Origin of the sequence: Streptomyces sp. NPDC012935, assembly GCF_042900345.1 — a bacterium.
GTDB lineage: Bacteria > Actinomycetota > Actinomycetes > Streptomycetales > Streptomycetaceae > Streptomyces.
In genome coordinates this window covers 1-57,671 of record NZ_JBIBBC010000016.1, presented here as the reverse complement: position 1 = coordinate 57,671, position 57,671 = coordinate 1, and the positions used below count along the sequence as shown (strand labels likewise).

At 69.9% G+C, this 57,671-nt stretch carries 46 protein-coding genes, 1 tRNA gene and 1 rRNA gene (1 of these 48 running past the window's edge); 18 read left to right on the top strand and 30 right to left on the bottom strand.

The annotated features are described in order from the left end of the window. Window positions 1–509, top strand: the 3' end of a protein-coding gene (locus ACFY5C_RS31285) for a trypsin-like serine peptidase (RefSeq protein WP_389450398.1). It extends 712 nt beyond the left edge of the window; 509 of the gene's 1,221 nt are visible here — the last part of the coding sequence; its start codon lies off the left edge, out of view; the stop codon is at window positions 507–509. 233 nt (window positions 510–742) lie between these two features. Next, window positions 743–1,951: a trypsin-like serine peptidase gene (locus tag ACFY5C_RS31280; RefSeq protein WP_389450395.1), complete on the top strand. Its 1,209-nt coding sequence runs from the start codon at window positions 743–745 to the stop codon at window positions 1,949–1,951. Window positions 1,952–2,076: 125 nt separating this feature from the next. Here ACFY5C_RS31280 and hflX read toward each other — a convergent pair whose 3' ends face one another. The 6 genes from hflX to miaA form a co-directional block, all read right to left on the bottom strand. Further along, on the bottom strand, window positions 2,077–3,570 hold the full coding sequence (hflX, locus tag ACFY5C_RS31275; protein WP_389450392.1) for a GTPase HflX: 1,494 nt from the start codon (window positions 3,568–3,570) through the stop codon (window positions 2,077–2,079). Between the two features lie 196 nt (window positions 3,571–3,766). Next, complete coding sequence (locus tag ACFY5C_RS31270) at window positions 3,767–5,437, bottom strand: M1 family metallopeptidase (RefSeq protein ID WP_389450389.1); 1,671 nt, start codon at window positions 5,435–5,437, stop codon at window positions 3,767–3,769. Window positions 5,438–5,634: 197 nt separating this feature from the next. Continuing rightward, complete coding sequence (locus tag ACFY5C_RS31265) at window positions 5,635–7,818, bottom strand: RelA/SpoT family protein (protein WP_389450386.1); 2,184 nt, start codon at window positions 7,816–7,818, stop codon at window positions 5,635–5,637. A 300-nt stretch (window positions 7,819–8,118) separates the two neighbouring features. Continuing rightward, the gene (dapF, locus tag ACFY5C_RS31260; protein ID WP_389450383.1) at window positions 8,119–8,988 is read right to left on the bottom strand and encodes a diaminopimelate epimerase; all 870 of its coding nucleotides are present in this window, start codon (window positions 8,986–8,988) and stop codon (window positions 8,119–8,121) included. Between the two features lie 63 nt (window positions 8,989–9,051). Next, window positions 9,052–9,555, bottom strand: a complete 504-nt coding sequence (locus tag ACFY5C_RS31255) for a hypothetical protein (RefSeq protein WP_389450725.1) — start codon at window positions 9,553–9,555, stop codon at window positions 9,052–9,054. Window positions 9,556–9,663: 108 nt separating this feature from the next. Further along, window positions 9,664–10,602 carry a tRNA (adenosine(37)-N6)-dimethylallyltransferase MiaA gene (miaA, locus tag ACFY5C_RS31250; RefSeq protein ID WP_389450380.1) on the bottom strand — a complete coding sequence of 313 codons (939 nt, stop codon included), beginning with the start codon at window positions 10,600–10,602 and terminating at the stop codon, window positions 9,664–9,666. Between the two features lie 182 nt (window positions 10,603–10,784). Between miaA and ACFY5C_RS31245 the strand changes: the two genes are divergently transcribed. Then, entirely contained in the window at window positions 10,785–11,060 is a 276-nt protein-coding gene (locus tag ACFY5C_RS31245) for a hypothetical protein (RefSeq protein ID WP_389450377.1), read from the top strand. A gap of 24 nt (window positions 11,061–11,084) precedes the next feature. Beyond that, window positions 11,085–11,354, top strand: a complete 270-nt coding sequence (locus ACFY5C_RS31240; RefSeq protein ID WP_389450374.1) for an antitoxin — start codon at window positions 11,085–11,087, stop codon at window positions 11,352–11,354. Window positions 11,355–11,469: 115 nt separating this feature from the next. Here ACFY5C_RS31240 and ACFY5C_RS31235 read toward each other — a convergent pair whose 3' ends face one another. The 3 genes from ACFY5C_RS31235 to ACFY5C_RS31225 all read right to left on the bottom strand — a co-directional run bounded on the left by ACFY5C_RS31235 (window position 11,470) and on the right by ACFY5C_RS31225 (window position 14,308). Then, window positions 11,470–12,183, bottom strand: a complete 714-nt coding sequence (locus tag ACFY5C_RS31235; RefSeq protein WP_389450371.1) for a class III extradiol dioxygenase subunit B-like domain-containing protein — start codon at window positions 12,181–12,183, stop codon at window positions 11,470–11,472. Window positions 12,184–12,292: 109 nt separating this feature from the next. Next, the gene (gene miaB / locus ACFY5C_RS31230; protein WP_389450368.1) at window positions 12,293–13,810 is read right to left on the bottom strand and encodes a tRNA (N6-isopentenyl adenosine(37)-C2)-methylthiotransferase MiaB; all 1,518 of its coding nucleotides are present in this window, start codon (window positions 13,808–13,810) and stop codon (window positions 12,293–12,295) included. 87 nt (window positions 13,811–13,897) lie between these two features. After that, complete coding sequence (locus ACFY5C_RS31225; RefSeq protein WP_389450365.1) at window positions 13,898–14,308, bottom strand: MazG nucleotide pyrophosphohydrolase domain-containing protein; 411 nt, start codon at window positions 14,306–14,308, stop codon at window positions 13,898–13,900. A gap of 282 nt (window positions 14,309–14,590) precedes the next feature. Between ACFY5C_RS31225 and ACFY5C_RS31220 the strand changes: the two genes are divergently transcribed. Continuing rightward, a complete protein-coding gene (locus tag ACFY5C_RS31220) occupies window positions 14,591–15,586 on the top strand; it encodes a TAXI family TRAP transporter solute-binding subunit (protein WP_389450362.1) in 996 nt (331 codons plus the stop codon). A gap of 125 nt (window positions 15,587–15,711) precedes the next feature. Here ACFY5C_RS31220 and ACFY5C_RS31215 read toward each other — a convergent pair whose 3' ends face one another. Then, window positions 15,712–17,106, bottom strand: coding sequence for an ATP-binding protein (locus ACFY5C_RS31215; RefSeq protein ID WP_389450359.1), 1,395 nt, complete (start codon window positions 17,104–17,106; stop codon window positions 15,712–15,714). A 9-nt stretch (window positions 17,107–17,115) separates the two neighbouring features. Next, complete coding sequence (locus ACFY5C_RS31210; protein ID WP_389450356.1) at window positions 17,116–17,802, bottom strand: response regulator transcription factor; 687 nt, start codon at window positions 17,800–17,802, stop codon at window positions 17,116–17,118. Window positions 17,803–18,088: 286 nt separating this feature from the next. Between ACFY5C_RS31210 and ACFY5C_RS31205 the strand changes: the two genes are divergently transcribed. From ACFY5C_RS31205 to ACFY5C_RS31170, 8 genes are all read left to right on the top strand, one after another. Next, on the top strand, window positions 18,089–18,865 hold the full coding sequence (locus ACFY5C_RS31205; protein WP_389450353.1) for an amino acid ABC transporter ATP-binding protein: 777 nt from the start codon (window positions 18,089–18,091) through the stop codon (window positions 18,863–18,865). A 119-nt stretch (window positions 18,866–18,984) separates the two neighbouring features. Beyond that, on the top strand, window positions 18,985–19,827 hold the full coding sequence (locus tag ACFY5C_RS31200; RefSeq protein ID WP_389450350.1) for a glutamate ABC transporter substrate-binding protein: 843 nt from the start codon (window positions 18,985–18,987) through the stop codon (window positions 19,825–19,827). 96 nt (window positions 19,828–19,923) lie between these two features. Then, window positions 19,924–20,598: an amino acid ABC transporter permease gene (locus ACFY5C_RS31195; protein WP_389450347.1), complete on the top strand. Its 675-nt coding sequence runs from the start codon at window positions 19,924–19,926 to the stop codon at window positions 20,596–20,598. Next, window positions 20,595–21,527 (top strand): amino acid ABC transporter permease, encoded by a 933-nt coding sequence (locus ACFY5C_RS31190; protein ID WP_389450344.1) that lies wholly within the window; start codon window positions 20,595–20,597, stop codon window positions 21,525–21,527. Before ACFY5C_RS31195 ends, ACFY5C_RS31190 begins: the two co-directional genes overlap by 4 nt. 177 nt (window positions 21,528–21,704) lie before the next feature. Further along, a complete protein-coding gene (locus ACFY5C_RS31185) occupies window positions 21,705–23,372 on the top strand; it encodes an FAD-dependent monooxygenase (protein WP_389450341.1) in 1,668 nt (555 codons plus the stop codon). A gap of 43 nt (window positions 23,373–23,415) precedes the next feature. Next, entirely contained in the window at window positions 23,416–23,622 is a 207-nt protein-coding gene (locus tag ACFY5C_RS31180; RefSeq protein WP_389450338.1) for a putative leader peptide, read from the top strand. A 91-nt stretch (window positions 23,623–23,713) separates the two neighbouring features. After that, on the top strand, window positions 23,714–24,286 hold the full coding sequence (locus tag ACFY5C_RS31175) for a cysteine dioxygenase (protein WP_389450336.1): 573 nt from the start codon (window positions 23,714–23,716) through the stop codon (window positions 24,284–24,286). 131 nt (window positions 24,287–24,417) lie between these two features. Continuing rightward, a complete protein-coding gene (locus ACFY5C_RS31170) occupies window positions 24,418–24,852 on the top strand; it encodes a rhodanese-like domain-containing protein (RefSeq protein WP_389450333.1) in 435 nt (144 codons plus the stop codon). Window positions 24,853–24,961: 109 nt separating this feature from the next. On the opposite strand, the gene recX is transcribed toward ACFY5C_RS31170, so the two are convergent. From recX to ACFY5C_RS31150, 4 genes are all read right to left on the bottom strand, one after another. Continuing rightward, complete coding sequence (recX, locus tag ACFY5C_RS31165; RefSeq protein WP_389450330.1) at window positions 24,962–25,912, bottom strand: recombination regulator RecX; 951 nt, start codon at window positions 25,910–25,912, stop codon at window positions 24,962–24,964. Between the two features lie 8 nt (window positions 25,913–25,920). Beyond that, window positions 25,921–27,048 (bottom strand): recombinase RecA, encoded by a 1,128-nt coding sequence (gene recA / locus ACFY5C_RS31160; RefSeq protein ID WP_389450327.1) that lies wholly within the window; start codon window positions 27,046–27,048, stop codon window positions 25,921–25,923. 342 nt (window positions 27,049–27,390) lie between these two features. Further along, the gene (locus ACFY5C_RS31155) at window positions 27,391–28,668 is read right to left on the bottom strand and encodes an AI-2E family transporter (protein ID WP_389450324.1); all 1,278 of its coding nucleotides are present in this window, start codon (window positions 28,666–28,668) and stop codon (window positions 27,391–27,393) included. A gap of 60 nt (window positions 28,669–28,728) precedes the next feature. Beyond that, entirely contained in the window at window positions 28,729–28,923 is a 195-nt protein-coding gene (locus ACFY5C_RS31150; RefSeq protein ID WP_389450321.1) for a DUF3046 domain-containing protein, read from the bottom strand. 80 nt (window positions 28,924–29,003) lie between these two features. On the opposite strand from ACFY5C_RS31150, the gene ACFY5C_RS31145 reads away from it, so the two are divergent. Beyond that, a complete protein-coding gene (locus tag ACFY5C_RS31145; RefSeq protein ID WP_389450318.1) occupies window positions 29,004–29,948 on the top strand; it encodes a hypothetical protein in 945 nt (314 codons plus the stop codon). Window positions 29,949–29,954: 6 nt separating this feature from the next. On the opposite strand, the gene ACFY5C_RS31140 is transcribed toward ACFY5C_RS31145, so the two are convergent. Genes ACFY5C_RS31140 through ACFY5C_RS31130 form a run of 3 tightly spaced genes read right to left on the bottom strand, consistent with a single transcriptional unit; the run spans window position 29,955 to window position 31,852 of the window. Beyond that, window positions 29,955–30,263, bottom strand: a complete 309-nt coding sequence (locus ACFY5C_RS31140) for an AzlD domain-containing protein (RefSeq protein WP_389450315.1) — start codon at window positions 30,261–30,263, stop codon at window positions 29,955–29,957. Then, on the bottom strand, window positions 30,260–30,991 hold the full coding sequence (locus ACFY5C_RS31135; protein WP_389450312.1) for an AzlC family ABC transporter permease: 732 nt from the start codon (window positions 30,989–30,991) through the stop codon (window positions 30,260–30,262). Before ACFY5C_RS31135 ends, ACFY5C_RS31140 begins: the two co-directional genes overlap by 4 nt. 9 nt (window positions 30,992–31,000) lie before the next feature. After that, window positions 31,001–31,852, bottom strand: coding sequence for an AraC family transcriptional regulator (locus tag ACFY5C_RS31130; RefSeq protein ID WP_389450309.1), 852 nt, complete (start codon window positions 31,850–31,852; stop codon window positions 31,001–31,003). Between the two features lie 349 nt (window positions 31,853–32,201). On the opposite strand from ACFY5C_RS31130, the gene ACFY5C_RS31125 reads away from it, so the two are divergent. The 3 genes from ACFY5C_RS31125 to ACFY5C_RS31115 all read left to right on the top strand — a co-directional run bounded on the left by ACFY5C_RS31125 (window position 32,202) and on the right by ACFY5C_RS31115 (window position 39,107). Next, on the top strand, window positions 32,202–37,193 hold the full coding sequence (locus ACFY5C_RS31125) for an ATP-dependent helicase (RefSeq protein WP_389450306.1): 4,992 nt from the start codon (window positions 32,202–32,204) through the stop codon (window positions 37,191–37,193). Window positions 37,194–37,416: 223 nt separating this feature from the next. Next, window positions 37,417–38,310: an Fpg/Nei family DNA glycosylase gene (locus ACFY5C_RS31120; RefSeq protein ID WP_389450303.1), complete on the top strand. Its 894-nt coding sequence runs from the start codon at window positions 37,417–37,419 to the stop codon at window positions 38,308–38,310. A 32-nt stretch (window positions 38,311–38,342) separates the two neighbouring features. Beyond that, on the top strand, window positions 38,343–39,107 hold the full coding sequence (locus tag ACFY5C_RS31115; RefSeq protein ID WP_389450300.1) for an SDR family NAD(P)-dependent oxidoreductase: 765 nt from the start codon (window positions 38,343–38,345) through the stop codon (window positions 39,105–39,107). On the opposite strand, the gene ACFY5C_RS31110 is transcribed toward ACFY5C_RS31115, so the two are convergent. The 9 genes from ACFY5C_RS31110 to ACFY5C_RS31070 form a co-directional block, all read right to left on the bottom strand. Further along, window positions 39,058–39,333, bottom strand: coding sequence for a hypothetical protein (locus tag ACFY5C_RS31110; protein WP_389450297.1), 276 nt, complete (start codon window positions 39,331–39,333; stop codon window positions 39,058–39,060). The two genes, ACFY5C_RS31115 and ACFY5C_RS31110, sit on opposite strands and share 50 nt — an antisense overlap. Before the next feature lie 318 nt (window positions 39,334–39,651). Continuing rightward, window positions 39,652–40,032: a helix-turn-helix domain-containing protein gene (locus ACFY5C_RS31105; protein ID WP_389450294.1), complete on the bottom strand. Its 381-nt coding sequence runs from the start codon at window positions 40,030–40,032 to the stop codon at window positions 39,652–39,654. A 109-nt stretch (window positions 40,033–40,141) separates the two neighbouring features. Beyond that, on the bottom strand, window positions 40,142–40,687 hold the full coding sequence (locus ACFY5C_RS31100) for a CinA family protein (protein WP_389450291.1): 546 nt from the start codon (window positions 40,685–40,687) through the stop codon (window positions 40,142–40,144). Next, window positions 40,684–41,481, bottom strand: coding sequence for a CDP-diacylglycerol--glycerol-3-phosphate 3-phosphatidyltransferase (pgsA, locus tag ACFY5C_RS31095; RefSeq protein WP_389450288.1), 798 nt, complete (start codon window positions 41,479–41,481; stop codon window positions 40,684–40,686). Before pgsA ends, ACFY5C_RS31100 begins: the two co-directional genes overlap by 4 nt. Continuing rightward, a complete protein-coding gene (gene rimO / locus ACFY5C_RS31090; RefSeq protein ID WP_389450286.1) occupies window positions 41,478–42,956 on the bottom strand; it encodes a 30S ribosomal protein S12 methylthiotransferase RimO in 1,479 nt (492 codons plus the stop codon). The genes pgsA and rimO overlap by 4 nt, the downstream gene beginning before the upstream one ends. Window positions 42,957–43,050: 94 nt before the next feature. Next, a complete protein-coding gene (locus ACFY5C_RS31085; RefSeq protein ID WP_389450284.1) occupies window positions 43,051–43,881 on the bottom strand; it encodes a helix-turn-helix domain-containing protein in 831 nt (276 codons plus the stop codon). A gap of 279 nt (window positions 43,882–44,160) precedes the next feature. Next, a complete protein-coding gene (locus tag ACFY5C_RS31080; protein ID WP_389450282.1) occupies window positions 44,161–46,899 on the bottom strand; it encodes a DNA translocase FtsK in 2,739 nt (912 codons plus the stop codon). Window positions 46,900–47,059: 160 nt separating this feature from the next. Beyond that, the gene (locus ACFY5C_RS31075) at window positions 47,060–47,740 is read right to left on the bottom strand and encodes a response regulator (protein WP_328422666.1); all 681 of its coding nucleotides are present in this window, start codon (window positions 47,738–47,740) and stop codon (window positions 47,060–47,062) included. A 244-nt stretch (window positions 47,741–47,984) separates the two neighbouring features. Then, on the bottom strand, window positions 47,985–53,459 hold the full coding sequence (locus ACFY5C_RS31070) for a HAMP domain-containing protein (protein ID WP_389450279.1): 5,475 nt from the start codon (window positions 53,457–53,459) through the stop codon (window positions 47,985–47,987). 378 nt (window positions 53,460–53,837) lie between these two features. Here ACFY5C_RS31070 and ACFY5C_RS31065 point away from each other — a divergent pair, with 378 nt between their 5' ends. Continuing rightward, on the top strand, window positions 53,838–56,588 hold the full coding sequence (locus tag ACFY5C_RS31065) for a SpoIIE family protein phosphatase (protein ID WP_389450276.1): 2,751 nt from the start codon (window positions 53,838–53,840) through the stop codon (window positions 56,586–56,588). Between the two features lie 66 nt (window positions 56,589–56,654). Here the strand turns inward: ACFY5C_RS31065 and ACFY5C_RS31060 are convergent. From ACFY5C_RS31060 to rrf, 3 genes are all read right to left on the bottom strand, one after another. Next, window positions 56,655–56,730, bottom strand: a tRNA-Thr gene (locus ACFY5C_RS31060). A 77-nt stretch (window positions 56,731–56,807) separates the two neighbouring features. Beyond that, window positions 56,808–57,470, bottom strand: a complete 663-nt coding sequence (locus ACFY5C_RS31055; RefSeq protein WP_389450722.1) for a DegT/DnrJ/EryC1/StrS family aminotransferase — start codon at window positions 57,468–57,470, stop codon at window positions 56,808–56,810. Between the two features lie 114 nt (window positions 57,471–57,584). After that, a 5S ribosomal RNA gene (rrf, locus tag ACFY5C_RS31050) occupies window positions 57,585–57,671 on the bottom strand; the annotation flags it as partial.

Below are 57,671 nucleotides of genomic sequence, written 5' to 3'. Positions count from 1 at the left end.
TCGGCGTCTGGTGGGCCGACTGGGCACAGACCTCCGACCAGTGGATCGCGCAGGGCGGTGCGACGGGCGGGGACGGCGCCTCGTACGACTTCGCAGTGCTGCATGTGAAGCCGGAGGAGGGCAGCAACGGCAAGTCCCTGGAGGAGACAGTCGGTTCGGCCCTCCCTGTGGACTTCAACGCTCCGGCCGTCCCCGAGGTGGACAGCATCAAGGCGATCGGCTATCCGGCCGCCGCGCCGTTCGACGGCGAGAAGCTGTACCAGTGCCAGGACAAGCCGGGCCGGCTGTCGCTCAACGCGTCGGACCCGACGATGTACCGCATCGGCTGCACCATGACGGGCGGTTCGTCCGGAGGCGGCTGGGTCGCGACTGGCTCGGACGGCAAGCCTGCGCTCGTGTCCAACACCTCCATCGGCCCGGTGGATTCGGGCTGGCTGGCGGGTCCCCGGCTGGGCAAGGAGGCCGAGGGCATCTTCGACAGGATGAGCGACAAGTTCACCGGTCAGTGATGTCGGCCAGAGGGCGGGCAGTGACGGCACCGTAGGCACCGACGGCCGTGGGGCGGCGTAGGTGGGGCGCTGGGAAGAAACCTTCACTGCCTCACCGCCGTTCGCCCTCAACTCCACGGGCATAGTGGGGTGTCGCGTCCGAGGGTCCGCACGACAGCGTGCGCCGACCATCGTGACCCGCACCTGACATCAGGCACTACGGCACAGCACGTTCCAACGGGGGTTACCGCACCATGCGTTCCACACATACGTCCGCGGCTCCACGCGGAGGACGGCGATCCGTCCTCGCCGCCACCGGCCTCGTGGCCGTCCTGGCGCTCACCGCGACCGCCTGTGACGGCTCGGCGGAGGGCGCGGCGAGCGATCAGGCCGACGCTGCCGCGTCCCAGGCCGCCGGCCTCGGTGACAGCAAGATCCAGATCCCGGCCGACCTCGCGGACAAGCTCGAGAAGCACGGCATCGATGTCGACAAGTGGACCAGCGGCGGCTGGAAGGACTGGGACAAGGACAAGTGGCTCAGCGAGGCCAAGGACTTCGTCAACCCGGTGATCGAGGGCCTCTGGAAGCCTGAGCGGATGCAGTCCGCGAAGGAGGCCAACAAGACGATCACCACGCAGGACGCGTCGTCCGACCAGGGCGTGAGCGACCCGGAGCCGGCGCCCGTCCAGGCCACGGCCGAGAAGACGCCGTACCACGACAACGCGGCCCCCGTCGGCAAGGTCTTCTTCGACTCCCCCGACGGCCCGGCCGTGTGCTCCGGCACGGTCGTCAAGGACGTCAACCACCCCGGCAAATCCAACCTGGTCTGGACGGCCGGTCACTGTGTGCACGCCGGTGGCAACGGCGGCTGGTACCGGAACATCGTCTTCGTCCCGTCCTACAACGACCTCGGCAAGTCCGAGGCGCAGCTCGGCAACGCCACGTCTGCGGAGGTCGCCCCGTACGGCAACTGGTGGGCCGACTGGGTCTCGACCTCCAACGAGTGGATCCAGGGCGGCTCGGAGACGGGCGGTGCGGGCGCCGCGTACGACTACTCCGTACTGCATGTGAAGCCGGAGCAGGGCTCCAAGTCGCTCGAGGAGACGGTCGGCGCCGCACTCGACGTGGACTTCTCGGCCCCGGCGGCGACCGAGGCCGGCACGATGGGCGCCTGGGGCTACCCGGCGGCGCCTCCGTACAACGGTCTGCAGATGTTCAAGTGCCTCGACCAGCCCGGCCGGTTCTCGCTCAGTGCGGCCCTGCCGACGATGTACCGCATCGGCTGCACCATGACCGGCGGTTCGTCGGGCGGCGGCTGGTTCCGCGTCGTGGACGGCGAGACCAAGCTGGTGTCGAACACCTCGATCGGCCCTGAGGACAACACCTGGCTCGCGGGCCCTCAGCTGGGCGCCGGCGCCGAGTCGGTGTACCAGCACATGAGCAGGACGTACGGCGGTCGGTGACGCGCAGGGTCGGACACGTACTGAAGGCCCGCTCCCCTGCAACAGGGGGCGGGCCTTCGGCGTTGTTACGTCAACCAGAGCCAGCCGACTCTCGACTGCGGCTCCGGTGGTCGGCTTACGACGGCTCAGGCGGTCGGCGCCGGAACGTACGGCGCGAGATCCGCCGCCAGCTCCTCGTGCACCCGCGCCTTGAGCAGCGTGCCCTCCGGGGTGTGCTCCTCGGAGATCACCTCGCCCTCGGTGTGAGCGCGGGCGACCAGCTTGCCGTGCGTGTACGGCACGAGCGCCTCGATCTCGACGGACGGACGGGGCAGCTCGTTGTCGATCAGTGCCAGCAGCTCGTCGATGCCCTTGCCCGTGCGGGCCGAGACCGCGATCGAACGCGTCTCGATCCGCAGCAGCCGCTGCAGTGTCAGCGGGTCGGCCGCGTCCGCCTTGTTGATCACGACGATCTCCGGTACCTCGGTGGCGCCGACGTCCCTGATCACCTCGCGCACGGCGGCCAGCTGCTCCTCCGGGTTCGGGTGCGAACCGTCCACCACGTGCAGGATCAGGTCGGAATCGCCGACCTCTTCCATCGTGGAGCGGAACGCCTCGACCAGGTGATGCGGCAGGTGTCGTACGAAGCCGACGGTGTCGGCCAGCGTGTAGAGCCGGCCGCCCGGGGTCTCGGCCCGGCGCACGGTCGGGTCGAGAGTCGCGAACAGGGCGTTCTCCACCAGCACGCCCGCGCCCGTGAGGCGGTTGAGCAGCGAGGACTTGCCCGCGTTGGTGTAGCCCGCGATGGCGACCGACGGCACCTTGTTGCGCCGGCGTACCTGGCGCTGGATCTCGCGGCCGGTCTTCATCTCCGCGATCTCCCGGCGCATCTTCGCCATCTTCTCGCGGATCCGTCGCCGGTCCGTTTCGATCTTGGTCTCACCGGGACCACGGGTGGCGAGCCCGCCGCCCTTGCCGCCGCCCATCTGCCGGGACAGCGACTGACCCCAGCCGCGCAGCCTCGGCAGCATGTACTGCATCTGCGCGAGCGCGACCTGCGCCTTACCCTCTCGGGACTTGGCGTGCTGGGCGAAGATGTCGAGGATCAGGGCCGTACGGTCGATGACCTTGACCTTGACGACGTCTTCGAGGTGGATGAGCTGGCCGGGGCTGAGCTCACCATCGCAGATGACGGTGTCGGCGCCGGTTTCCAGCACGATGTCCCGCAGCTCCTCGGCCTTGCCGGAGCCGATGTAGGTGGCCGCGTCGGGCTTGTCGCGGCGCTGGATCACGCCGTCGAGCACCAGCGCACCCGCGGTCTCCGCCAGGGCCGCGAGTTCCGCGAGGGAGTTGTCCGCGTCCTGAACGGTCCCCGAGGTCCAGACACCCACGAGCACGACCCGCTCCAGGCGGAGCTGGCGGTACTCGACCTCGGTGACGTCCTCGAGCTCGGTGGAGAGGCCTGCCACGCGGCGCAGAGCCGCGCGGTCGGAGCGGTCGAACTGGTCGCCGTCCCGCTCTCCGTCGATCTCGTGGCTCCAGGCGACGTCCTCTTCCATCAGGGCATCGGCCCGAAGACCTTCGGGATAAGTGTGCGCGGAGCGCTGCGTGTCCTGGGAAGGGGAAGAAGAGGAGGTCATTGGGTCCTTACGTCGATGGGAATCCGCTTTGCGGCGACGGTGGCAGTGACACTGGCTTCCCGGACCGAGTCCGTGACGCCCGAAAACTGTCCGTCACTGCTCACAACGCACGAGCACCTCGGGAGATTCCCGCGTGCCGTGCCGTACCGTGCCGACCGGAAAATGGTCGCACGGCACGGCACGTCTCGTCACCGCCTTATTTATCGGCTGCCTTCTTGGGACCGGCCTTCCCGGCTGCCTTCCCGGCCGCCTTCCCGGCGCCCGATTTCTTGGCCACCTTCCCAGAGGCCACCTTCTTGGCCACCTTCCCAGAGGCCGCCTTCTTGGCCGTGTTCCCGGAAGCCGCCTTCTTCGCCGCCTTCTCAGGGTCCGCTGACTTCCATTCCGGCTGCCCGGGCATCGGCGGGGTCTTCTTGCCGTACAGCCAGGCCTGCATGAAGCCGTCGAGCTGGCGTCCGGAGATGTCCTCCGCGAGCGCGACGAAGTCCGCGGTCGTGGCGGAACGGTCCTGGTGGCGCTTCACCCAGGCGCGCTCCAGGCGCTCGAAGGCCGGGGCGCCGATCTCCTGGCGGAGGGCGTACAGGACGAGGGCCGCGCCGTCATAGACGTTCGGCCGGAAGATGCCGTTCTTCTTGCCGGCTGCTGCCGCCTTGGGGGCCGCGGGCGGTCCGCCGGCCGTACGCCAGCGGTCGGAGGCCGCGTACGCGGCCTTCATCCGTGCCTCCATCGGCCTGCCGGCCTTCTCCGCCGCGTAGAGGGCCTCGTACCAGGTGGCGTGCCCTTCGCTGAGCCACAGGTCGGACCAGGTGCGCGGGCTGACGCTGTCGCCGAACCACTGGTGCGCCAGCTCGTGCACCATGATCGACTCGATGTACCACTTCGGGTACGCGGCCTCGGTGAAGAGGTCCCTCTCGAAGAGGGAGAGCGTCTGGGTCTCGAGTTCGAAGCCGGTCGCGGCGTCCGCCATGAGCAGGCCATACGTCTCGAGGGGGTACCGCCCGATCTTGCTCTCCATCCAGGAGATCTGGCCGGGGGTCTTCTTCAGCCACGGTTCGAGCTGCTTACGGTCCTTGGTGGGCACGACGTCCCGTAGGGGCAGCCCGTGCGGGCCGGTGCGGCGCACCACCGTGGAACGGCCGATCGACACCTGAGCGAGCTCGGTGGCCATGGGGTGCCGGGTGCGGTACGTCCAGGTCGTCGCGTCGGCGGCACGGTCCACGTCGGTCGGCAGGCCGTTGGCGACGGCGGTGTAGCCCTTCGGCGCGGTGACGCGGATGGTGAACATGGCCTTGTCGGACGGGTGGTCGTTGCACGGGAACACGACGTGGGCGGCGTCGGCCTGATTGGCCATCGCGAGGCCGTCCGAGGTCCGCACCCACCCGCCGTCCCGGCCCTTTGCGTACACGGGATCGCTGGTGTGCCGCACGGTGATCTGCGTCCAGCTGCCGTCGGACAGCGGCTCCTCGGGGGTGACGACGAGATCCTCACCGGCGCTGCGGAACGTCGCCGGCTCTCCGTCGACCTCGACGGACTCGACCTTTCCGTGGGCGAAGTCCAGGTTGACGCGGTCCAGGTCCTGGGTCGTCCACGCGTCGATCGTGGTGACGGCCTGGAGGGGCTTGTCGTTGGAGCCGGAGTAGCGGAAGGACAGGTCGTACGACGCCACGTCGTAGCCGGGGTTGCCCAGGTTCGGGAAGAGGCGGTCGCCGATTCCCAGGGGTGTGGCGGGGGCGCTGGCGGCGAGGAGGCCGAAGGAGGCGGTTGCGGCGAACAGGGCGAGCGCCTTGCGTCGCCTCGGGGATCCGGGACTGGTGCGAGGAGCCCCGGGGACTGGTCGCTGAGCCTCGGTGCGGGGGGTGAGCAGCATGCACCACGGCTATCAGCGCGCGCGTGCGCGGCGTTGACGCCGCGCGACCGGCCCACTCGAACGGGTATGTCAAGTGGGTGCAAGCCTTTGGGGAATTGCCACGGGATCTGCCGGTGAACGGCTGCCCCACGGGCGTTCCGGCGTGATGGCCGGCATCGACCGGCCCCTGGCGCACCCCCGCGCGCGCCTCAGGCCCCTCACGCCCCCTGCGTCTGCGTCTGCGCCCTCGTCACGTCGTACACGCCCCCCACGTTCCGCATCGCCCGCATGAGCCCCGGCAGCAGCGCCGCGTCCGGCAGTTGGACCGTGTACGTGTGGCGTACACGCTGCTGGGTCGGCGGTTCGACCGTCGCCGAGACGATCTCCGCACCCTCCAGGGCCATCGCTTCGGTGAGGTCTGCCAGGAGGTGGGGGCGAACGAACGATTCGGCGACCAGGGTGACCCGGCACTCGGTGGTGTCGCCCCAGCGCACGTCGACCTCCGCGCGTCCGGCGCCCTTCATACGCGCCACCGCGGCGCACTCGACGCGATGAACCGTCACCACTCCCCCGCGCACGGAGAACCCCGTGACCTCGTCGGGCGGTACGGGCGTGCAGCAACCGGCGAGGCGTACCGTCGCGCCGGGCCGGTCGACGAGGACGCTGGCGGCGGGTCGTCCGAGTGGCCCCTCGGCGGCCAGGCGTACGGCCGGACCGTCCGCGTCGGCGGACGGGCTCCCCGATCCCTCGACCGAGGACCGGAACTGCGTCACAGACTCCTCGGCGGTGTCGCCCTGCTGGGGATGGGTGGCGAGCCAACGCTGGATGGCGATCCGCGCGGCGGGCGTGTGGGCGTGCTCCAGCCACTCCCTGGAGGGCTCCGAAGCCGGATCCTGGCCCATGAGGAGCTGGACTGTGTCGCCGTCCCGCAGCACCGTGCTGAGGGTCGCCAGGCGGCCGTTGACGCGGGCGCCGATGCACGCGTGCGCGTCCTCGCCGTACTGCGCGTAGGCGGCGTCCACACAGGTGGCGCCCTCGGGCAGGCCGAGGGTGCCGCCGTCGGGCCGGAAGACGGTGATCTCACGGTCCTGGGCGAGGTCCTCACGCAGCGTGGACCAGAAGGTGTCCGGGTCGGGGGCGGCCTCCTGCCAGTCGAGAAGGCGGGACAGCCAGCCGGGCCGTGTGGGGTCGGCGCGCTCGCCGTCACTCGACGCGGCGTGCTCCTCCGAAGGATGAGCGTAGGGATTGCCGAGCGCCACGACACCGGCCTCGGCGACCTTGTGCATCTGGTGGGTCCGGATGAGGACTTCGGCGACCTGGCCGTCCGCGCGGGCGACGGCCGTGTGCAGCGACTGGTACAGGTTGAACTTGGGTACGGCGATGAAGTCCTTGAACTCCGAGACGACCGGCGTCATACAGGTGTGCAGTTCACCCAGGACGCCGTAACAGTCCGCGTCCTCGTTCACCAGGACCAGCAGCCGCCCGAAGTCGGAGCCGCGCAGCCGGCCCCGCTTGCGGGACACCCGGTGCACGGAGACGAAGTGCCGGGGCCGGATCAGGACTTCGGCCTGGATGCCGGCTTCGCGCAGGACCTTGCGCATCTCGTCGGCCATCTCCGCGAGCGGATCGTCGGCGCGCGCGACGTTGCCGACGATCAACTCCCTTGTGTGCTCGTACTCCTCGGGGTGCAGGATCGCGAAGACGAGGTCTTCCAGTTCCGTCTTGAGCGCCTGGACTCCCAGCCGCTCGGCAAGAGGGATGAGGACGTCGCGGGTCACCTTCGCGATGCGGGCCTGTTTCTCGGGGCGCATCACGCCGAGGGTGCGCATGTTGTGCAGCCGGTCGGCGAGTTTGATCGACATCACGCGGACGTCGTTGCCGGTCGCGACGAGCATCTTGCGGAAGGTCTCGGGCTCGGCGGCGGCGCCGTAGTCGACCTTCTCCAGCTTGGTCACGCCGTCGACGAGGAAGCGGACCTCCGCACCGAACTGCTCGCCCACCTGATCGAGCGTCACGTCGGTGTCCTCGACCGTGTCGTGAAGCAGAGACGCCGTCAAGGTCGTCGTCTCGGCGCCGAGTTCGGCGAGGATCAGGGTCACCGCGAGCGGGTGTGTGATGTACGGCTCGCCGCTCTTGCGCATCTGGCCGCGGTGCGAGGACTCCGCCAGCACATAGGCGCGGCGCAGGGGTTCGATGTCGGCGTCGGGGTGGTGGGCCCGGTGGGCGTCCACGACATGGCCGATCGCGTCGGGCAGCCGGCCGCGCGAGGCGGGGCCGAGCAGGGCTGCCCGGCCGAGGCGGCGCAGGTCGATGCGTGCGCGGGCCTTCCTGCGAGGCACCGCAGGCGTCACGGGGCCTGCTACCGGGCCTGGCGTCGCGGGATTCGTGGCCTCCGCACTCATGGGCACCTCCGGCTGCGTGGACCGGCGAACGGGGTGCCCCATGGCGGACACGGCTCAGGGGACGACGACATCTCCCCCGTCCGGGCCGGTGCTTGATGCTACCGAGCCCATCACGTGCGACTGACCGCCTCTCGCCGAGCGTGAAACGGATCACCCATTCGAGCGAGGGTTGATGGGTTTACGTTTTTGCGCCATACGGCCAGCCGCCGTTCGCGATCTCGAACGTACCCACGGTCCCCGCGCCCTTGATCCCGGGTCACCGCCCGCCGGCGCGGCCCTGATGCCCAGTCAGGGCAGTGCTCAACGAGCGAACGTTTCCAGCCACTCCGCGTCGATCTCACCTGTGGCCACGATCACCGCGGGGCCGGTCATCTCGATCTCGCCATCGGGCCGCTCGGTGATCACCAGGGTGCCACCGGGCACATCGACGGTGTACGTCACCGGGGCCCCGGTGACCGCGGGGTCGGCCCCGTCCCGCCGCGCGGCGGCCACGGCGACGGCACACGCGCCCGTACCGCACGACCGGGTCTCGCCGGCACCGCGCTCGTGCACGCGCAGCGCGACGTGCCGGGGCGCCCGGTCGACGACGAACTCGACGTTGACACCGTCCGGGTAGGCCGAGGCCGGGCTGAACGGCGGCGGGGAGAACAGGTCACCGGCGTGCGCGAGGTCGTCCACGAAGGCGACCGCGTGCGGGTTGCCCATGTTCACGTTCCGCGCGGGCCAGCTGCGCTCACCGACGCTGACCGTGACGTCTCCTTCGGGGAGCAGCGCCTTGCCCATGCCGACCGTCACGTCACCGTCCTTGGCGATGTGGACGGACTTCACACCTCCGCGGGTGGCGACCGCGAGGTCCCCCTCGCTGACGTGTCCGGCGCGCTGGAGGTAGCGCGCGAAGACCCGCACGCCGTTGCCGCACATCTCCGCGATCGAGCCGTCGCCGTTGCGGTAGTCCATGAACCACTCGGCCTCGGCCGCCATGTCCTTGGCCTCGGGGTGCGCGGCGGACCGCACGACGTGCAGCAGTCCGTCACCGCCGATGCCCGCGCGGCGGTCGCACAGGGCGGCGACGGCGCTCGGAGGCAGGTCGACGGCGTTCTCGGGGTCCGGGACGATCACGAAGTCGTTCTCGGTGCCGTGACCCTTGAGGAAGGCGATCCGCGTGCTCATTCCTCGATCGTACGGTGCCGCTACGACAGAGCCGAAAGAGGAGCCTGGTCAGCCTCTGCGCCCTCAGCGCAGGCGAGCCACGCGCCACACGGCCAGAACGACGATCGCGGCGACGACCAGGGCATAGGCGATCACGACCCGCCAGTCCGGTCGGCGCCCGGAGCCCCGCTGCGGCAGCCCGGGCCAGGTGTAGCCGACCCGGCGGGCGGCCATCATGCCCCAGCCGGCCGCGCAGGAGCAGATCAGGAGCCCCAGCATGGCGATCACGGCCCCGCTGTCGCCGAAGTCGAAGGCCAACGGGAACGCGAACATCAGGGAGCCGACCGCGGCCAGGGACACGATGGGCGCGAGCTGCCAGATACGCAGTCGGCGCTGCGGGCGCAGCTCGACCTCGACCTCCGGGCCGCCGGCGTACATCTCCTCGGGCTCGGGGCCGTCGTCGGTGACGCCGCCCTCGGTCTCGTCGTCCAGGTCCGGGCTCAGACGGTCGCCGTCCCGCTCCGGTTCGTCCCGGTCGGCGGTGACGTTCTCAGTGCCTTGTGCGGTGTCGCGAGGGCCGGCCTCCATCGCCACGCGCCCTCCCAACTCGGACTCCACTTGGTCGATCGAAGCTCGATGATGGCACGGCGCCGGAGGCCGGGATGACGGCCGGAGCGTCCCGATGCAATCACGTGATCAGGCTGTAACCGGTCGTTCGACCAACGCCAGTGCGAGATGCGGAAGTTCTGTGAGATCTGCCGCAGCCCCACTGAGCCAGTGCACCCGCGGGTCGCGCCTGAACCATGAATCCTGACGGCGCGCGAAGCGCTTGGTGGCACGCACGGTCTCGTTCCGTGCCTCTTCCAGCGTGCACTCCCCGGCGAGCGCCGCGAGGACCTGCTGGTAGCCGAGCGCGCGCGAGGCCGTACGCCCCTCGCGCAACCCCTGCGCCTCCAGCTCGCGGACTTCGGCCACGAGCCCGGCCTCCCACATCCGGTCGACGCGGCGCGCGATGCGCTCGTCCAGCTCGGGTCGGGCCACGTCGACGCCGATCTGGACCGTGTCGTAGATCGAGTCATGGCCGGGGAGGTTGGCCGTGAAGGGCTGGCCGGTGATCTCGATCACCTCGAGAGCCCGGACGATACGGCGGCCGTTGCTGGGCAGGATCGCCTGCGCGGCCTCGGGGTCGGCGGCGGCGAGGCGGGCGTGCAGCGCGCCGGATCCGCGCAGCGCGAGCTCCTCCTCGAGCCGGGCCCTGACCTCGGGGTCGGTGCCGGGGAACTCCAGGTTGTCGACGGCGCCACGGACGTACAGCCCAGAGCCGCCGACCAGGATCGGCCAGCGGCCCTCGGCGAGCAGAGCGTCGATCCGCTCCCGCGCGAGCCGCTGGTACTCGGCGACGGATGCCGTGACAGTGACGTCCCAGATGTCCAGGAGGTGGTGCGGCACCCCCGCGCGCTCCTCGGGCGTCAGTTTGGCGGTGCCGATGTCCATCCCTCGGTAGAGCTGCATGGAGTCGGCGTTGACGACCTCGCCCCCGAGCTGCTGGGCGAGAAAGACGCCCAGATCGGACTTTCCGGCCGCGGTGGGGCCGACTACGGCGATGACACGGGGGGCGGGGGGTGCACTGCTCACCGCCCCAGTCTCGCAAACCTCACGGGCTGGCCTCTAACGAGTTACGTGACGGCACACGCGCGGGGTCGTTTCCTGTTGCGAGGTTTTCGCCGCCGGTTTCGCGGAGGCGGCGACCCGGGGGCGCAAACGGACGCACCGGACGACGCGGGATTTCGGCCGCATGAGTAACGTATGGAGTGGATATGGGCGTTTTCGCACGACTTTTCCGGAGGTCGAAGGCCACGGAAGAGGCGTCAACCGCCGAGGCACAGGCCGGCACACCAACGGCCGAGCCGGTGGCGGAAGAAGCGGCAGAGGCGAAGGGGCCGGTCGAAACCAAGGCCGAAGACGCGGCTGAGCCGACGGCGGCGGAGGCCGTCGAGGCCGGAACCGATGCCGATGACGGCGTCGAGATCCCGAAGCAGCAGTCCGCAGACGAGGCGGCCGACAGTGAGGCCGGCGAGGGCGCCCGCACGTAACTGCCCCGCGCGGGAAGGTGAAGCATGGGTCTGATGCACAATTTGAAAGCCAAACTCGCCCCGGCCAAGGACAAGGTCTCCGACTTCGCGCAGCGGCACGAGGAGCAGGTCCATCACGGCCTCGACAAGGCCGCGAGGGCCGTCGACCAGCGGACCAAGGGCAAGTACAGCGACAAGATCCACACCGGCACGGGCAAGGCCAAGGGCGCCATGGGCCGACTCGCGCACAAGGACGACGATACGGCGACCGGCAGCAGCACACCTCCGCCGGACGCACCCCCGCCGACGACCTGAACGGCACATCGCCGGACGGCCGCGGAGCTGACCGCTCCCGGCCGTCCGCCGTTTCCGGACGGCATCGGCATGCCCCGGCGAGCGGCGCCGATGTGCGCGGCCAGGCCGACGGGGGCTACGACCAGGTCGCGATCAGGTACCCCACGCCGTACGGCGCGTCCTCGTACAGCAAGGCGCCCGCAAGGCCCGCTTCCTCGGCAGCGCCCGCGAGGACCTGCCAGGAGGCTCGGCCGGAGGCCTTCAGCTCGCGTGCGAGTTCGGTGTCCAGTTCCTTGAGGGCGGCCACGTCCGCTTTGCCCAGGGCACGCGCGACGGACGCGTCGAAGGGTGCCGCCCGCTCGTCGAGGTAGCCGGGAGCCTTGAGCGTGCGGCAGGCACTGGCGTCGCCCATCACCAGCAGCGCCACCCGGTCGGCTCGGGCGGCGACGTCCCTTCCGATTTCAATACACCGCTCGGCCCCGAGAGGTTCCCCCACACCGAGTCCCTCGATCGGGGCGTCCGACCACGCGGTCCGCTCCAGCAGCCACGCCGCGACGGCGAGCGAAGCCGGCAGCGCACGCTGCGGCTCCGGCGCGTCGTGCGCCCCCAGTCGTACGTCGACGTCCACGCCGAAGCCCCGGAACGAACCCGGCGTACCTTCCGGGTACGTCGCGGTTCCGCTCTCCTCGGCGGGGCCGACGACCACGAGAAGGTCGGGACGGGCGGCTGCGAGGACACCGAGCGCGTCCGTGCACGCCGCCCGCGCGGCGTCCAGCTCGGGTGCGGCGCCCGCGGCGACCTGCGGGACGATGAGAGGCGGGCAGGGGCAGACTGCGGCAGCGACAAGCATGATCGGCAGGGTAACCCCGCGGGTCCGCCGGGTGTCACTCCTCGATGAGCACGCCGGTCAGCGGCCATGGCGGTCGACGCCACCGCGGCGGTCGAAAACCGTGAGCACCTCAGTCGCAGCCGCAGCCGCTCCCCGTCGCCACCGGCAGCGGAGCCGGGACGCCGATCTTCGGGAGACCGAGCATCACACCCGCGGGCTTGGCGGCCTCGGCGGCGTTGCGCTTCTCCCAGGCGTCACCCGCGCGCGTGCGGCGGACGTCCAGCACAGGGCCCTCGGCGAGGAGGTGGTGCGGGGCCGCGTACGTGATCTCGACGGTCACCACGTCGCCGGGGCGGACCTCCTGCTCCGGCTTGGTGAAGTGAACCAGGCGGTTGTCGGGGGCACGCCCGGACAGGCGGTGGGTGGCGCCGTCCTTGCGGCCCTCACCCTCGGCGACCATCAGCTCGAACGTGCGGCCGACCTGCTTCTTGTTCTCCTCCCAGGAGATCTCCTCCTGGAGGGCCACGAGACGCTCGTAGCGCGCCTGGACGACCGCCTTGGGGATCTGGTTCTCCATGGTGGCCGCGGGGGTGCCGGGGCGCTTGGAGTACTGGAAGGTGAACGCCTGCGCGAAGCGGGCCTCGCGGACCACGTGCAGCGTCTGCTCGAAGTCCTCCTCGGTCTCGCCGGGGAAGCCCACGATGATGTCGGTCGTGATCGCGGCGTGCGGGATGGCGGCGCGGACCTTCTCGATGATCCCCAGGTAGCGCTCCTGACGGTAGGAGCGGCGCATCGCCTTCAGGACCGTGTCCGAGCCGGACTGGAGCGGCATGTGCAGCTGCGGCATCACGTTCGGCGTCTCGGCCATGGCGGCGATGACGTCGTCGGTGAAGTCGCGCGGGTGCGGGGACGTGAAGCGGACGCGCTCCAGGCCGTCGATGTTCCCGCAGGCCCGCAGCAGCTTGCTGAACGCCTCACGGTCGCCGATGTCGGAGCCGTACGCGTTGACGTTCTGGCCGAGCAGCGTGATCTCGCTGACGCCCTCGGCGACCAGGGCTTCTACCTCGGCGAGGATGTCGCCGGGACGGCGGTCCTTCTCCTTGCCGCGCAGGGCCGGGACGATGCAGAAGGTGCAGGTGTTGTTGCAGCCGACGGAGATCGACACCCAGGCCGCGTAGGCGCTCTCGCGCCGGGTCGGCAGCGTCGACGGGAACGCCTCCAGCGACTCGGCGATCTCTACCTGCGCCTCCTCCTGCACGCGCGCGCGTTCCAGCAGGACGGGCAGCTTGCCGATGTTGTGCGTGCCGAAAACGACGTCCACCCACGGCGCCCGCTTCACGATGGTGTCGCGGTCCTTCTGAGCGAGGCACCCGCCGACCGCGATCTGCATGCCGGGCCGCTGGGTCTTCTTCGGCGCGAGGCGGCCGAGGTTGCCGTACAGCTTGTTGTCGGCGTTCTCACGGACCGCGCAGGTGTTGAAGACGACGACGTCCGCGTCGCCGTCCGAGCCCTCGGGCGCGCGTACGTAACCGGCGTCTTCGAGCAGCCCGGACAATCGCTCGGAATCGTGGACGTTCATCTGGCACCCGTAAGTGCGCACCTCGTATGTCTTGACGCCCACTGCCAGGCTCCGGTCGCTGCTGCTCATGGGACAAGGGTATGCGGTCGTGAAAGCCCGTTGCCCCGGCCCGAGACGGTTACGCCGTCAGCGCCCGGCCGTCCGTCGCCGGGCCGGTCAGGCCCCGTCGCCGTCGCCGCCCCACCCCTGGCGGCGCAGCACGCTCGACACGTCCGGTACCTCGTAGTACTCGCCCTTGAGGACCTTGCCGTCGGCCCGGCGGGCGACCCGGCCGTCGGGCCCCAGCTTGGTCATATTGGAACGGTGGATCTCGGCGAGGACGGCGTCGAGGTCGATGCCGTGGACCAGGGCCGTGCCGTACGCGACGTAGACCACGTCGGCCAGCTCGTGCGCGAGCTTGTCCAGCGGGCCGGTGACGGAGACCTCGGCGACCTCCGCGGCCTCCTCGGCGAGCAGTTCCCCGCGGTGGGAGGCGAGTTCCGCGGAGACCTCGGTCGGTGTACTGCGGGCGTCGAGACCGAAGGCGAGGTGGAATTCACGGACCAGGTCGGCGGGAGAGGAGCTCATGCGGCGACTTTATCGGCGGGGTCTGACAGTCAGGTCCCTACAGCCGGGGCCGCATCCGGGCCGGACCGTCCACGCCGCGGATGCGACCGCCCCCGACGGTGTCGACGCGGGCCGGAGGTAGAGGCCCCGGCTCCCCTGCCGCGGCCGCCCGCTGCGGGCCGCCTGCCCCTCCCTGCCGCGGCCGCCCGCTGCGGGCCGCCTGCCCTCCCTGCCCCCTCCGCGCCGTCCGGCTGTGACCCCTGCCCTGGTCAGCACCGCGTTCCGGCTGGCAGGATCGCGGACATGTCCAAGGCACTCACCCGCATCAGCAGGCGCCGGGCCCTGCAGGGCACGGCCGCCGGGCTCGTGACCCTCGGGTTGCTGCTGTGGTGGCTGCTGCCCCTCGGTGAGGAGACGCCGAGCGGGACGATCACGTTCAGTACGGGCACGCGCGCGGGGGTCTACCAGGAGTACGGCGAGCTTCTGCGCGAGGAGCTCGCCAAGGACATGCCGCAGCTGAAGGTGCGGCTGCTGACCAGCGCCGGGTCGCAGGAGAACGTCGAGCGGGTGGCGACCGGCAAGGCCGACTTCACGATCGCCGCCGCCGACGCGGTGGACACCTACCGGATCGACGGCAAGCCCGTCATGGACCGGCTGCGCGGCGTCGCCCGCCTGTACGACGACTACGTCCAGCTCGTAGTTCCGCCGGACTCGGACATCCGCTCGGTCGCCGACCTCAAGGGCAAGCGGGTGGCCATAGGACTGCCGAACTCGGGCGTGCGGCTGATCGCCACGCGGGTGCTGGAGGCCGCCGGCATCGACCCGGAGAAGGACATCACGCCCAGGTCGGACGGCATCGACACCGGGCCCAAGCGGCTGGGGCACGAGCTCGACGCGTTCTTCTGGTCGGGCGGGGTGCCCACGGGCGGGCTGGAGCAGATCGCCGAGACCTCCGCGTTCCGGTTCGTGCCAATCGACTCCGGCCTCGTGGCCAAGGTGCACGCCCAGGGCGACGCGGCCCACTTCTACCGGGCGACCAACATGCCGGAGTCGGCCTATCCGACCATCCAGAACGGCGACACGGTGCCCACGATCGCCGTTTCCAACCTGTTGATCACCCGCAAGGACATGGACCCCCGGCTCACCGAATGGCTGACCCGGACGGTGATCAAGAGTCGCGACGGCATCGGCGCCCACGTCCACTCCGCGCAACTCGTCGACCTGCGCACAGCGATCTACACCAACCCTCTGACCCTGCACGCCGGGGCTCGCAGTTACTACCGCTCGGTGAAGCCGTAGGGCTCCGCCTTTCGGGCGGCACCCCCTCAGGTCCCTGCACGACCACGGGAATCGGTCGCACTGCGGTACCCCTCCCGAGTCCCGAGTAGCAGGGAGCGTCCGAACGCCCGGCTCTGCCGGCCCAGCTAAGGCGTCGGCCCCGACCTGGGCACGGCCACCGTCACCCGCAACCCGTGCGGCTCATGACGGCCGTACGAGATCGAGCCCCCGCCCGCCGCGAGCAGCGCCTGCGAGATCGACAGGCCCAGGCCCGAGCCCTTGATGTTCTGGTGCCGTCCGCTGCGCCAGAAGCGGTCGCCGATGCGGGCGAGTTCCTCGTCGGTGAGGCCGGGGCCGTTGTCGGTCACCTCGATCGTCGAGGTACTGCCGTTGGACGTGACGGTCACCTCGACGCGCTCGTCCCTGGGCGTGAACTTGACCGCGTTGTCGATCACCGCGTCCAGCGCGCTGGACAGCGCCACCGGGTCGGCCCAGGCGGTGGTGGGCGGGCAGGTCCCCACCAGCCGGACGCCCTTTGCCTCGGCGGTCGGCGCCCAGGCCGCGACGCGCTCGGCGGTCAGCGCGCCGACGTCGGTCAGCCGGAGGTCGGCGGCGGTGTGCTCGGCCAGGGCCAGGTCGAGCAGGTCGTCCAGGACCTGCGCCAGGCGCTTGCCCTCGGCCTGCACCGAAGCGATCTCCTCATTGCCCTCCGGTAGCTCGAAAGCGAGCAGTTCGATGCGCAGCAGCAGCGCCGCGAGCGGGTTGCGCAGCTGGTGCGAGGCATCGGCGACGAAGGCGCGCTGCTGCTCCAGCACGTCCTCGACGTTGTCCGCCATCTCGTTGAACGACCGGGCCAGCCGGCGAAGTTCCGGCGGACCGCTGGCGACCGCGACCCGGGACTTCAGGCGGCCGCTCGCGATTTCGTGCGTGGTCACGTCCAGCACGCGCACCGGCCTGAGCACCCATCCGGTCAGCCTGAGGGCGGCCCCGACGGCCACCAGCATCGCGGCAGTCAGGCCCGCGCCGATGATCAGCCAGCCGTGCAGGATCCGCGAACGCATCTGTCCGGTGGGCGAGTCGGTGACCACGACCGCGACGACATCACCGTCCCGGATGACGGGCGAGGCGATCACGAGCCGGTTGCGCTGCCAGGGCCACACCTGCTTGGGGTCGTGACTGCGCCGGCTCAGCAGCGACTCCTCGAAGGCGTCGCGCTCCTCGCCGGTCTCGGGCAGGAACCACGTGGTCGGCCCGTTGGCCAGCGGCGTGTCGTTGGGCAGGAAGACGCCGGCGCGAATGCCGTAGACCTCGTAGTAGCTCTCGAGTTCCCGGCTGAGGATGCGCAGCTCGTCGCGGGATCCGGAGGTGGCGGTATCGGCGGCGGGCCGTGCGATGGCCGCGAAGTACGCGGTGTCGTCAATGCGATCGACGACCAGCTTCTGCTGCTGGGCCGCGGCCAGACTGACGGCGAGCGGTACGCCGAGGGCTAGCAGGACGGCCGCCATCAGGACGATCAGCAGCGGGAGAAGACGAGTGCGCACCCTTGCCCGCTACGAGACCGGGGCGACGAGTCGGTAGCCGACGCCGCGTACGGTCTCGATCAGCGCCGGCATGCGCAGCTTTGCGCGCAGGGACGCCACATGCACCTCAAGAGTGCGCCCGGTCCCCTCCCAGCTCGTGCGCCACACCTCGCTGATGATCTGCTCCCGCCGGAAGACCACGCCGGGGCGCTGGGCGAGGAGGGCGAGAAGATCGAACTCCTTGCGGGTCAGTTGGATTACCGAACCGTCGACGCTCACCTGGCGGGTGTGCAGTTCGATGTGTACGGCTCCCAGGCGCAGCACGCCGTCGCTGCCCGTCCCAGTGTCCTCCTGAACGGTGCGCCGGCTGACGGCGTGGATCCTGGCGAGCAGCTCTCCGGTGTCGTACGGCTTCACCACATAGTCGTCGGCACCGAGGTTGAGCCCATGAATACGCGAACGGACGTCCGAGCGGGCGGTGACCATGATCACCGGGGTGCTGGTGCGTTTGCGGATCTTGCCGCAGACCTCGTATCCGTCCTGGTCGGGCAGGCCGAGGTCGAGGAGGACGACGCCGAAGCCGTTGCCCTCGGGGACGAGCGCCTGGAGGGCCTCCTCGCCGCTGCGCGCGTGAGTGACGTCGAAACCGTGACGTGCCAGGACCGCGGACAGCGCGGCGGCGACGTGGTTGTCGTCCTCGACGAGGAGCAGTCTCATCCCGGCCTCCTTCGGTTCATCGGACGTACGATTCGGACAGGTACACAGTGCGTGCACGCGCGCGTGCACCAAGGAAGTCACGCTGATGGACGAGGACGCCGTCAAGTGGGTTCCGGTTGCTCGCGGCTTCCGTTATCCAGCCGGTACGCACCCAGGTCGCAAGTGCTACGACATGTGTCCGATTGCTATCGGATCGTGATGCTCAGATTCCCCTCAGAACTAATGACGCAGGTCGGATACGGTTACTACTGTCCTCCGAAACCGAGGAGGACGGAGCCTGAGAGCGATGACCGAAGTATCGGTGGCCAAGGAAGATGTGGCCGCGACCGGCGACCTGGTCGTCCTGAAGAACGTGAACAAGCACTTTGGCGCGTTGCACGTGCTCCAGGACATCGACCTGACGATCGCCCGCGGTGAGGTCGTCGTGGTCATCGGACCCTCCGGGTCCGGGAAGTCCACCCTGTGCCGCACCATCAACCGCCTCGAGACGATCGACTCCGGCGCGATCGCCATCGACGGCAAGCCGCTGCCCGCTGAGGGCAAGGCGCTGGCCAAGCTGCGTGCCGACGTCGGAATGGTCTTCCAGTCCTTCAACCTTTTCGCGCACAAGACCGTGCTCGAGAACGTGATGCTGGGACAGATCAAGGTCCGCAAGGCGGACAAGAAGGCCGCCGAGGACAAGGCCCGCGCCCTGCTCGACCGGGTGGGTGTGGCCAGCCAGGCGGACAAGTACCCTGCTCAGCTCTCCGGCGGCCAGCAGCAGCGTGTGGCCATCGCCCGAGCGCTGGCCATGGACCCCAAGGTCATGCTCTTCGACGAGCCGACGTCGGCTCTCGACCCGGAGATGATCAACGAGGTCCTGGAGGTCATGCAGCAGCTCGCCCGGGACGGCATGACCATGATCGTCGTCACCCATGAGATGGGCTTCGCCCGTTCGGCCGCCAACCGGGTGGTGTTCATGGCGGACGGCAAGATCGTCGAAGAAGCTGTGCCGGACCAGTTCTTCAGCAACCCGCGCAGCGACCGCGCAAAGGACTTCCTGTCCAAGATCCTGCACCACTGACGGATCCCGCCCCCTGACGGATCCCGCACCACTGACGGACTGCGTCTCGCAGCCGACGACCTGCGTCAACCGCCGCACCTGACGGCACGCATCTCTTCTTCACACAAAGGATGTTCACCATGAAGCTCCGCAAGGTCTCCGCCGCGGCCGCCGCTGCAGTCGTCCTCGCTCTCACCGCCACCGCTTGTGGTGGTGACGGCGACAGCGACAGCGGGTCGGGCTCCGGGGGCGGCGACAAGATCAAGATCGGCATCAAGTACGACCAGCCCGGTCTGGGCCTGAAGGAGCCCGACGGCACCTTCTCCGGTTTCGACGTCGACGTCGCCACGTACGTGGCGAAGGAGCTCGGCTACGAGCCCGACCAGATCGAGTTCGTCGAGACGAAGAGCGCCGACCGCGAGAACGCGCTCGCCCGTGGCGACGTGAAGCTCATCGCGGCGACGTACTCGATCACCGACGAGCGCAAGGAGAAGGTCGACTTCGCCGGGCCGTACCTGCTGGCCCACCAGGACCTGCTGATCAAGACCGACTCGGACATCTCCGAGGCCACTGACCTGAACGGCAAGAACCTGTGCTCGGTCACCGGTTCCACCTCGGCGCAGAACGTCAAGAAGGACTTCGCCCCGAAGGCCAACCTGAAGGAGACCGGCGGCTACTCGGAGTGCATTGCCGGTCTGCAGAGCGGTTCCGTGGACGCCCTGACCACGGATGACTCGATCCTCGCCGGCTACGCCGCGCAGGAGCAGTACAAGGGCAAGTTCAAGCTTGCCGGTCTGAAGCTGAGCAACGAGAACTACGGCATCGGTGTGAAGAAGGGCGACACCGAGACCGTCAACAAGGTCAACGCCGCCTTGGAGAAGATGGTCCAGGACAAGTCCTGGGACAAGGCGGTCAAGGAGAACTTCGGTCCGGCCTCTTACAAGAACGAGCCCGCGCCGAAGATCGGCGTCATCGTCCAGTAGCGCAAGGCTCCACCGGCGCGCCGCCGTCCACCGCGATCAGGGCGGCGGCGCGCCGCGCTATCCACGTTCGCCACCCACCCGGAAGCGCGGGAGATCGTGTTCGATTTTCTTTCTGACTACAACGACCCGACCCTGTTGGGTGCCTTCTGGATGACGGTGAAGCTCACGTTCTTCTCCGCCATCGGTTCCATGATCCTCGGCACTGTCCTGGCCGCGATGCGGGTCAGCCCGGTTCCGCTCATGCGCGGGTTCGGCACGGCCTATGTGAACATCGTCCGGAACATCCCCCTGACGGTCATCATCATCTTCACCTCGCTCGGCCTCGCCGACATCTTCGGCGTGACGATGGGCGCCTCCGACTTCGGCGTCCGGGGCTTCCGCCTGGCGATTCTCGGCTTCGTCGCCTACACCGCGGCCTTCGTCTGCGAGGCGATTCGTTCCGGTATCAACACCGTGCCGCTCGGCCAGGCCGAGGCGGCCCGGGCCATCGGGCTGACCTTCAGTCAGACTCTCCGGCTGATCATCCTGCCGCAGGCCCTCCGCTCGGTCATCGGCCCGCTGGCCAACGTGTTGATCGCCCTGACCAAGAACACCACCGTGGCGGCCGCGATCGGCGTGGCGGAGGCCGCCTACCTGATGAAGGAAATGATCGAGAACGAGGCTGAGGTGGTGCTCATCGCCGCGGTCTTCGCCTTCGGTTTCGTGGTATTGACCCTGCCCACCGGCCTCTTCCTCGGTTGGCTGAGCAAGCGACTGGCGGTGAAGCGATGAGCTCCGTTCTCTACGACGCTCCGGGCCCCCGCGCCAAGCGGCGCAATGCGTTCATCTCTGTGGTCTTCTTCGCCCTGCTCGCCCTGCTCGTGTGGTTCATCTGGGACACCATGGACGAAGAGGGCCAGCTGGAGTGGGCCCTGTGGAAGCCGTTCACCGAGTCGCAGGCCTGGACCACCTATCTGCTGCCGGGTCTCGCCAACACACTGAAGGCAGCGGCCCTGGCGATGGTGATCGCCCTTCCGCTGGGCGCCTTCTTCGGCATCGCGCGCCTCTCCGACCACTGGTGGGTACGGTTGCCGGCCGCGTGGGTGGTCGAGTTCTTCCGGGCGATCCCGGTCCTGCTGCTGATGCTGTTCGCCAACGAGTTCTACGACCGCTGGACGAACGTCAGCAGCGAGCAGCGGCCTCTGTACGCGGTCGTCACCGGCCTGGTGCTCTACAACGCGTCCGTCCTGGCCGAGGTCGTACGGGCCGGCATCCTCTCGCTGCCCAAGGGTCAGTCGGAAGCCGCCATGGCGGTCGGCCTGCGCAAGAGCCAGACGATGAGGAGCATCCTGCTGCCACAGGCCGTCACGGCCATGCTGCCGGCCATCGTCAGCCAGCTCGTGGTCATCGTGAAGGACACCGCGCTGGGCGGCGTGATGATCGGGTTCACCGAGCTCCTCACCGCACGCCAGACCCTGTCCGCCTTCTACGCCAACGTCATCCCCAGCTTCATCGTGGTGGCGATCGTCTACATCATCCTCAACTTCATCCTCACCAGCTTCGCGAGCTGGCTGGAGAAGAGGCTGCGACGCAGCAAGCGGAGCACGGGCGCGGTCCTCAGCGCCGAGGACATGGAGGAGCTCAACCCGGCGGCGACGGGTGGCACCTTCGGGACCGGCGGCGAAGGCGGCGGTCTCCCGGGCGGTAAGACCTACACCTGACGAACAATCAAATAGCACGAACAGCACGGAGGGCGGTGGCGTGATCGCCACTGCCCTCCGTCACTTGACGCAAGCACCGGCAATGGGTTGCATACGTTCTGTGATCGTGCACCCTGCTCCAACTTTCTGTTCACTCGCGTCCCTCGGGACACCGCTGCGGGCAGGGGGCGCCGCGCCGTGGACCCGGTGATCATCGTCGGAGCGGGCCCCGTGGGGCTCACGCTCGCCCTGGCCCTGGCCCGTCAGGAGGTGCCGTCCGTCGTTCTCGACGAGGGACCCGGCAAGGACGAACCCCGCCTCGCGCGCACCGTCGTCCTGCGCGAGGACACCACCGCCCTCATGGAGCGCCTGACGGGTGCGCCCGTCGCCGAAGCCGGAGCCCGCTGGGCCGGATGGCGGGCAATGCGGCGCAAGCAGGTGATGCGCGAGGTCACGTTCGACGACGCGGCGGGCGAGCCCGAGGGCGTCACGAACCCCGCCCCCCTGCACATCGCCCAGCATGTGCTGACCGGCGCCCTGCGCGCGGCCCTCGAAGGCGAACCTCTCGTCAAGGTCGCCGTGGACAGCCGCGTGGACGCTGTCGAGCAGGAGCCGTCGGGTGTCACCGTCCACACCCGCGGCCCCAAGGGCACCTGGTGGCGGGGCAGTTACCTGGTCGGCTGCGACGGCCCCCGCTCGACCGTGCGCAAACTCCAGGACATCCGCTTTCCCGGCCGTACGGCGGTGGAGCGACACGCCGTGGCCGCGCTGCGCGCGGAACTTCCGTGGGACGGTCAGGCGTTGCTTCATCGGATGCCGCCGTGGCGGACGTCCGGACCTTCGGCCGGGGAGGTGACCGGACGACCGCTCACGGACGGGGTGTGGCGCCTGGACTGGTTGCTGCCGCCGGGCAAGGACCTGGTCACGCCCGAGCTTCTGGTGGCACGCATCCGGGAGACGCTGGCCGGCTGGACCGGTGGGCCGACACCGCCGTACGAGCTCCTCGACACCGGGGTTCACACGGTCCACCACCGCCTGGCCCGCCGCTGGCGCGTGGGCCGCGTCTTTCTCGCCGGGGACGCGGCGCACTGCCTCGGCACGCTCGGCACGCACGGACTCGACGAGGGACTGCGGGACGCCGACAACCTTGCCTGGAAGCTGGCACCGGCCTGGCACCACGGGCCGCACGAGGCACTGCTCGACAGCTACCAGGCGGAGCGACGCGCTGTCGTCGCCGCCAGGCTGCGCGCCGCCGACCAGGCGCTGCCGCTGCTGCGCGGCGGCGGTGGGCTGCGCGCCTACGTCCCCGGCTCCGCCCGGGGTCATGACGCGCTGCTGATGGACGGCCACCTGGGGCACGGCGCGATCGGCGCGCTGGGGACGTACGCCGACTCGCCGCTCGCGCCGGGGCCCCTGGAGGGGGAGGTCCCGGTGCACACGCCGCGCGGTGCACCGGTCGTGGATGTGCGGGTCACGGCGGAGGACGGCTCCTTCGTACAGCTGCGCGACCGGCTCGGGCGCGGCGCACTGCTGGTCCTGCTGATCGCGCCGGGCACGGGCGTCTGGGAGCGCAAGCACTGGGCGACGGCCGGGATCATGCCTCGGCTGGCGGCCGCGGTGACGGCACTGCCGTACCGGGCCGAGTTGCTGGTCGCGGAGGCCTACCCGGGGGCGGCCGCGCATTCGGTCCTGCTGGTGCGACCCGACGGACATCTGGTGACGGCCTTGAGCGGAGTGCGGCCGACCGATCTGTACGCGGCGGCCGAGGCGGCGCTGGGCGGACCGGCCAGGGCGCAGGTCGGGGCGGCTGAGGCGGGGGCCGCGGAGACGGCGGCGGAGGCCGGCGCTGCGGCCGGCTCGCGCTGACCTCGAAGGGAACGAGCGCTGACCCTGCCGTAGGGAACTCGCGATGCCCCTGCCGTACGGAACCGGTCTTCACCGGACCAGAAAGCAGCACTCGCTGTCACTGTGCGGTCCGCATAGTGACAGTGAGTTGACCGGCCTGCACCGGCGTGGTGTACTCCGGATCGTGACCGACACCTGTGTGCGCCTGTGGCGGAGGGTCCATATGGACCTCGTCCGCTATGCGGGCTGCGTGTGTCGCCCGTCCTGCTGAACTCGCATCCCCTACTCCCGCGCGCGCCACTCCTGACTTTGTAGCCCGTGCTGTCGCGCGCTCTTCGCGAACTCTCTTCAGGACGGTGCCCGTGTCCGTACCCTCTGCCGCCTCCGCTACCTCCGTTGCCGCGTCCAAGCCCGGCGCCAAGTCGAAGCCCGCGCCGGTCTCCGTGCCAACGCAGGCGGACCTTCTCGACTTCGTACGACGTACGGCCGCCGACACCGAGTTGGTCGCCTCGCTCCCGCTCGACCCCGAGGGCCGTACGTGGGTACGCCTCGAGGGCCCCGGCGGCAGCGAGGCCTGGCTGATCGGCTGGCCGCCCGGGACTGGCACCGGCTGGCACGACCACGCCGACTCGGCCGGCGCCTTCGTGACGGCGGCCGGTGAGCTCAAGGAGAACTCGCTCGCCGTCCGCCTCCCCGCCGATGGCTGGAAGACGCTGGAACTGACGGACGACGTCGACCGGGAGCGGCGACTCGCCGCCGGAAAGGGCCGCTCCTTCGGCCACCACCATGTGCACGAGGTGCTCAACGAGTCCCCCGACCGGCATGCGATCTCCGTTCACGCCTACTACCCACCCCTGCCTCAGATCCGCCGCTTCAGCCGCAATGGGCCGATCCTGCGCCTGGAGCAGGTGGAGCGTCCGGAGGACTGGCAGTGAGCCGGGCGGCCGGAGGCGAACCTGTGGTGCATGGTTCGAGCGAACGGCAGGTTGGCAGCGGGGAGTTGAAGGCGAGTGCCAGGGGCGGCGTGAGCGAGTTGCCGGCCGGTGGGGGCGAGTGGGAGACAGGCGTGGGTGACGTGGTTGGACGCGGCGTGGACGAACGGCCCGTCGGCATCGACGAGTTGCTGGAGCGGGTGCGTGCGGGCTTCGAGCGGATCGCGCCTCGGGAGGCGTACGAGGCCGCTCGGGGCGGCGATGCTCTGCTGGTCGACATCCGGTACGCGGCCCTGCGGGAGCGGGACGGTCTGATCCCCGGCGCGCTCGTCGTCGAGCGCAACGAGCTGGAGTGGCGTCTCGACCCGCAGGGCAGCCACCGCGCCGCCGAGGCCACCGGTCACGGCCTGCGCGTCGTGGTGATCTGCAACGAAGGCTACGCGTCCAGCCTGGCGGCCGAGTCGCTACGACGACTGGGCCTGAGCCGGGCCACCGACCTGGTCGGCGGGTTCCAGGCATGGCGGGCGGCCGGGCTTCCGGTGGCGTCGGGAGCAGGGGCGGAGGTCTAGGCCGGCGATCCCGGCCCGAACGCGATCGGCGCCCCCGCGCGTCCACCGTGTCCGGCGCCGGAATCCCGCGGTCGCGAGCCCTCGCCCGCTTCCGGGCCCCTGTCCGGGGTCAGAATCCCTCGCCCTCGAGGAACTCCGTGTCCTCGCCCTCCTCCTCCAGTGCCTGCCGGACCACCCGTAGGGCCATGCCCTCGGGATAGCCCTTGCGGGCGAGCATGCCCGCGAGACGGCGCAGGCGTTTGTCGCGCTCGAGGCCGCGCGTGGAACGCAGCTTGCGGGCGACGAGTTCGCGTGCGGTCGTCTCCTCCTGCTCGGAGTCGAGCTGGGAAACGGCCGCGTCGATCAGTGTGGAGTCGACGCCCTTGGTGCGCAGTTCCTGGGCGAGCGCGCGGCGGGCGAGACCCCGGCCATGGTGCCGGGACTCCACCCAGGCGTCCGCGAACGCACCGTCGTTGATGAGGCCGACCTCCTCGAACCTCGACAGCACCTCCTCGGCGGCATCGTCCGGGATCTCCCGCTTGCGCAGGGCGTCCGCGAGTTGCTTCCGCGTCCGCGGGGTCCCGGTGAGCAGGCGTAGGCAGATCGCCCGCGCCTGCTCCACCGGGTCCGCCGGGAGGTCCCCCTTCTCGGCCCTCGACAAGGAGGGGGCGCCTCCGTCTTCACCGGGCGACTCCCCGAAGTCGCGCCGACGGCGCCCCCGCCCCCCGGCTGAGCCGCCCTCACCACGCATCCTGCGGCCACCCCGGCGCGAACCTCCGCCGGAGTATCCACCGCCGTCCGCCGAGCCGCCCTCCCGCCGCTCGCCGCTGCTCCGGATGCCTTCGCCCGGCCGGTCACCATCGCCCGGGATGCCCTTGCTCAGCCCGTCGTCGTACGGCCCTTTTATGCCGTACGACGCCGCACTGCCGTATCCCCCGTAACCGCCCCGAGCGGTTTCTCCGTCGTAGCTGCCCCGGTCCGCGTCTCCCCCGTGGCCGTCGCCGCCCCTGCCCCGCTCGTGCGGAACGTCGGGGTGGGCGGACTCGGCCCGGTCGGTTCGCCACGCTTTTGAATCAGGCACCGTACGGATCAGCTCTTGGCGGCCGCGGCCTTGGTCTTGGCCGTCTTGGTCGCCGCCGGAGCAGGCACGGTCTTCGCGGCGTCGTCCGTCGTGGCGGCGACCGCGGCGTCCGCGCCCGGCTCGGCAGCCGGCTCCTCGGGCCGCACGCCGACGCCCAGCTTCTCCTTGATCTTCTTCTCGATCTCGTTGGCCAAGTCGGGGTTGTCCTTCAGGAAGTTACGCGCGTTCTCCTTGCCCTGGCCGAGCTGGTCGCCCTCGTACGTGTACCAGGCGCCGGCCTTGCGGACGAAGCCGTGCTCCACGCCCATGTCGATCAGGCCGCCCTCGCGGCTGATGCCCTGGCCGTAGAGGATGTCGAACTCCGCCTGCTTGAAGGGCGGTGCGACCTTGTTCTTGACGACCTTGCAGCGGGTGCGGTTGCCGACCGCGTCCGTGCCGTCCTTCAGGGTCTCGATGCGGCGGATGTCGATACGCACCGAGGCGTAGAACTTCAGCGCCCGGCCACCGGTCGTGGTCTCCGGGGAGCCGAACATCACGCCGATCTTCTCGCGGAGCTGGTTGATGAAGATCGCGGTGGTCTTCGACTGGTTGAGCGCGCTGGTGATCTTCCGCAGTGCCTGGCTCATCAGTCGGGCCTGCAGACCGACGTGGCTGTCGCCCATCTCGCCCTCGATCTCCGCGCGCGGGACGAGCGCGGCGACGGAGTCGATGACGATGAGGTCGAGGGCGCCGGAGCGGACCAGCATGTCCACGATCTCCAGGGCCTGCTCGCCGTTGTCGGGCTGAGAGAGAATCAGGTTGTCGATGTCGACGCCGAGCTTCTTCGCGTACTCGGGGTCGAGGGCGTGCTCCGCGTCCACGAAGGCGACCTGACCGCCGGCCTTCTGCGCGTTGGCCACCGCGTGCAGGGTCAGCGTGGTCTTACCGGAGGACTCCGGCCCGTACACCTCCACCACACGGCCGCGCGGCAGACCACCGACGCCGAGGGCGACGTCGAGCGCGGTCGACCCGGTGGGGATGACCTCGATGGGCTCGTTCGGCCGCTCGCCCAGGCGCATGACCGCGCCCTTGCCGAATTGCCGTTCAATCTGTGCGAGCGCGGCGTCCAGGGCCTTCTCGCGGTCGGTTCCTGCCATGGGTTCCACCCGATTTGCTTGAGTCGATCGCTTCACGTCAAAGACGCTAACGCCTGCCACTGACAATGGGCCCCGACGCCCGTCCGGCCTGTGGATAACTCGGTCACTTCTCCATCGAAACCGTGGCGAAATGCCCGCCGAGCGCCTCTACGCCGCCTCCATCAGAATGGATGTTCGATTTTCGTGTCAAGCGCACCACACGGCACCTACGAGACTACGTCCGCGGCCTGACACCGCTCCTGGCTTCCCGGCCAACAGCCCTGCCTCGAGGCGGACTGCCAGCCCAGCCACGGCGGCACTGCCCCCACTGCTCCTGCTGCCGCGCCTGGCGTCGGCCCCTCCTCAGGAGGAGTCCTCCCCGGGGTCCTCCGTCTTCGCCCCTGGCTCGGCCGCTCCCGGCCGCGGGGCCCACAGCGCCCGCGCGCGGGCGACCAGACCCCGCCCCGCTCCCCGTCCCCAGTGATGCCCGTGCACCCGGGGGTCGTCGGTGACGTCGTACCGCTTCACGTACGCCCCCAGGAACGCCTGCAGCGTGGCGACCGCCGGGATGGCGATCAGCGCGCCCACCGCGCCGAGGAGGGCGGTGCCCGCGACGACCGAACCGAAGGCGACCGCCGGGTGGATGTCGACGGTCTTCGAGGTCAGCTTGGGCTGCAGCACGTAGTTCTCGAACTGCTGGTAGATCACGACGAAGATCAGCACCCACAGCGCGTACCAGGGATCGACCGTAAAGGCGATCAGCATGGGCAGGGCGCCCGCGAGATACGTGCCGATGGTGGGGATGAACTGCGAGACCAGGCCGACCCACACGGCGAGCACGGGCGCGTACGGCACGTCCAGGCTCGCCAGCAGGATGTAGTGGGCCACGCCGGAGACGAGCGCCATCAGGCCGCGTGAGTACAGGTAGCCGCCGGTCTTGGTGACGGCGATCTCCCACGCGCGCAGCACCTCGGCCTGCCTGGCAGGCGGCAGTACGGAGCACAGCGCGCGGCGCAGTCGCGGGCCGTCCGCGGCGAAGTAGAACGAGAACAGCGTGATCGTCAGCAGTTGGAAGAGACCGCCGAGGACCTGGGCGGACACGGCCAGGACGCCGGTGGCGCTGTTCTGCACGTAGTTGCGCAGCCAGTCGGAACGGAGCAGGCCCTCCTGGACGTCCACGCGGCGCAGCTCGGTGTTGAAGTGCGCGTTGATCCAGTTGATGACGGAGTCGATGTAGTTCGGGAAGTCCTCGACGATCTTGATGATCTGGCCCGCGAGCATGGACCCCAGCAGGGTGACGAACCCGGCGGACACGATGATCACGGCAAGGAAGACGATGCCGGTGGCCAGTCCACGGCGCATGCCGCGCGCGGCCATCCAGCTCACCGCGGGCTCGATGGCGAGAGCCAGGAAGAACGCGATGAGGACGTTGATCAACAGTCCGGTGAGCTGGTGAAATGCCCAGCTGCCCAGCTGGAACGCGCCGATGAGCGCCAGCGCGAGCACCATGGCGCGCGGGAGCCAACGAGGCATGCGGGCGTTCGACCCGGCGTCGCCCTCACCCGGTGGTGGGGTGGGCGGCGTCGTGCCGAACGGGGATCCGTGCCGGGCGAGCTGCCCGGTCTCGTCAGTGCGTGCCACGGAGCAAGTGTCGCCCACACCACCGACAAACGGCTTCGGTCCTGCGATCTTCGTGACCGGTCAGCGCTTCTCACCCGGAACGTTCATGACGGCACACACCACACGCCACACGTCCTTCGCCTCCCAGCCGGCGTTCAGCGCCTCGTGCACCGTGCGCCCGCCGAGCTCCGTCATCACGTGATCTCGCGCGAAGGTATCGGCGTATCCCGGACCGAAGTGATCCGCCATCCGCTCCCAGAAGACCGTCAACCGCATGCGTCCAGTATCCCGCCCCTGAGGGTGGGCCTGCGCCGGGACCACTTGTCGAGACCGCTTTCCGTCCTACGGTCTGACGCATGCCCGAAACAGGAGCTTCCGCACTCCCCCCGACGCCCTCGACGCGCTCCCCGCTCTTCCGCGCCGAGCAGTTCGTCTGGCTCAGCGCGCGCGTGCTCGAGCAGCGTCTCTTCGCGTACCACTTCCTGAACGGTGCCGCCGACCCGGTGGAGACCGCGCTGGACGCCTACCGCAACGAGGACGGTGGGTACGGCCACGCGCTGGAGCCCGATCTGCGCGGCCCGGTCAGCCAGCCACTGCACACCGGTCACGCCCTGCACGTCCTGGACGCCATCGAGCGCTGCGGCGGACAGCGCGTGGATCGCGTCTGCCGCTACCTCACTTCGGTCTCCACGCCGGACGGTGCCCTCCCGGCGATCCATCCCAGCCAGCGCGGCTACCCCGCGGCCCCCTTCATGCCGATCGTGGACGCCGCACCCAGCTCGCTCCTGGCCACCGGACCGGTCGTGGGACTCCTGCACCGCAACGAGGTGTGGCACGCCTGGCTGTTCCGGGCCACGGACTTCTGCTGGCAGGCGGTCGAGTCCCTGGACAAGTCCCATCCGTACGAGATCGAGGCCGCCGTGGCCTTCCTGGACTCGGTTCCCGACCGCCCGCGCGCGGAGGCGGCCGCCGACCGCCTGGGCCGCCTCGTGCGCGAACAGCGCCTTGCGGCACTGGAGCCGGACAACCTCGACGCCTACCCGCCCTCCCACGGCTACGCCCCCGGCGAGCACCACTTCCCGCACGACTACGCGCGGACACCGCGCTCCTTCGCGCGCGCGTGGTTCACGGACGACGAGATGAGCCGCTCCCTCGATCACCTCGCCGGCGAGCAGCAGGAGGACGGCGGCTGGCCGATCCGTTGGCGCCAGTGGGCGCCGAGCATCGCTTCCGAGGCCCGTCCCATCGTGACGATGGAGGCACTGCGCACGCTTAGGGCGTACGGCCGCCACATCGGATGACGAGCCTCACCCGCCCATCGCGCGCACCCCTGCCGTCACCAGCACAGCCGCCGCGACGACAAGCAGGAACGGAGCCCGCAGGACGAGCGCCACGGCAGCCGCAGCGACTCCGGCCACCCTCGCGTCCAGCACCAGCGCCTGCCCGTCACCGAACGTCTGCTGAGCGGTGAGAGCGGCAAGGAGGGCAACGGGCAACAGGGCGGCAAGACGCCGTATGAGAGGCCTCTCCAAAGCACCCGCGGGCACGAGCAGCCCGACGAGCTTGACGCCGTAGCAGCCAAGGGCGGTGACCCCGATCGCAATCCAGGTGTTCACAGCTCCCCCTCCCGTACGTCTCCCCGACGCCGCCCCTGCGCCCACACCACGACCGGCGCCGCAAGGGCGGCAACCAGCACAGGCACACCCGCCGGCAGAACAGGCAACAACCCGAGCCCCAGCACCACGGCCAGTCCGGCGACAGCCCGCTCGGTCGCGGACTTCAGCATCGGCGCCAGCAGAGCCAGAAAGACAGCAGGCCCGGCCGCATCCAGCCCCCAGGCATCGGTGTCCCCCATGGCCTCCGCCCCGAGCGCACCGAGCAACGTGGTGAGGTTCCACAGCACGTACAGGCTGAGCCCCGTCACCACGAACCCGATCCGCGCACTGCGCCGAGTCGGCTGCGCCAGCGCGACTGCCGCCGTCTCGTCGATCACCCACTGAGCGGCGAACGGTCGCACCGCGCGCGTGAGGCTCAGCAAGTGCGACAACCGCAGCCCGTAAAAGGCATTGCGCACACCAAGGAAGAACGCACCCGCGGCCGCGGTCCACGGACCACCCCCGGCAGCAAGCGCGCCGACCAGCGCGAACTGCGACGCCCCCGTGAAGACCAGCAGGCTGAGCGCACAGGTCTGCAAGAGCGTGAGCCCACCACCGGCCGACGTCACCCCGAAAGCGAACCCGGACAACCCGACGGCGACTCCAACACCCAGGGCGTCCCGTACAACAACCCCGTCGGGCTTGCCTCCGTCGGCACGAAGGTCTTCAAGAGCTTTCTGTTCTGCCACACCGCGACGCTAGGACAGCCGCTCACCCACGTCTTGTACGTTCTTGCGCTCGCGCTGATAGGCCCCCGGCGGCACACCGACGATCCGGCTGAAGTGCCGATTCAGATGCGGCTGATCGGTGAACCCCACAGCAACGGCCGCCTCCGCCGGCGAGACCCCCGCATCCAGCATCCGCCGAGCCCGCCGCACCCGGGCATCGGTCAGCCACGTATGCGGCGGCATCCCGTACAGATCCCGGAACGCCCGCAGCAAGGCGAACGGACCGGTGCCGAGATCGACAGCCAGCCTCTCCAGGCTGGGCGGCTCAGCCATCCGCTGCTCCAGCACCTCACGCGCGCGTACCGCGACCCGAGCCCCGGCCGTCCGCACCTCCCGCTGCGGCAGAGCCCCACCGTTCAACCGCAGCAGCCGGGTCACGGCCACCCGAAGCAACGTATCGGCGGCCAGCGCATTCCCCTCATCCGCAGCCCGCAACACCTGATGCACCAACCCCACGGTGTACGCATCGTCGAGCACCGGCCTCACGAACCCCGGCGTCCCCCGAATAGCAGTGGTCTCTCCCGCGATCTCGGCCACCACCTCGGGCGACGGATAAACGGCCCCGTACTGCCACCCCTCCGGGACCCCCGCCCGCCCGGTATGCGGCGTATCCGGATTGACCAACGCAAGCGCACCGGCCCACGCGTACTGATCAGCACCCCGACAGTGAAAGACCTCCACACCGTCGGCGATGGCGGCGATCACAAAGTTCTCATGGGTATGCCGCACGAACGTCTTCCGCACGTACCGGGCCCGCAGCAGATCAACACCGGGCAGATCGGCGTACTGCCAGTGCCGCGCCCGCTCACCCGAACCTGCCATACCCTCATTCTCCGCGACGGCGAGGCACCGCCAACCGGCGCACCCCCACGGCCCAGCACCCGCGTACGGCGGCAAGGGGCCGTGCCGGGGTTGTCCGCCCGCAGCGGCGGGCGTCAGGAAACGGCTCCTCTTGAGGCACGGCAACCTCCCGACCGAGGACGGACACCCCCGGCACGGCCCCGCCCCACCCACCCACCCACCGCAGGCGCTACGCGAACCCCCACCGGACAGCGACCGGCCGCCGCAGGCATCCCGCCCCCACCGGAGGCATGGACGCACCGCCACCCCCGCCCCGCGCACATTTCCCCAGCTCAGCCGCATTGTCAGTCCCCGGGTGCAGGATGGACGCATGGTCAGCAACCCGCACCAAGCCCTAGCCGGCTTCTCCCCCGCCACCCGAGGCTGGTTCACGGGCGCATTCTCCGCGCCCACCGCAGCCCAGGCAGGCGCGTGGAAGGCCATCCACGAGGGCTCGGACGTGCTGGTCGTAGCCCCCACCGGCTCCGGCAAGACCCTGGCAGCCTTCCTCGCCGCCCTGGACCAGCTGGCCGCCACACCCCCGCCGGCCGACCCCAAGAAGCGCTGCCGAGTCCTCTACGTCTCCCCCCTCAAGGCCCTCGCCGTCGACGTCGAGCGCAACCTCCGCAGCCCGCTGACCGGCATCCGTCAGGAATCCGTCCGTCTGGGCCTCCCCGAGCCCGAGGTGAAGGTCGGCATCCGCTCCGGCGACACCCCCGCCGCGGAGCGCCGAGCCCTGTCGACCCGCCCCCCGGACATCCTCATCACCACCCCCGAATCCCTCTTCCTGATGCTGACGTCAGCGACACGCGACGCCCTGACCGGCATCGAGACGGTGATCCTGGACGAGGTCCACGCGGTGGCGGGCACCAAGCGCGGCGCCCACCTCGCCCTCACCCTGGAGCGCCTGGACGAGCTGCTCCCGAGGCCGGCCCGCCGCATCGGCCTCTCCGCGACCGTCCGCCCGGTCGACGAGATCGCCCGCTACCTCTCCCCTCGCCGCAAGGTGGAGATCGTCCAGCCGAAGTCGGGCAAGGAGTTCGACCTCTCGGTCGTGGTCCCCGTCGAGGACCTGGGCGAGCTGGGCGGCTCCCCGGTAGCCGAGGGCTCCGAAGGCGCGGAACGCCCCTCGATCTGGCCCCACGTGGAGGAGCGGATCGCCGACCTGGTCCAGGCCCACCGCTCCACCATCGTCTTCGCCAACTCCCGCCGCCTGGCGGAACGGCTGTGCAACCGCCTCAACGAGATCGCCTACGAGCGGGCCACCGGCGAGCCCCTGGACGAGCACCACTCCCCGGCCGAGCTCATGGGCGGCTCGGGCGCGGCGCAGGGCGCACCCCCGGTCATCGCCCGCGCCCACCACGGCTCGGTCTCCAAGGAACAGCGCGCCCTGGTCGAGGAGGACCTCAAGGCAGGCCGCCTCCCCGCAGTCGTGGCCACGTCCAGCCTCGAGCTGGGCATCGACATGGGCGCAGTCGACCTCGTCGTCCAGGTCGAGTCACCGCCCTCCGTGGCTTCCGGTCTCCAGCGCGTGGGCCGCGCGGGACACCAGGTCGGCGCCGTCTCCACTGGTGTGGTCTTCCCGAAGTACCGCGGCGACCTCGTCCAGGCAGCCGTGGTCACCGAACGGATGCGCACCGGGTCCATCGAGTCCCTGAAGGTCCCCGCCAACCCCCTGGACGTCCTCGCCCAGCAAGTCGTTGCCATGACGGCGATGGACACCTGGCAGGTCGACGACCTCCTCGCCATGGTCCGCCGCGCCGCCCCCTTCGCGTCCCTCCCCGAATCCGCCTTCACCGCGGTCCTCGACATGCTCGCCGGCCGCTACCCGTCCGACGCCTTCGCCGAGCTCCGTCCGCGCGTGGTCTGGGACCGGGTCGCCGGCACGATCACCGGCCGCCCCGGCGCACAGCGCCTGGCCGTCACCTCCGGAGGCACCATCCCGGACCGCGGCCTGTTCGGTGTCTTCCTAGCCGGAGCTGACCCGAAGAAGGGCGGCGGCCGGGTCGGCGAGCTCGACGAGGAGATGGTCTACGAGTCCCGCGTCGGGGACGTCTTCACGCTCGGGACCTCTTCCTGGCGCATCGAGGACATCACCCGCGACCGCGTCCTGGTCTCCCCCGCCCCGGGCGTACCGGGCCGCCTCCCCTTCTGGAAGGGCGACCAGCTGGGCCGCCCTCTCGAACTGGGCCGCGCGGTGGGCGCGTTCCTGCGCGAGGTCGGCTCGCTGCCCAAGGAGGACGCACGCCTGCGCCTCCTCACCGCAGGCCTGGACACCTGGGCTGCCGACAATGTCCTGTCCTACCTGGACGAGCAGCGCGAGGCCTGCGGCCACATCCCGGACGACCGCACGATCGTCGTCGAACGCTTCCGCGACGAACTCGGCGACTGGCGCGTCGTCGTTCACTCCCCCTTCGGCGCGCAGGTCCACGCCCCCTGGGCACTCGCCCTGGGCGCGAAGCTCTCCGAGCGGTACGGCATGGACGCGCAGGTCATGCACGCCGACGACGGCATCGTGCTGCGCCTGCCCGACGCCGACCTCATGGGCCTGGACCTGCTGGACCAGGAGCCGAGGAAGGCCGGCACGGAGTACGACGCAGACCAGGCGCCCGTCGGCGCGGCGGACGTCGTCTTCGACAAGGGCGACGTCGACCAGATGGTCACCGACCAGGTCGGCGGCTCGGCGCTGTTCGCGTCCCGCTTCCGCGAGTGCGCCGCCCGCGCGCTGCTACTGCCGCGCCGCAGCCCCGGCAAACGCACCCCGCTGTGGCAGCAGCGCCAGCGCGCCGCCCAACTGCTCGAGGTCGCCAGCGAGTTCGGCTCGTTCCCGATCGTCCTGGAGGCGGTCCGCGAATGCCTCCAGGACGTCTTCGACGTCCCCGGCCTGACCGAGCTGATGGGCGACCTCGAAGCCCGCAAGGTACGCCTCGTCGAGGTCACCACCCCAGAGCCCTCCCCGTTCGCGCGCTCCCTCCTCTTCGGGTACGTCGCCCAGTTCCTGTACGAGGGAGACTCCCCGCTCGCCGAGCGCCGCGCCGCCGCCCTGTCGCTGGACTCGCGTCTGCTGGCCGAGCTGCTCGGCCAGGCGGAACTGCGGGAGCTGCTCGACGCCGAGGTGCTGACCGAGCTGGAACAAGAGCTCCAGTGGCTCACCGAGGACCGCCGCGTCAAGGACGTCGAAGGCGTCGCGGACGTCCTTCGCCTCCTCGGCCCGCTCACGGACGCCGAGCTGGGCGAGCGCGGCGCCGAGCCGCACTGGGCCCAGGAGCTGGCCGGCGCCCGCCGCGCCATCAAGGTCCGCATCGCCGGCACGGACCACTGGGCGGCGATCGAGGACGCGGGCCGCCTGCGCGACGCGCTCGGCACGGCCCTGCCGGTCGGCGTCCCCGAAGCCTTCACCGAGCCGGTCAAGGACCCGCTCGGCGACCTCCTCGCCCGCTATGCCCGCACCCACGGCCCGTTCACGTCGGCCACCGCGGCGGCCCGCTTCGGCCTGGGCGCGGCGATCACCGACGGCGCCCTCCAGCGGCTGGCGGCGAGCGGACGGGTCGTACAAGGTGAGTTCCACCCAGCCGGCATCGGCCAGGAGTGGTGCGACGCCACGGTCCTGCGCCGCCTGCGCCGCCGCTCCCTCGCAGCCCTGCGCCACGAGCTGGAGCCGGTGCCGCCGGCCGCGCTCGCGCAGTTCCTGCCGCAGTGGCAGCACATCGGCAAGGGCCACGGGCTGCGCGGGATCGACGGACTGGTCCGCGCCATCGAGCAGTTGCAGGGCGCGTCCGTGCCCGCTTCCGCCCTGGAGAAGCTCGTCCTGCCGTCCCGCGTCGCGAACTACACCCCCGCGATGCTCGACGAACTCACCGCCGCCGGCGAGGTCGTCTGGGCCGGAGCAGGCTCACTCCCCGGCAAGGACGGCTGGGTGTCCCTCTACATGGCGGATGCCGCCCCGCTGCTCCTGCCACAGGCCCACCCGCTGGAACTTACTGCACTGCACCAGTCCGTCCTGGACGCCCTGTCCGGCGGCTACGGCCTCTTCTTCCGCCAGATCACCGACCAGGTCCGCGCCACCACGCACCCCGACGTCACCGACCCCCAGCTCGCCGACGCCCTCTGGGAGCTGGCCTGGTCCGGCCGCCTGACGAACGACACGCTCGCACCCATGCGCTCCCTGCTGGGCTCGGGCCGCACCGCGGGCTCCACGGCCCACCGCGCCAAGCGCACCGTCCCACGCGGACGCTACGGCTCCCTCACATCCGCCGCCCGCCCCGCGTCCCGAACCGGCCCGCCGACCGTCGCCGGCCGCTGGTCCCTGCTCCCGGCCCATGAGCCGGACCCCACCGTGCGAGCCCACGCCCTGGCCCGCGCGCTCCTCGACCGGCACGGCGTGGTGACCCGGGGAGCGGTCGCAGCGGAGGGCGTCGAAGGCGGCTTCTCGGCGACGTACCGCATCCTGTCCGCCTTCGAGGAGAGCGGCCAGGCGCGGCGTGGGTACGTCGTCGAGGGACTCGGCGCCGCGCAGTTCGCCATGGACGGTGCGGTGGACCGGCTGCGCGCGGTCGCCAACGCCCGCGAACGCGGCGAGGCCCTGCCCGGCCCCAGCAGCGCCGACACGGACGGCGCCCCCAACGGCCACGGCGGACCTGACAGCCGCGGCGCGCTCGACGTCTTCGGCACCCCTGGCGCCGACCAGGGCGACACTCCCGGGTGGGACAACCCCGACGGCACGCCCGCGTACGACATCCCCGACCTCGACCACGACTTCCTGGACGCCCACCTCGGTCCGGGCGACTACGTCTCGCCCCGCGATCTCGCCTCCCAGAGTGACCGCCGCACCCCACAAGGCCCCGCGTGGCACAACGGCGGCGCCCCATTCGGCCCCGGCCCCGGCCCCGGCCGCCCAGGCTCCGCTGCCGGCCACCGCCGCCCCGCTGTCGAGTCCCGAGCCGTCGTCCTCGCCGCCGCCGACCCGGCGAACGCGTACGGCGCCGCCCTCGCCTGGCCCGAGCCCCCGACCGGCGCCGGACACAAGCCGGGCCGCAAGGCGGGCTCCCTCGTCGTACTGGTCGACGGCGAGCTGACCCTCTACATGGAGCGCGGCGGCAAGACCCTGCTGGCCTGGCCATCGGCCCCGGACACCGAGCCCACCGACGACCCGCGCCTGCACACGGCAGCGCAGGCCCTCGCCGCAGCCGCCCGCGCGGGCTCCCTCGGCACCGTCACAGTGGAGCGCGTGAACGGCGCCGCGGCCCTGACCTCCCCCATAGGCACCCTCCTGGAAGGAGCGGGCTTCATCGCGACACCCCGAGGCCTACGCCTACGCGCCTGATCCGAGCCGCCGAGCGACAGGCGCCCCCGGCCGGCGACCCGGCGGCCTGCGCCGCCCCAGCCGCGGCCGAGCCACCGGCCCGAACCCAAGCCCGGACCACCAGCGCCAGCCCGGACCACCAGCGCCAGCCCCATCCTCCACCAGCCCCGGGCGGGCCCCGCGATCCGCCCCATCCCCACTCGCCCCCACCCCACTCGCCCCCACCCCATGCCACCCTTGACCCATGCCCGAAGGAGACACGGTCTGGCAGACCGCGAAACGGCTGCACAGGGCCCTCGCGGGCGAGATGCTGACCGTCAGCGACTTCCGGGTACCGAAGTTCGCCACGGTCGACCTCACGGGCCGTACCGTCCTGGACGTCACTCCGCGCGGCAAACACCTCCTCACCCACGTCGAGGGCGGTCTGACGGTCCACACGCACCTCGGGATGGAAGGTTCCTGGAAGGTGTTCGCCGACCAGGAGCGCTGGACGGGCGGTCCCGCCCACCAGATCCGTGTTGTCCTCGCCGCCGCCGACGCCCGCCCCGGCCGCACCGCCGTCGGCTACCGCCTCCCCGTCCTCGACCTCCTGCGCACCACCGAGGAACACCGAGCTGTGGGCCACCTCGGCCCCGACCTCCTGGGCCCGGACTGGGCACCTGACCGCGCACTCGCCAACCTCCTGGCCGACCCCGACCGCCCCCTCGGCGAGGCCCTGCTGGACCAGCGCAACCTCGCCGGTATCGGCAATGTCTACAAGAGCGAGCTGTGCTTCCTGCTCCGAGTCACCCCCTGGCTCCCGGTCGGCGCACTCCCGACCGAGCACGCCGCCCAACTGCCCGTACTCGCCAAGAAGCTCCTGGAAGCCAACCGCGAGCGCCCGATCCGCAGTACGACGGGCCGCCGGGGCCAGGACCTCTTCGTGTACGGCCGCGCGAAGCGCCCCTGTCTGCGCTGCGGCACCCCCATCCGCGCGGCCGACCAGGGCGACGGCTCCCGCGAACGCCCCACCTACTGGTGCCCGAGCTGCCAGGCGGGCCCCGCCCCGAGCGCCTCCACTGCGCGCAGGACTCCACGCACGATCCGGGGGACGGACCGGCCCGACGGGTCCAGCATTCCACCCCGCACCACTAATTGACGACCCGTCAGAATTGCTCGTACCGTCCTTGCATGGCCGTCAAGGCGTACGACCTCACCGGACGCACCGCATTCGTCACCGGCGCAGCCAGCGGCATCGGCCGTGCCTCGGCCGTCCTTCTCGCCGAGGCCGGCGCGACCGTGCACTGCGCCGACCGTGACGCGCAGGGCCTGCACGACACGGCGACCCTGGTCAAGTCGAGCGGCGGCACCGCCCACACCCATCACCTCGACGTGACCGACCGAGCGCAGCTCCGCCACGCCGTCGCATCCTGCGAACGACTCGACGTGATGGCCGCGGTCGCCGGGATCATGCACAGCAGCCCGGTCCTGGAGACCCGCGACGAGGACCTCGACCGGGTGCTGAACGTCAACTTCAAGGGAGTGCTGTACGCCTGCCAGGAGGCGGCCCGCGCGATGCTCGCCCAGCGCATCGCAGGCAGCATCGTCACCATGGCCTCCGGCGCCGTGGACACCGGCGGCCCGGGCCTGCTCTGCTACGGCGCGGCCAAGGCGGCTGTCGTACAGCTGACCAAGACGCTGGCGACGGAGATGGGCCCGCACGGCATCCGCGTCAACGCGGTCGCTCCGGGCTGGATCCGCACACCGATGACGGATCGCCACGACAGCGCGGCCCAGACGCACACCGAGGCACTCATGGCCCGCATGTCCCCGCTGGGCCGGGTAGGTGAGGCGGAGGACATCGCGCACGCGGTGCTGTACCTGGCGTCCGACGCCTCGTCCTTCACTACGGGGCAGATCCTGCGTCCGAACGGCGGTGTGGCGATGCCGTGGTAGCCCGCTCCATCTGCCAGGCCTGAGCCCACCGCCGCACGTCGACGGCGCCCGCTGCCCGCCCCTTCGGCACGCAGTGCACCGGCAACAGGCTCAGCCCCCACCCTCCGGCTGCGACGGCACCCTCCAGCGCACCCGCCCCGGGCGCCAGCGCGAGCCGCAGCACAGCCCACCACCACAGCGCCCCGAACCCGAGGAACACCCCCCAGCGCGCTATCGGCCGTGCCATCCGCTCACCTCCAGCCCGAGGCTAGGCCGCCCGTTCACCCGCCGGGAGGGCGCACCGGCGGCACACGGATGCAGCGCGGGCCAACGTCATCACAGCGCGTCATGCACCGATCACACACTCCACCATGACCGCCGGGCCCCGCACCGGCAAACGGACATCGCAGGCCGCCACGCGGCCGGGCCAGGCCGTCGGACACAGCGCAAAGGGCCCCGCACAGCACGAAACCCCGACCGCACTCCCCAGGTCCACCTGGAGGAGGCCCGGCCGGGGCCCCACACATCTCAGCGCATGGTCATGCCACGCGCACAGCGATCACCGTCAGGCGGCGACCACGTCGACCGCCTCGGAAGGCGCCTTGATGGTCACCCGTTCCGGTGGCACACCGGCCACCGACACGGAACCCAGCATCGGGCGGACCGACGTGGGTACAGGTTCGCTCGGAGTGGCCGCAGCGGACTGGGCCAGCTCGGCGAGGGCGAGTTCGTCGCTCACTTCCCGCATGAGCTCGGACATCCGTACGTCAAGCGCGTCGCAGATCGCGGAAAGCAGCTCGGAGGAAGCCTCCTTCTGCCCCCGCTCCACCTCGGAGAGATAGCCGAGCGAGACTCGGGCGGACGAGGAGACTTCGCGCAGAGTACGGCCCTGGCGCTGGCGCTGCCGACGCAGCACGTCACCCAGCAGGCGACGGAGCAGAATCATCGGTGGCTCCCTCCTCGGACCGCGTAGCCGCATCCTTCACGCCCCACCGTACCGCCTTGCGCCGCGGCCGTGCGGGGAGCGATGTCGTGTTCACTCAGGGCTGCAAACATCAAAACCCCCCGTTCTGTTCCGTATCCTGTGCCCGCTCATTCCCACTGTGTTCGCTCGCAAGCTCCTTCAGGAGGAGCGCGAGTACGCTCCGTACACTCTCCATACGAATTTCCGCGCGGTCGCCGTTCAACCGCAGGGCCTCCACTTTTCCGCCACCGGCGGAACCGGAATCGTGGCCGGCGGGGCCGTCCACGGCCACGAAGACGGTCCCCACGGGCTGTCCGTCCTGCTTCTCGGGCCCCGCGACGCCGGTCGTGGCGATGCCCCAGTCAGATCCCAGCGCCTTCCGCACGCCGGCGGCCATTTGGGCGGCGACCTGCGGATTCACGGCTCCGTGCCGTGCCAGCAAGGCGGCGTCGACGCCGAGCAGCTCATGCTTCAGCTCGGTGGCGTAGGCGGTCACCGACCCCCGGAAGGCCTTGGACGCCCCAGGGGCGGCTGTGATTTCCGCCGCCACCAGTCCGCCGGTCAGCGACTCGGCGACAGCGAGCGTCTCACCGTTCACTACGAGTAGTCGCACCACCTCGGCGGCCGGGGAACTCACGCTTCCGTCTCCTCCAACGCGGCCTTGCGCTCGGCGATTCCTTGCCTGCGCAGCACAATGGCTTGTCTCACATAGTCGAGCCCGGTCACCACGGTCAGCACGACCGCCGCGGCCATCACCCACCACCGCAGAGTGGCCAGCCATCCCGTCAGCGCCAGGATGTACATCCCGACGGCCACGCCCTGCGTGAGGGTCTTCAGCTTGCCGCCTCGGCTCGCCGGGATCACGCCGTACCGGATGACGATGAAACGAAGCAGCGTGATCCCGAGTTCCCGGCCGAGGATGACGCCGGTCACCCACCACGGCAGATCGCCCAGCGCGGAGAGACAGATCAGCGCCGCCCCCATGATCGCCTTGTCGGCGATGGGGTCGGCGATCTTCCCGAAGTCGGTGACGAGGTCGTACGCCCGCGCCAGATGACCGTCGAAAAGGTCGGTGATCATGGCGATGGCGAAAGCCGCCCAGGCCAGCGAGCGCCACGCCGGGTCGTATCCGCCGTCGGCCAGCATCAGCGCCACGAACGCGGGCACCAGCACCAGCCGGAGCATCGTCAGGAGGTTGGCGACGTTCCAGACGCTTGCCTGATTGACGGCCGCGGCCGCGATCTTGCCGCCGCGCGCGGGCTTCGTACCGCCGGGGACGCCCGCTTCGGTGCCGCCCGTCTTCGAGCCGCCGGCCGCCTGCGAACCGCCCGCCTTCGAGCCGCCGGCCTTGGACGAGCCCACCGCACTCGCTCTGCCTGCCGCACCCGCCGGGGAGGAGCCACCCGCGGCGGACGCCGGAACTCCGGTCATCTGCCAGCCTCCTCACTACACGCGACCATGCCCTGCAGCGGCTCGGCCACCAGGTCGACACCTTCCGTACCGACCACCTTCGCCTCGACCATACGACCGATGCTCAGTCCTTCGCCGCTCGTGAGCAGCACCTGGCCGTCCGTCTCCGGTGCCTGGTGGGCCGCACGGCCGTACGCACCCTCCGCGTCGTCGGAGTCCAGCGACTCGACGAGCACATGCAGCGTCTCTCCGAGGCGCTCCTCGGCCCGCTGCGAGACGAGCTCCTCCGCAAGCCGGGAGACGCGCGCCAACCGCTCGGCGACGACATCCTCGTCGAGCTTGTTCTCGTAGGTCGCGGCCTCCGTGCCGCCCTCGTCGGAGTAGCCGAAGACGCCGATGGCGTCCAGCCGCGCGCCGTTCAGGAACCGCTCCAGCTCAGCGAGGTCGGCCTCGGTCTCGCCGGGGAAGCCGACGATGAAGTTGGAGCGCACGCCGGCCTGCGGCGCCTTGCCACGGATGGTGTCGAGCAGCTCCAGGAAGCGGTCCGTGTCCCCGAAGCGGCGCATCGAACGCAGCACGTCGGGAGCGGAGTGCTGGAAGGACAGGTCGAAGTACGGGGCGATCTTCGGCGTCGAGGTCAGCACGTCGATGAGGCCGGGCCGCATCTCGGCCGGCTGTAGGTAGCTGACGCGGACACGCTCGATGCCGTCGACCTCGGCGAGCTCGGGCAGGAGTGACTCCAGCAGACGGATGTCGCCCAGGTCCTTGCCGTACGAGGTGTTGTTCTCGGAGACCAGCATGATCTCCTTCACGCCCTGTTCGGCCAGCCACCGCGTCTCGTTCAGCACATCGCTGGGTCGGCGGGAGATGAATGAGCCGCGGAAGGACGGGATGGCGCAGAAGGAGCAGCGCCGGTCGCAGCCGGAGGCGAGCTTCACCGAGGCGACCGGGGCGCCGTCGAGACGGCGGCGCAGGGGCGAGCGCGGACCGGAGGCCGGAGCGAGCCCTTCCGGAAGGTCGACGGGCGCGTGCCCGGGCAGCGCGACCTCGGCCGCGGACTCCTGCCGCTCGGCCGGGCTGATCGGCAGCAGCTTGCGCCGGTCGCGCGGGGTGTGCGAGGCGTGGATGCCGCCGTTAAGGATGGTCTGCAGGCGGTCCGAGATGTTGGAGTAGTCGTCGAAGCCGAGCACGCCGTCGGCCTCGGGGAGGGCTTCGGCGAGCTCCTTGCCGTACCGCTCGGCCATACAGCCCACCGCCACGACGGCCTGGGTTCTCCCATGCCCCTTGAGGTCGTTGGCTTCCAGGAGGGCGTCGACGGAGTCCTTCTTGGCGGCGTCGACGAAGCCACACGTGTTGACGACGGCGACATCCGCGTCCCCGGCGTCCTCCACGAGGTCCCAGCCGTCCGCCTCCAAGCGGCCTGCGAGCTCCTCCGAGTCCACCTCGTTACGGGCGCAGCCAAGAGTGACGAGTGCGACGGTACGGCGTTCAGGCATGGGCTCAAGACTACTTTGTCTCACTGACAGCCCACGTCGACGGGGTTGGCCGATCTTGGCCAACCCCGTCCACAGCCAAACCCTTGAGCCAGACTTATCCGGCCTGCGGGTCGCCCTTCGTGTACGTGAGGCGCTCCACGGCGCCCGGCTGCCAGTCGTCCTCGATCTTCTTGCCGTTGACGAAGAGGTCGATCGCGCCGGCGTCACCCAGGACGAGGTTGATCTTCTCGCTGTCCTGGAAGGTCTTGGAGTCGCCCTGCTTGAGGAGGCCGTCGAAGAGGAGCTTGCCGTTGTGGTCCTTGATGGCGACCCAGCTCCTTCCGTCGGCGGCGCTGACCTGGACGGTCACCTTGTCCTGGGGGACGGCGGCGATGGCGCTGTCCGACGGCTTGGGGTCCTTGGGCTTGTCGGTCTTCGGCGTGGGCGTGGTCTTGTCGGCCGTCGGCGTCGAGCCGCCCTCGGCGACCGCCGTCTTGCCACCATCGTCCTCGCCCTTGAACGCGGTGAACCCGACGAACCCGATCACGGCGACGATCGCGGCGACCATGGCAGCGGTCCAGTTGGGCCCGCGTCGCTCGGGACGGATGCGCTCCGCCTCGAACAGGGGGGCAGCCGGGGTCGGCGCCGGCCGTCCGCCGTGCGAGTCGTCGTACTGGGCAAGGAGCGGGGCAGGATCGAGGTGGACGGCTTTGGCCAGGGTCCGGATGTGGCCACGGGCGTACACGTCGCCGCCGCAGGGGGCGAAGTCGTCCGCCTCGATGGCATGCACGATGGCGATTCGGACCCGGGTGGCGTTGGTGACGTCGTCGACAGTCAGCCCGGCATCGATACGGGCCTGCTGCAGGGCACGGCCGATCGAGGGGCGGGCTTCCTCGGACACGTCTTCGAACGGACGCTCGTCTTCAGGGGAGTTGCCGATGGACACGGGGGCGCCTTTCGAGCGTTTAAGCCACCTGTGCTGCAGGTTCAGTCTAGGGGGGGTACGAAAGGGTGGGGCAACCGGGCGGTAGGACTTTGTACGCCATCGGAATGGCCGGACACGCCGATGGTGGGGGTACGAGATTGTCGCGCTTCCCTCAACTTGACGTACGCCGAAGGAGAACGGTTGCTCAATGATCCCTTACGGGTGAGTCACGATCGGACATCGGCTCATCACCCACCCGTCGGGGGTCACCACTGTGTCGCTTTACCGCCCCGGACTCTTTTAAGCCTCCCCGCGGATCAGGGCGAGCACTCCGTCCAGCTCATCAGGTTTCACAAGAACGTCACGAGCCTTGGAGCCCTCGCTCGGTCCGACGATGTTCCGGGACTCCATCAGGTCCATCAGCCGTCCCGCCTTGGCGAACCCGACCCGCAGCTTGCGCTGGAGCATCGACGTCGAACCGAACTGTGTGGAGACGACCAGCTCGGCAGCCTGGCACAGCAGATCGAGGTCGTCGCCGATGTCCTCGTCGATCTCCTTCTTCTGCTTCGTCCCTACGACGACGTCGTCCCGGAAGACCGGCGCCATCTGGTCCTTGCAGTGCTGGACGACGACCGCGACCTCCTCCTCGGTCACGAACGCACCCTGCATACGCGTGGGCTTGTTGGCGCCCATCGGCAGGAACAGCCCGTCGCCCTTGCCGATCAGCTTCTCGGCGCCGGGCTGGTCGAGGATGACGCGCGAGTCCGCGAGCGAGGACGTGGCGAACGCGAGCCGCGAGGGGACGTTCGCCTTGATGAGACCGGTGACGACATCGACCGACGGCCGCTGCGTGGCGAGCACCAGGTGGATGCCGGCCGCGCGCGCGAGTTGCGTGATGCGCACGATCGCGTCCTCGACGTCGCGTGGCGCGACCATCATCAGGTCGGCAAGCTCATCCACGATGACCAGCAGGTACGGGTACGGCTGAAGCTCGCGCTCACTGCCCTCCGGCGACTTCACCTTGCCGTTGCGGACAGCTTCGTTGAAGTCGTCGATGTGCCGGTAGCCGTACGCCGCCAGGTCGTCGTAGCGAAGGTCCATCTCCCGTACGACCCACTGGAGCGCCTCGGCGGCCCGCTTCGGGTTGGTGATGATCGGCGTGATCAGGTGCGGGATGCCTTCGTACGCGGTCAGCTCGACGCGCTTGGGGTCGACCAGGACCATGCGGACGTCCTCCGGGGTCGCCCGCATCATCACCGAAGTGATCAAGCAGTTAATGCAGGACGACTTACCGGAGCCGGTCGCACCGGCGACCAGCACATGCGGCATCTTCGCGATGTTGGCCATCACGTAGCCGCCCTCGACGTCCTTGCCGAGCGCGACCAGCATCGGGTGGTCGTCCTCGGCGGCGGCCGCGAGGCGCAGCACGTCACCGAGGTTGACCATCTCGCGGTCGGTGTTGGGGATCTCGATGCCGACCGCGGACTTGCCGGGGATCGGGCTGATGATCCGCACGTCCGGGCTCGCGACCGCGTACGCGATGTTCTTCGTCAGCGCGGTGATGCGCTCGACCTTCACGGCCGGCCCGAGTTCGACCTCGTAGCGCGTGACCGTCGGCCCGCGCGTGAAGCCGGTGACGCGGGCGTCGACCTTGAACTCGGTGAAGACGGTGGTGAGCGACTCGACGATGGCGTCGTTGGCGGCGCTGCGCGACTTTCCGGGGCCGCCGCGCTCGAGGAGGTCGAGCGACGGGAGCGAGTACGTGATGTCACCGGACAGCTGGAGCTGTTCGGCGCGCGAGGGCAGGTCGCGCATCTGCTCGGGCGCGGCCTTGGTGAGGTCCGGGACCTCGGCCTTGGTGAGGTCCGTCACCTCGGACTTGGGGAGCTTCTCCTGCTTGGGCCGCGCGGCCGGAACCGGCGTCGGCACCGGGGTGGTCTCCGCGCGGTCGCCCACGCTCACGCCCTGGGTGAGGTCGGCGACGATCGGCGAGGGCGGCATCCCGTGCAGGACGGCACCGTCGAGCGCGGCAGCTGCGGCCGCCGCGACGTCCACAGCGTCCATGGGACGTTCCATCTCGGGCTGCGGCACCGCCGAGCGCCTCGGACGGCCGCGACGCCGCGACAGGGCCTCCTGCTCGGCGCCGTCGGGGTCGTACGCCTCGGGGGCCGGACGGCGCTTGCGACCGCGCGCCGCGGGCAGCGACCCGCGCCACTGGTCGTCGTAGCGCTCGTCGTCGTCGGTGTACTCGTCGTCCTCGGGGTCGGGCAGGATCCCGAGCTTCATGCCGAGCAGCCGCAGCCGCTGCGGGATGGCGTTGACCGGGGTGGCCGTGACGACCAGCAGACCGAAGATCGTGAGCAGCACGAGCAGCGGTACGGCGAGGACCTCGCCCATGGTGTACGTCAGCGGGGTCGCCGCGCCCCAGCCGATCAGCCCGCCGGCGTCCCTTATGGCGTGCATGCCGTCGCTGCGGGCGGGCGAGCCGACGGCGACGTGGACCTGGCCGAGCACGCCGATGACGAGCGCGGACAGGCCGATGACGATACGGCCGTTGGCCTCGGGCTGCTCGGGGTGCCGGATGAACCGCACGGCGATGACCGCGAGCAGTATCGGCACGAGCAGGTCGAGCCGGCCGAAGGCGCCGGTCACGATGATCTCGACGAGGTCGCCGACGGGGCCGCGCAGATTGGACCAGGTGCCGGCGGCGACGATCAGCGCGAGCCCGAGGAGCAACAGCGCGACGCCGTCCTTGCGATGGGCGGGGTCGAGGTTCTTCGCGCCCTGCCCTATGCCGCGGAAGACCGCGCCGACCGCGTGTGCGAGCCCGAGCCAGACGGCGCGTACGAGGCGGTAGATGCCCCCGGTGGGGTTGGGCGCCGGCTTGGGCGCGGACGCGGCTTTCTTCGCCGCGGCCTTCTTGGCCGGCGCCTTCTTCGCGGGGGCTTTCTTGGCGGCGGCCTTCTTCGCCGGAGCCTTCGCCGAAGCGGCCGCCTTCTTTGCGGGCGGCTTCTTGGCTGCGGAGGGACGTGAGGCCATGGGTGTGAGGTTACCGGTGGAGAAGACAGCGGACACGTGTGCCCACTGCTTCACCCGTTCGTGTCGCCCTTGTGGGGGCGGTGAACTGACGCCGGTTCACGGGCCGGTCACGCGCCGGACGGCTTGGATACGTCGCGCGTCAACACGCGCCACCACGGCGTCAGTTCTGCGAGGGGACCGACGACGCGCTTCCGGTGCCCGGCTCCAACGCGTCGAGCGCCCGCCGCAATCCCGTGAGTTTGCGTTCGAGATGAGCTGCCGTGGCCACCGCGGCGGCATCCGCCGAGTCGTCGTCCAACTGCTTGGACAGCGCCTCGGCCTGCTCCTCGACCGCGGCCAGCCGCGCCGACAGCTCGGCCAGCAGCCCCGCCGGCTCCTTCGAGTCGGCACCCGAGGCCTTGCCGCCGCCCTCCAACTGGAGCCGCAGCAGCGCCGCCTGCTCACGCAGCTGGCAGTTCTTCATGTACAGCTCGACGAACACCGAGACCTTCGCCCGCAGCACCCACGGGTCGAACGGCTTGGAGATGTAGTCCACCGCGCCCGCCGCGTAGCCGCGGAAGGTGTGATGCGGGCCGTGGTTGATCGCGGTGAGGAAGATGATCGGGATGTCGCGGGTCCGTTCTCGCCGCTTGATGTGCGCCGCGGTTTCGAAACCGTCCATTCCCGGCATCTGGACGTCCAGCAGAATGACCGCGAAGTCGTCCGTCAGTAGTGCTTTGAGCGCTTCCTCCCCGGACGATGCCCGCACCAGGGTCTGATCGAGCGCAGAGAGGATCGCCTCCAGCGCCAGCAGATTCTCCGGCCGGTCATCGACCAGGAGGATCTTGGCCTTCTGCACCATGGCCCGCCCTCCTCGCCCCGGCAGTGCACCGGGCTCCGCCCCAGGGGACGACTCCGTTACGCCGCCCGCCCTCGTGCCGGTCATGGTAGCCGCACCCCGCCTGTCGCCACACCCTGTCACCGCGATGTCACTGTGCACGTAGCAGAAACGTAGCGGGAGACCAGAAGGTTCCCCGAATCCCGCACTTCTACACGGCTTCGAGCACACTGAGTCAGCAACTCCGCGTGAACACTGTCAGCTGCCGTCACTCCTCGGTCATCCACTGATCCATCACCGCCAGCAGATGATCGGGGTCGACCGGCTTCGTCACGTAGTCGGAGGCGCCCGACTCGATCGCCTTCTCCCGGTCGCCCTTCATCGCCTTGGCGGTGAGCGCGATGATCGGGAGCCCGGCGAACTGCGGCATCCTGCGGATCGCCGTCGTCGTCGCGTATCCGTCCATCTCGGGCATCATGATGTCCATCAGGACGACCGCCACGTCGTCGTGCTGCTCCAGGACCTCGATGCCCTCACGGCCGTTCTCCGCGTACAGCACGGACAGGCCGTGCTGCTCCAGGACGCTGGTCAGTGCGAAGACGTTGCGGATGTCGTCGTCGACGATCAGCACCTTCTCGCCACCGAAGCGGAAGCCCCGCATCGACTGCGGCGCCCTGGCCGGCTCAGGAGCCGACCACTGTTCCTGCTGCGCCGGCCGCTGTTCCAGCTCGCTGGCGGCCCTGCGGCGGCGCCTGAAGAGCGCGGCGGCGCCGTTCTGCGTCTCCCGGTACGACCGCACCTCGGCCGGCGTCTCGATCTCCACGTCGGCCAGCTCCGCCAGCTCGGCGGCCGAGGCCACCAGGTCGCCGGCGTCGAGGGACGGCAACTGCTGCTGGTAGCCGTGCGGGGGCAGTTCGCTCGGATGCAGCGGCAAATACAGCGTGAACGTCGAGCCGCGCCCCGGCTCGCTCTGCGCGTGGATCTCACCGCCGAGCAGCTGCGCGATCTCCCGCGAGATCGACAGCCCCAGACCCGTACCGCCGTACTTGCGGCTGGTCGTGCCGTCCGCCTGCTTGAACGCCTCGAAGATCACCCGCATCTTGCTGGCCGCGATCCCGATGCCGGTGTCGGTCACGGAGAACGCGATCAGCGGCGCATCCGCCTCGGTCAGCGAGCCGGCCTCCAGCAGCTGCTCCCGGATCTTCTGCGGCACGTCCATCCCGGCGGGACGGATGACCAGCTCGACCGACCCGGAGTCGGTGAACTTCACCGCGTTGGACAGCAGGTTGCGCAGCACCTGCAGCAGCCGCTGTTCGTCGGTGTGCAGGGTGGCGGGCAGCTCCGGCGAGACCCGTACGGACAGGTCCAGGCCCTTCTCCGCGGTCAGCGGCCGGAAGGTGGCCTCCACGTAGTCGACGAGCTGCACGAGCGCGATACGCGTCGGGGAGACGTCCATCTTGCCCGCCTCGACCTTCGACAGGTCCAGGATGTCGTTGATCAGCTGGAGCAGGTCGGAGCCTGCGCCGTGGATGGTCTCGGCGAACTCGACCTGCTTCGGCGAGAGGTTGCCCTCCGCGTTGTCGGCGAGCAGCTTGGCCAGGATCAGCAGCGAGTTGAGCGGCGTACGCAGCTCGTGCGACATGTTGGCGAGGAACTCGCTCTTGTAGCGCATGGAGACCGCCAGCTGCTCGGCGCGCTCCTCCAGCACCTGTCGCGCTTCCTCGATCTCGGTGTTCTTCACCTCGATGTCGCGGTTCTGCTGGGCCAGCAGCTCGGCCTTCTCCTCCAGCTCGGCGTTGGACGCCTGGAGGGCCTTCTGCCGGTTCTCCAGCTCCTCCGACCGCTCACGGAGCTGCTCGGTCAGCTCCTGCGACTGCTTCAGCAGCACCTCGGTCTTGGTGTTGACGGAGATGGTGTTGACGCTGGTCGCGATCATCTCGGCGATCTGGTTGAGGAAATCCTTCTGGATCTGCGTGAACGGCGTGAAGGAGGCCAGCTCGATCACGCCGAGGACCTTGCCCTCGAACAGCACGGGAAGAACGATCACCTGCGCGGGCGGCGCCTCGCCGAGCCCGGAGGAGATCTTCAGATAGCCGCTGGGCGCGTTCTCCACCAGGATCGTGCGCTTCTCCTCGGCGGCCGTCCCGATGAGCGCCTCACCCGGCCGGAAGGACGTCGGCATGGACCCCATCGAGTAGCCGTACGACCCGAGCATCCGCAGCTCGTACTGGTCGTCGTTCTCGGCCGCCAGGTCCTTGCCGTCGAGCAGCGGCATGGCGACGAAGAACGCGCCGTGCTGCGCGGTCACCACCGGCGTCAGCTCGCTCATGATCAGCGAGGCGACGTCCGCCAGGTCACGGCGGCCCTGCATGAGCGCCGAGATCCGGGCGAGGTTGCCCTTGAGCCAGTCCTGCTCCTTGTTGGCGATCGTGGTGTCGCGCAGGTTGGCGATCATCTTGTTGATGTAGTCCTGGAGCTCCTGAATCTCGCCGGACGCGTCCACGTCGATCTTCAGGTTCAGGTCACCGCGGGTCACCGCGGTCGCCACGCGCGCGATGGCACGCACCTGCCGAGTGAGGTTCCCGGCCATTTCGTTCACGGACTCGGTGAGGTCCCGCCAGGTGCCGTCGACGTCACGCACGCGTGCCTGGCCGCCGAGCTGTCCTTCGGTGCCCACCTCGCGGGCGACTCGGGTGACCTCCTCCGCGAAGGACGACAGCTGGTCGACCATCGTGTTGATCGTCGTCTTGAGTTCGAGGATCTCGCCTCGGGCGTCGATGTCGATCTTCTTGGTCAGGTCGCCCTTGGCGATGGCGGTCGTGACCATGGCGATGTTGCGCACCTGACCGGTCAGGTTGGACGCCATCTGGTTCACAGACTCGGTGAGGTCCTTCCACGTACCGGCCACACCCGGCACATGCGCCTGCCCACCGAGGATGCCGTCCGTGCCCACCTCGCGGGCCACCTTGGTGACCTGGTCGGCGAACGAACTCAGCGTCTTCACCATGGTGTTGAAGGTGTCCGCGAGCTGCGCGACCTCGCCGCGCGCCTCGATCGTCACCGTCCGCGTCAGATCGCCGTTGGCGACCGCCGCCGCGACCTGGGAGATGTTCCGCACCTGGACGGTCAGGTTGTTGGCCATCAGGTTGACGTTGTTGCTGAGGTCCTTCCAGATGCCCGTGGCGCCCGGCACGTGCGCCTGGCCACCGAGGATGCCGTCCGTGCCCACCTCACGGGCGACTCGGGTCACCTGCTCGGCGAAGGACGACAGCTGGTCCACCATCGTGTTCACGGTGGTGACGAGCTCGAGGATCTCGCCCTTCGCGTCGACAGTGATCTTCTTCGACAGATCGCCCTTGGCGACCGCGGTCGTGACCTCGGCGATGTTGCGCACCTGGATCGTCAGGTTGTTGGCCATGAAGTTCACGGACTGCGTGAGGTCCTTCCAGGTGCCGGAGACACCCTGCACCTCGGCCTGACCCCCGAGGATGCCCTCGGTGCCCACCTCACGGGCCACACGCGTGACCTCTTCGGCGAACGACGACAGCTGGTCGACCATCGTGTTCAGGGTGTTCTTCAGCTCCAGGATCTCGCCACGCGCGTCCACGGTGATCTTCTGGGACAGGTCACCCCGGGCCACCGCCGTGGCGACCTGGGCGATGTTGCGCACCTGGCCGGTCAGGTTGGAGGCCATGCCGTTCACGGAGTCGGTCAGGTCACGCCACACACCGGCGACGCCGGGCACCTGCGCCTGACCGCCCAGGCGGCCCTCCGTACCCACCTCACGAGCGACCAGGGTCACCTGGTCGGCGAAGGACGACAGCTGGTCGACCATCGTGTTGATGGTGTTTTTCAGCTCCAGGATCTCGCCACGCGCGTCGACGTCGATCTTCTGGGACAGGTCACCTCGCGCCACCGCCGTGGTCACCTGGGCGATGTTGCGCACCTGGGCGGTGAGGTTTCCCGCCATGCCGTTGACGGAGTCGGTGAGCTCCTTCCACGTACCGGCGACTCCCGGTACGACCGCCTGACCGCCCAGCCGGCCCTCGGTGCCCACGTCCCGGGCCATGCGCGTGACCTGGTCTGCGAACGACGACAGCTGGTCCACCATCGTGTTCACGGTGTTCTTCAGCTGGAGCATCTCGCCGGAGACGTCCACGGTGACCTTCTGCGACAGATCACCGTTGGCCACCGCCGTCGTCACCTGGGCGATGTTCCTCACCTGTCCGGTGAGGTTGCGGAACGCGGTGTTGACGGAGTCCGTCAGGTCCTTCCAGGTCCCAGCGGCCCCTGGCACCTGCGCCTGACCGCCGAGCTCACCCTCCACACCGACCTCACGCGCGACACGCGTGACCTCGGAACCGAACGACGACAGCTGGTCGACCATGCCGTTGACGGTGTTCTTCAGCTCGAGCATCTCGCCGGCCACGTCGACCGTGACCTTCTGCGACAGGTCACCATTGGCCACCGCCGTGGTGACCGCGGCGATGTCCCTCACCTGAATGGTCAGATTCCGGAACACGGTGTTGACGGAGTCCGTCAGGTCTTTCCACGTACCCGCCGCGCCCGGCACGTTCGCCTGGCCGCCCAGCCGGCCCTCGGCACCGACCTCGTTGGCCACGCGCGTGACCTCGTCCGCGAAGATCCGCAGCGTCTCTGTCATCTGGTTGATCGTGTCCGCGAGCTGAGCGACCTCGCCGCGTGCCGACACGGTCACCTTCTGCGACAGGTCACCGTTGGCCACCGCGGTCGTCACCTGTGCGATTCCTCGCACCTGCGCGGTCAGGTTGCCGGCCATGAGGTTCACCGAATCGGTGAGGTCCTTCCACACGCCGGCCACACCGGGTACCTGCGCCTGACCGCCCAGCTCACCCTCGGTGCCCACCTCGCGCGCGACTCGCGTCACCTCGGAGGAGAAGGACGAGAGCTGGTCCACCATCGTGTTGACGGTGTTCTTCAGCTCCAGCATCTCGCCGGCCACGTGAACCGTGACCTTCCGGGACAGATCACCCTTGGCGACCGCGGTGGTCACCAACGCGATGTCCCTCACCTGGGCCGTCAGCCGGTACGCCATGGTGTTGACGGAGTCCGTGAGGTCCTTCCACGAACCCGACATGCCACGCACGCGTGCCTGCCCGCCGAGCTTGCCCTCGGTGCCCACCTCGCTGGCCACGCGCGTGACCTCGTCGGTGAACGTCGACAGCTGATCGACAAGGTTGTTTACGGTCCGCCCGACCTTGAGGAACTCGCCCCGCAGGGGATGCCCGGTCCCGTCCTGGGCCTGCGTCCGCAGCTCCATGCGCGGCGACAGGTCACCGTCGGCCACCGCGGACAGCACCCGGCCGACCTCGGAGACGGGCCGTACGAGGTCGTCGACCAGGGCGTTGGAGTTGTCGACGGCAGCCGCCCAGGAGCCCTCACAAGCGCCCGTCTCCAGCCGTTCCGTGAGTTTGCCCTCGCGGCCGACCATGCGCCGCACCCGCGCCAACTCACCCGTCAGATGAAGATTGCGGTCGGCCACCTCGTTGAAGACGGCCGCGATCTCCGACATCACGCCGTCCCCGGACACCGTGAGCCGCTTCCGGAAGTTCCCGTCGCGCATCGACACAAGGGCCGTCAGCAGCCGGTTCAGGGCAGCCGTGTCCACCGCAGTGGTCCCGCCTCGCGTTTTGCGCTCGTTCCTCAGGGACTGTCCGCCTTTCGCGCGCGTCTTAGTGCCCCGCGTCGCTGCGCCAGACTCCACTGTGTCCCTCCCGCAGGGGTCGACCGTTACTGCTGTGCTCGGGTTCTACTGTTCGGCGTACCCGTTACTGCTGGGTATTCCTGCCGGATATACCAGGCCACACCACGTGCTGCTGCCCGCGATACGCGAACGACACTCGGCCTGCCCGGACCTTCACAAGAAGCTTGCCCAGTGTTTCACCCCCGCCGAACCCGGCCATAACAGTTCGGCAGCTTCGCACATCGTCCGCACACCCTCCGGACGGAAACACTGCAGACCGGCATCCGCATGGACGGCGAAGGTAAGTAACCTTGCATGCGGCTGTCCAGCCGCGCCGGTCCGTCCGGCCTGGGCGGTGGCAGGAGGAGCAACGAGCGGGCATCGGAGGGGCAGCCGGACATGACCACCGGACTGATCCCGGGGGGACAATCCCCGGAGCGGCCGACGGGCGCGCAGATGCCGCACCAGCGGCACGAGCTCGCCGGCCACGGGGCCCTGCACGTCGACAACCGGACGAGGAGTTCTGTGATCACCGCGCGCGCGGCAGCCAGCTTCGACCCCGTCGGGCGATCGGTCGCGAGCGCCCGCTCCTTCGTCCGCGACACACTCCAGGGCTGGGGCTTCGCCGACATCGTCGACGACGCCGTAGTCCTCACCAGTGAATTGGTGACGAACGCCGTCGTGCACGCGGGTACGTCCGCGGACGTTCTGTGTCTGCGCAGTGACGACGGCGTACGCGTCGAGGTGGCCGACCGGTATCCGGAGCGTGAGATCCCGCTGCAGGGCTCGCCCGTCAACATGGGCAGCCCCGACCGCGAGGGTGGCCGTGGCCTCCAGTTGTGCGCGGCCCTGGCCGGCCGCTGGGGCGTCGAGTACACACCCACGCACAAGCAGGTCTGGTTCCAACTGGACCTCCCCGAGCGTCCGGTGGGCACCCGCGCGGCCGGCCCGGCCCTGCCCTCCGACCTTCTTCCGCTCGCCGACGGCCGCGTCCGCGTCGCGGTGGTCCAGATCGACCGTACGGGCGCCATCTCGTCCTGGAACGAGGACGCCGAGGATCTCTTCGGCTATGCGGCCGAGCAGGTCATCGGGAAGCCACTCACCGACCTCGCCGCCTGGCCGCACACCCCCGGCACGAGCACCGGAATCGCGGAGGCACTCCAACTCTCGCGCTGGGAAGGCAGCTACGGCATCAGGGGCGCCAACGGCCGCGTCACGCCGGTGTACGCCTCCCACCTCCGCGTCCGTGACACAGGCGGCGAACCGTCGACGGTCTGCCTCCTGGTCCGGGACCACGAACGTGCCGTTCTGCAGACCCCGTTGCGCATCCCGGCCTCCGACACCGGCAACGAGGCCCAGAGCACCGACCCGTTCGAGGTGTTCATCGGCTCACCCGCCCCGGACGACCTTGACGGCCTTCTCCAGCGCACGGTGGAACGCGCGCGGGACATGCTCGACGGCGACTCGGCGTTCCTGCTCCTGGCGACGGACGACGAGACGGAGTTGGAGGTCCGCGCCTCCACCGGCCTGCCCTCCGCCCGCCAGCGCTTCGCGCGCGTGCCCGTCGAGGCGGGCCCCGGCCGCTACGGCTCGGCCCGAATGCCGGCGGTCCATGAAGACCTCACCATGGTTCCCGGCGCCGTCCCTCTGCTCAGGGGCACCGGCATGCGCTCGGTCGTCACCGTCCCCCTGAAGGTCGAGGGCCGCCTCACCGGTTCCCTCGGCGTCGCTGCCGAGGCCCCCGCGAGGTACTCCAACGAGGAGGCGCTGCGCCTGCAGTTCGCGGCCGACCGCATCGCCCTGGCCGTGGAGTCGGCCCGCCTGGGCGAACTGGAACGCCTTCGCCGGGGCTCACTCAGCTTCCTCGTCGAGGCCTCCGACCTGCTCGCCGGAACCCTGGACCGCGACCAGACCCTGGCCCTCATGGCCCAGATGACAGTCCCGACCCTTGCCACCTGGTGCGCGGTCTACACGATCGCCGACCAGGCCTCGGATCCGTACCTGTCCTACGTCCTGCACGAGGACGAGGAACTCATCGACGGCATTAAGTCACTGTTGTCGAAGATCTCCCCTCCCGACCCCGTCCCCACCCCCGGCGCCCGCGTCTGGTCGGCCCCGGCCCAGGTGGCCCACCAGGCGGCCCTGCGCACCTCCATGCGAAGTCTGGGCCTCGGCGAGCCCCCGCACCGGGTCAGCACGAGCATCGGCATCGGCCCCACCCTCGCCACGGCGTCCGCGGTGGGCGGCGAGACGGTCGTACTGCCGCTGGTGGCCCGCAACCGGGTCATCGGCATGTTGACGCTCGGCAAGCCGACGGACGAACACTTCCGCCAGGAAATCCTGGAGTTGGCGGAGGACCTCTCGCGAAGGGCCGCCCTGGCCCTGGACAACGCCCGCCTCTACTCCGAGCGCACAGCCATCAGCCAGTCCCTCCAGCGCAGCCTCCTGCCGCCGGAGCTGCCCGATATCGACGGCGTCGAGGTCGAGGTCATCTACCGCGCGGCCGGCGAGGGCAACGAGGTCGGCGGCGACTTCTACGACCTCTTCCCGATCAGCGACGGCGCCTACGGCTTCGCCATCGGCGACGTCTGCGGTACGGGCCCGAACGCGGCGGCGGTCACGGGCCTCGCCCGGCACGCACTCCGGCTCCTCGCACGGGAGGGCCTCAGCGGCCCGGCGGTGCTGGAGCGCCTCAACTCCGCGATCCTCGACGAGGGCGCCCGCAGTCGCTTCCTGACGCTTCTCTACGGCGAGTTGAGGCCCCAGGAGGACGGCAGCGCCGAACTGAAGGTGGTCTGCGCCGGCCACCCGCTGCCTCTCCGCCTGCGCCAGGACGGCACGGTCGAGCCGGCAGCAGAACCCCAGCCGCTCCTCGGTGTCATGGAGGACCTGGAGCTCTACGAGCAGACAGTCACCCTCGATCCCGGTGACGTCCTCCTGTGCGTCACGGACGGCGTCACCGAACGCCGCGAAGGCAGCCGCATGCTGGGCGACGACGGCCTCACCGACGTCCTCACCACCTGCACGGGCCTGACAGCAGGCGCGGTGGCGGCCCGCATCATGCGCGCGGTCGAACGCTTCGCCTCGGACGCACCGTCAGACGACATGGCCATCCTGGCCATGCGCGTGCCCGGCCTTCACAAGGACTAGGGACTCGGGAGGGTCCACGACCGAGACATGCAAAAGGCCCCGCCCAATTGGGCGGGGCCTTCAGTCTGGAGCCCCCAAACGGAATCGAACCGTTGACCTTCTCCTTACCATGGAGACGCTCTACCGACTGAGCTATAGGGGCCTGTCACCTTTTGCGAAGTTTCCCTCGCGGCAACGGAATAGATCATACCCCGAACACACCCGTGCTCCCAAACCCGCTCAGAAGGCCGGCTGGAGAAGTCCTCCGAGCGCATTGCAGGCGGACACGATCCGCTGCATGTCCTTCTTGGTCAGAGAAGCGTCGACAGGCAGGGCCAACGTTTCATCAGCGGCCCGCTCTGTCTCCGGCAGGGACACACAACGCCGGAACTCCGGCAGCCTGTGCACGGGCGCCTTCACCGGCACCCGGCACTCAACTCCCCTGGCCCGCACTGCGCGAGCGAATGCGTCGCGATCAGGCCGCCCGTTCCCCGGCACCCGCACGACGTACTGCTGATAGGTGTGCCCGTCACCGCCATCGGGCGTCTGCACGCCCTTCAACTTCGCGTCCAGGTACGCGGCCCGCTGCCGACGCTGAGCGATCTCGTCGTACGGAACCTCGGACTCGCCCTGCTCCAGCACCAACAGCCCATGCCGCTGCCCGATCTCGTGCAGCCGCGCGATGTCGGCCCACCGGCCAAACCGATGCACGGCGACGACAGCCGCCGTCCGTGAGGTGACGACCGCCTCGACAGCGCCGGCGTCCAGGCAGTACGTCACCGGATCTATGTCGGCGAACACCGGCAGCGCCCCGGCCAGGACCACGGCCTCCGCGACTTCGACGTTCCCGAACGCCGGTACGACAACCTCGTCACCGACTCCGACGCCGGCGGCCCTGAGCATTGCAGCAGTACCCATGTGTGGGATGTTGGTTGCGAAACGTGAACTTCAGGTGACGCACAACAAAAAAGGGTTGGACCCAGAACCGAAGTTCAGGGTCCAACCCTATTAAAAGGAGTTCGGCGGCGTCCTACTCTCCCACAGGGTCCCCCCTGCAGTACCATCGGCGCTGTAAGGCTTAGCTTCCGGGTTCGGAATGTAACC

What these genes read in the sequence shown, in the direction of transcription:
- ACFY5C_RS31075 (WP_328422666.1), bottom strand. Translation starts at nt 47,740, where the DNA reads ATGGTGCAGAAGGCCAAGATCCTCCTGGTCGATGACCGGCCGGAGAAT.
- hflX (WP_389450392.1), bottom strand. Translation starts at nt 3,570, where the DNA reads ATGACCTCCTCTTCTTCCCCTTCCCAGGACACGCAGCGCTCCGCGCAC.
- ACFY5C_RS31220 (WP_389450362.1), top strand. Translation starts at nt 14,591, where the DNA reads ATGTCCAAGGCACTCACCCGCATCAGCAGGCGCCGGGCCCTGCAGGGC.
- ACFY5C_RS31210 (WP_389450356.1), bottom strand. Translation starts at nt 17,802, where the DNA reads ATGAGACTGCTCCTCGTCGAGGACGACAACCACGTCGCCGCCGCGCTG.
- ACFY5C_RS31125 (WP_389450306.1), top strand. Translation starts at nt 32,202, where the DNA reads ATGGTCAGCAACCCGCACCAAGCCCTAGCCGGCTTCTCCCCCGCCACC.
- ACFY5C_RS31270 (WP_389450389.1), bottom strand. Translation starts at nt 5,437, where the DNA reads ATGCTGCTCACCCCCCGCACCGAGGCTCAGCGACCAGTCCCCGGGGCT.
- ACFY5C_RS31110 (WP_389450297.1), bottom strand. Translation starts at nt 39,333, where the DNA reads ATGGCACGGCCGATAGCGCGCTGGGGGGTGTTCCTCGGGTTCGGGGCG.
- ACFY5C_RS31055 (WP_389450722.1), bottom strand. Translation starts at nt 57,470, where the DNA reads ATGCTCAGGGCCGCCGGCGTCGGAGTCGGTGACGAGGTTGTCGTACCG.
- dapF (WP_389450383.1), bottom strand. Translation starts at nt 8,988, where the DNA reads ATGAGCACGCGGATCGCCTTCCTCAAGGGTCACGGCACCGAGAACGAC.
- ACFY5C_RS31240 (WP_389450374.1), top strand. Translation starts at nt 11,085, where the DNA reads ATGGGTCTGATGCACAATTTGAAAGCCAAACTCGCCCCGGCCAAGGAC.
- rimO (WP_389450286.1), bottom strand. Translation starts at nt 42,956, where the DNA reads ATGCCTGAACGCCGTACCGTCGCACTCGTCACTCTTGGCTGCGCCCGT.
- miaB (WP_389450368.1), bottom strand. Translation starts at nt 13,810, where the DNA reads ATGAGCAGCAGCGACCGGAGCCTGGCAGTGGGCGTCAAGACATACGAG.
- ACFY5C_RS31120 (WP_389450303.1), top strand. Translation starts at nt 37,417, where the DNA reads ATGCCCGAAGGAGACACGGTCTGGCAGACCGCGAAACGGCTGCACAGG.
- ACFY5C_RS31150 (WP_389450321.1), bottom strand. Translation starts at nt 28,923, where the DNA reads ATGCGGTTGACGGTCTTCTGGGAGCGGATGGCGGATCACTTCGGTCCG.
- ACFY5C_RS31065 (WP_389450276.1), top strand. Translation starts at nt 53,838, where the DNA reads ATGACCACCGGACTGATCCCGGGGGGACAATCCCCGGAGCGGCCGACG.
- ACFY5C_RS31105 (WP_389450294.1), bottom strand. Translation starts at nt 40,032, where the DNA reads ATGATTCTGCTCCGTCGCCTGCTGGGTGACGTGCTGCGTCGGCAGCGC.
- ACFY5C_RS31265 (WP_389450386.1), bottom strand. Translation starts at nt 7,818, where the DNA reads ATGAGTGCGGAGGCCACGAATCCCGCGACGCCAGGCCCGGTAGCAGGC.
- ACFY5C_RS31245 (WP_389450377.1), top strand. Translation starts at nt 10,785, where the DNA reads ATGGGCGTTTTCGCACGACTTTTCCGGAGGTCGAAGGCCACGGAAGAG.
- ACFY5C_RS31280 (WP_389450395.1), top strand. Translation starts at nt 743, where the DNA reads ATGCGTTCCACACATACGTCCGCGGCTCCACGCGGAGGACGGCGATCC.
- recA (WP_389450327.1), bottom strand. Translation starts at nt 27,048, where the DNA reads ATGGCAGGAACCGACCGCGAGAAGGCCCTGGACGCCGCGCTCGCACAG.
- ACFY5C_RS31200 (WP_389450350.1), top strand. Translation starts at nt 18,985, where the DNA reads ATGAAGCTCCGCAAGGTCTCCGCCGCGGCCGCCGCTGCAGTCGTCCTC.
- ACFY5C_RS31255 (WP_389450725.1), bottom strand. Translation starts at nt 9,555, where the DNA reads ATGGAGGCCGGCCCTCGCGACACCGCACAAGGCACTGAGAACGTCACC.
- ACFY5C_RS31190 (WP_389450344.1), top strand. Translation starts at nt 20,595, where the DNA reads ATGAGCTCCGTTCTCTACGACGCTCCGGGCCCCCGCGCCAAGCGGCGC.
- ACFY5C_RS31130 (WP_389450309.1), bottom strand. Translation starts at nt 31,852, where the DNA reads ATGGCAGGTTCGGGTGAGCGGGCGCGGCACTGGCAGTACGCCGATCTG.
- ACFY5C_RS31145 (WP_389450318.1), top strand. Translation starts at nt 29,004, where the DNA reads ATGCCCGAAACAGGAGCTTCCGCACTCCCCCCGACGCCCTCGACGCGC.
- ACFY5C_RS31225 (WP_389450365.1), bottom strand. Translation starts at nt 14,308, where the DNA reads ATGAGCTCCTCTCCCGCCGACCTGGTCCGTGAATTCCACCTCGCCTTC.
- ACFY5C_RS31115 (WP_389450300.1), top strand. Translation starts at nt 38,343, where the DNA reads ATGGCCGTCAAGGCGTACGACCTCACCGGACGCACCGCATTCGTCACC.
- ACFY5C_RS31205 (WP_389450353.1), top strand. Translation starts at nt 18,089, where the DNA reads ATGACCGAAGTATCGGTGGCCAAGGAAGATGTGGCCGCGACCGGCGAC.
- ACFY5C_RS31180 (WP_389450338.1), top strand. Translation starts at nt 23,416, where the DNA reads ATGCCCCTGCCGTACGGAACCGGTCTTCACCGGACCAGAAAGCAGCAC.
- ACFY5C_RS31235 (WP_389450371.1), bottom strand. Translation starts at nt 12,183, where the DNA reads ATGCTTGTCGCTGCCGCAGTCTGCCCCTGCCCGCCTCTCATCGTCCCG.
- ACFY5C_RS31080 (WP_389450282.1), bottom strand. Translation starts at nt 46,899, where the DNA reads ATGGCCTCACGTCCCTCCGCAGCCAAGAAGCCGCCCGCAAAGAAGGCG.
- pgsA (WP_389450288.1), bottom strand. Translation starts at nt 41,481, where the DNA reads ATGACCGGAGTTCCGGCGTCCGCCGCGGGTGGCTCCTCCCCGGCGGGT.